Source organism: Colwellia sp. SU-HH01217 (genome assembly GCF_057543495.1).
In genome coordinates, this window is the sequence record NZ_BAAJLX010000020.1 from 1 (window position 1) to 48,351 (window position 48,351).

At 36.9% G+C, this 48,351-nt stretch carries 38 protein-coding genes and 1 riboswitch; of the genes, 17 read left to right on the forward strand and 21 right to left on the reverse strand.

The features are described 5' to 3' along the window. The first annotated feature begins 584 nt into the window (after positions 1-584). Positions 585-3,707 carry a S8 family serine peptidase gene (locus tag AC27G3_RS17130; RefSeq protein WP_487123687.1) on the forward strand — a complete coding sequence of 1,041 codons (3,123 nt, stop codon included), beginning with the start codon at positions 585-587 and terminating at the stop codon, positions 3,705-3,707. A gap of 528 nt (positions 3,708-4,235) precedes the next feature. On the opposite strand, the gene AC27G3_RS17135 is transcribed toward AC27G3_RS17130, so the two are convergent. Then, positions 4,236-4,742: a PEP-CTERM sorting domain-containing protein gene (locus AC27G3_RS17135; protein WP_487123689.1), complete on the reverse strand. Its 507-nt coding sequence runs from the start codon at positions 4,740-4,742 to the stop codon at positions 4,236-4,238. Between the two features lie 336 nt (positions 4,743-5,078). Here AC27G3_RS17135 and AC27G3_RS17140 point away from each other — a divergent pair, with 336 nt between their 5' ends. Beyond that, entirely contained in the window at positions 5,079-5,525 is a 447-nt protein-coding gene (locus tag AC27G3_RS17140; protein ID WP_487123691.1) for a DUF4124 domain-containing protein, read from the forward strand. Positions 5,526-5,595: 70 nt separating this feature from the next. On the opposite strand, the gene clpB is transcribed toward AC27G3_RS17140, so the two are convergent. From clpB to rluD, 3 genes are all read right to left on the reverse strand, one after another. Beyond that, a complete protein-coding gene (clpB, locus tag AC27G3_RS17145) occupies positions 5,596-8,166 on the reverse strand; it encodes an ATP-dependent chaperone ClpB (protein ID WP_487123692.1) in 2,571 nt (856 codons plus the stop codon). Between the two features lie 147 nt (positions 8,167-8,313). Further along, on the reverse strand, positions 8,314-9,126 hold the full coding sequence (gene pgeF / locus AC27G3_RS17150; RefSeq protein WP_487123694.1) for a peptidoglycan editing factor PgeF: 813 nt from the start codon (positions 9,124-9,126) through the stop codon (positions 8,314-8,316). Beyond that, positions 9,107-10,081 carry a 23S rRNA pseudouridine(1911/1915/1917) synthase RluD gene (rluD, locus tag AC27G3_RS17155; protein ID WP_487123696.1) on the reverse strand — a complete coding sequence of 325 codons (975 nt, stop codon included), beginning with the start codon at positions 10,079-10,081 and terminating at the stop codon, positions 9,107-9,109. Before rluD ends, pgeF begins: the two co-directional genes overlap by 20 nt. Before the next feature lie 162 nt (positions 10,082-10,243). On the opposite strand from rluD, the gene AC27G3_RS17160 reads away from it, so the two are divergent. Next, positions 10,244-11,002: an outer membrane protein assembly factor BamD gene (locus tag AC27G3_RS17160; protein WP_487123698.1), complete on the forward strand. Its 759-nt coding sequence runs from the start codon at positions 10,244-10,246 to the stop codon at positions 11,000-11,002. A gap of 118 nt (positions 11,003-11,120) precedes the next feature. On the opposite strand, the gene glnB is transcribed toward AC27G3_RS17160, so the two are convergent. Further along, complete coding sequence (gene glnB / locus AC27G3_RS17165) at positions 11,121-11,459, reverse strand: nitrogen regulatory protein P-II (protein WP_487123700.1); 339 nt, start codon at positions 11,457-11,459, stop codon at positions 11,121-11,123. A 178-nt stretch (positions 11,460-11,637) separates the two neighbouring features. Here glnB and nadE point away from each other — a divergent pair, with 178 nt between their 5' ends. From nadE to AC27G3_RS17180, 3 genes are all read left to right on the forward strand, one after another. Further along, a complete protein-coding gene (gene nadE, locus AC27G3_RS17170) occupies positions 11,638-12,471 on the forward strand; it encodes an ammonia-dependent NAD(+) synthetase (RefSeq protein ID WP_487123702.1) in 834 nt (277 codons plus the stop codon). A 99-nt stretch (positions 12,472-12,570) separates the two neighbouring features. Continuing rightward, positions 12,571-13,140, forward strand: a complete 570-nt coding sequence (locus AC27G3_RS17175; RefSeq protein ID WP_487123704.1) for a GspH/FimT family pseudopilin — start codon at positions 12,571-12,573, stop codon at positions 13,138-13,140. A gap of 107 nt (positions 13,141-13,247) precedes the next feature. Further along, entirely contained in the window at positions 13,248-13,847 is a 600-nt protein-coding gene (locus AC27G3_RS17180) for a GspH/FimT family pseudopilin (RefSeq protein WP_487123705.1), read from the forward strand. Positions 13,848-13,941: 94 nt separating this feature from the next. Here AC27G3_RS17180 and AC27G3_RS17185 read toward each other — a convergent pair whose 3' ends face one another. The 12 genes from AC27G3_RS17185 to murJ all read right to left on the reverse strand — a co-directional run bounded on the left by AC27G3_RS17185 (position 13,942) and on the right by murJ (position 28,444). Next, a complete protein-coding gene (locus AC27G3_RS17185) occupies positions 13,942-14,292 on the reverse strand; it encodes a TapY2 family type IVa secretion system protein (protein ID WP_487123707.1) in 351 nt (116 codons plus the stop codon). Between the two features lie 4 nt (positions 14,293-14,296). Further along, positions 14,297-14,758: a type IV pilin protein gene (locus AC27G3_RS17190; RefSeq protein WP_487123709.1), complete on the reverse strand. Its 462-nt coding sequence runs from the start codon at positions 14,756-14,758 to the stop codon at positions 14,297-14,299. Between the two features lies 1 nt (position 14,759). Continuing rightward, complete coding sequence (locus tag AC27G3_RS17195) at positions 14,760-18,353, reverse strand: pilus assembly protein (protein ID WP_487123711.1); 3,594 nt, start codon at positions 18,351-18,353, stop codon at positions 14,760-14,762. 9 nt (positions 18,354-18,362) lie between these two features. Then, positions 18,363-18,824 (reverse strand): pilus assembly PilX family protein, encoded by a 462-nt coding sequence (locus tag AC27G3_RS17200; RefSeq protein ID WP_487123713.1) that lies wholly within the window; start codon positions 18,822-18,824, stop codon positions 18,363-18,365. A 10-nt stretch (positions 18,825-18,834) separates the two neighbouring features. Continuing rightward, on the reverse strand, positions 18,835-19,842 hold the full coding sequence (locus AC27G3_RS17205) for a PilW family protein (protein WP_487123715.1): 1,008 nt from the start codon (positions 19,840-19,842) through the stop codon (positions 18,835-18,837). A 28-nt stretch (positions 19,843-19,870) separates the two neighbouring features. Then, positions 19,871-20,404 (reverse strand): type IV pilus modification protein PilV, encoded by a 534-nt coding sequence (gene pilV / locus AC27G3_RS17210; protein ID WP_487123717.1) that lies wholly within the window; start codon positions 20,402-20,404, stop codon positions 19,871-19,873. A 359-nt stretch (positions 20,405-20,763) separates the two neighbouring features. Beyond that, positions 20,764-21,690 carry a 4-hydroxy-3-methylbut-2-enyl diphosphate reductase gene (ispH, locus tag AC27G3_RS17215; RefSeq protein ID WP_487123719.1) on the reverse strand — a complete coding sequence of 309 codons (927 nt, stop codon included), beginning with the start codon at positions 21,688-21,690 and terminating at the stop codon, positions 20,764-20,766. A 76-nt stretch (positions 21,691-21,766) separates the two neighbouring features. After that, the gene (gene fkpB, locus AC27G3_RS17220; protein ID WP_487123720.1) at positions 21,767-22,207 is read right to left on the reverse strand and encodes an FKBP-type peptidyl-prolyl cis-trans isomerase; all 441 of its coding nucleotides are present in this window, start codon (positions 22,205-22,207) and stop codon (positions 21,767-21,769) included. 22 nt (positions 22,208-22,229) lie between these two features. Next, positions 22,230-22,748 (reverse strand): signal peptidase II, encoded by a 519-nt coding sequence (lspA, locus tag AC27G3_RS17225; protein WP_487123721.1) that lies wholly within the window; start codon positions 22,746-22,748, stop codon positions 22,230-22,232. 92 nt (positions 22,749-22,840) lie between these two features. Continuing rightward, positions 22,841-25,681: an isoleucine--tRNA ligase gene (gene ileS, locus AC27G3_RS17230; RefSeq protein WP_487123723.1), complete on the reverse strand. Its 2,841-nt coding sequence runs from the start codon at positions 25,679-25,681 to the stop codon at positions 22,841-22,843. Between the two features lie 73 nt (positions 25,682-25,754). After that, entirely contained in the window at positions 25,755-26,705 is a 951-nt protein-coding gene (ribF, locus tag AC27G3_RS17235) for a bifunctional riboflavin kinase/FAD synthetase (RefSeq protein ID WP_487123725.1), read from the reverse strand. Positions 26,706-26,866: 161 nt separating this feature from the next. Then, positions 26,867-28,444 carry a murein biosynthesis integral membrane protein MurJ gene (murJ, locus tag AC27G3_RS17240; protein ID WP_487123727.1) on the reverse strand — a complete coding sequence of 526 codons (1,578 nt, stop codon included), beginning with the start codon at positions 28,442-28,444 and terminating at the stop codon, positions 26,867-26,869. Between the two features lie 301 nt (positions 28,445-28,745). Here murJ and rpsT point away from each other — a divergent pair, with 301 nt between their 5' ends. The 3 genes from rpsT (at position 28,746) to AC27G3_RS17255 (ending at position 32,667) form a co-directional block, all read left to right on the forward strand. Then, entirely contained in the window at positions 28,746-29,006 is a 261-nt protein-coding gene (rpsT, locus tag AC27G3_RS17245; protein WP_487123728.1) for a 30S ribosomal protein S20, read from the forward strand. Between the two features lie 237 nt (positions 29,007-29,243). Beyond that, positions 29,244-30,935, forward strand: a complete 1,692-nt coding sequence (locus tag AC27G3_RS17250) for a dipeptidyl-peptidase 3 family protein (protein ID WP_487123730.1) — start codon at positions 29,244-29,246, stop codon at positions 30,933-30,935. A gap of 130 nt (positions 30,936-31,065) precedes the next feature. Then, positions 31,066-32,667: a GMC family oxidoreductase gene (locus tag AC27G3_RS17255; protein ID WP_487123732.1), complete on the forward strand. Its 1,602-nt coding sequence runs from the start codon at positions 31,066-31,068 to the stop codon at positions 32,665-32,667. Positions 32,668-32,737: 70 nt separating this feature from the next. On the opposite strand, the gene AC27G3_RS17260 is transcribed toward AC27G3_RS17255, so the two are convergent. Together AC27G3_RS17260 and AC27G3_RS17265 are read right to left on the reverse strand one after the other, a co-directional pair. Further along, positions 32,738-34,534, reverse strand: a complete 1,797-nt coding sequence (locus AC27G3_RS17260) for an acyl-CoA dehydrogenase C-terminal domain-containing protein (protein WP_487123733.1) — start codon at positions 34,532-34,534, stop codon at positions 32,738-32,740. Between the two features lie 492 nt (positions 34,535-35,026). Then, the gene (locus AC27G3_RS17265) at positions 35,027-35,452 is read right to left on the reverse strand and encodes a DUF3010 family protein (protein WP_487123735.1); all 426 of its coding nucleotides are present in this window, start codon (positions 35,450-35,452) and stop codon (positions 35,027-35,029) included. Between the two features lie 161 nt (positions 35,453-35,613). Beyond that, a riboswitch (cobalamin riboswitch) is annotated at positions 35,614-35,765 on the forward strand. A 98-nt stretch (positions 35,766-35,863) separates the two neighbouring features. Between AC27G3_RS17265 and AC27G3_RS17270 the strand changes: the two genes are divergently transcribed. From AC27G3_RS17270 to AC27G3_RS17295, 6 genes are read left to right on the forward strand one after another with little or no spacing between them, the layout of a single operon-like run. Beyond that, positions 35,864-36,724: an ABC transporter ATP-binding protein gene (locus tag AC27G3_RS17270; RefSeq protein ID WP_487123737.1), complete on the forward strand. Its 861-nt coding sequence runs from the start codon at positions 35,864-35,866 to the stop codon at positions 36,722-36,724. Beyond that, positions 36,724-37,710 carry a FecCD family ABC transporter permease gene (locus AC27G3_RS17275; protein ID WP_487123739.1) on the forward strand — a complete coding sequence of 329 codons (987 nt, stop codon included), beginning with the start codon at positions 36,724-36,726 and terminating at the stop codon, positions 37,708-37,710. Before AC27G3_RS17270 ends, AC27G3_RS17275 begins: the two co-directional genes overlap by 1 nt. Before the next feature lie 47 nt (positions 37,711-37,757). Next, entirely contained in the window at positions 37,758-38,357 is a 600-nt protein-coding gene (cobO, locus tag AC27G3_RS17280; RefSeq protein ID WP_487123741.1) for a cob(I)yrinic acid a,c-diamide adenosyltransferase, read from the forward strand. Next, positions 38,357-39,238 (forward strand): cobalamin-binding protein, encoded by an 882-nt coding sequence (locus tag AC27G3_RS17285; RefSeq protein ID WP_487123743.1) that lies wholly within the window; start codon positions 38,357-38,359, stop codon positions 39,236-39,238. Before cobO ends, AC27G3_RS17285 begins: the two co-directional genes overlap by 1 nt. Before the next feature lie 38 nt (positions 39,239-39,276). Continuing rightward, positions 39,277-41,292, forward strand: coding sequence for a TonB-dependent receptor plug domain-containing protein (locus AC27G3_RS17290; RefSeq protein WP_487123744.1), 2,016 nt, complete (start codon positions 39,277-39,279; stop codon positions 41,290-41,292). Continuing rightward, positions 41,293-42,777 (forward strand): cadherin repeat domain-containing protein, encoded by a 1,485-nt coding sequence (locus AC27G3_RS17295; protein WP_487123746.1) that lies wholly within the window; start codon positions 41,293-41,295, stop codon positions 42,775-42,777. A 60-nt stretch (positions 42,778-42,837) separates the two neighbouring features. Here the strand turns inward: AC27G3_RS17295 and AC27G3_RS17300 are convergent, their stop codons facing one another. Further along, on the reverse strand, positions 42,838-43,839 hold the full coding sequence (locus AC27G3_RS17300) for a YeiH family protein (protein ID WP_487123749.1): 1,002 nt from the start codon (positions 43,837-43,839) through the stop codon (positions 42,838-42,840). Between the two features lie 291 nt (positions 43,840-44,130). On the opposite strand from AC27G3_RS17300, the gene AC27G3_RS17305 reads away from it, so the two are divergent. Continuing rightward, complete coding sequence (locus tag AC27G3_RS17305; protein WP_487123751.1) at positions 44,131-46,128, forward strand: alpha-amylase; 1,998 nt, start codon at positions 44,131-44,133, stop codon at positions 46,126-46,128. Positions 46,129-46,452: 324 nt separating this feature from the next. After that, a complete protein-coding gene (locus AC27G3_RS17310) occupies positions 46,453-46,887 on the forward strand; it encodes a saccharopine dehydrogenase NADP-binding domain-containing protein (protein ID WP_487123753.1) in 435 nt (144 codons plus the stop codon). An 80-nt stretch (positions 46,888-46,967) separates the two neighbouring features. Here the strand turns inward: AC27G3_RS17310 and AC27G3_RS17315 are convergent, their stop codons facing one another. Next, positions 46,968-47,753, reverse strand: a complete 786-nt coding sequence (locus AC27G3_RS17315) for a hypothetical protein (protein WP_487123755.1) — start codon at positions 47,751-47,753, stop codon at positions 46,968-46,970. Between the last annotated feature and the right edge of the window lie 598 nt (positions 47,754-48,351).

The window sequence follows — 48,351 nt, forward strand, 5'->3', positions numbered from 1 at the left end:
ACCATTAATATATAAAGTGTAAATTGTCCTGATGGCTTGTGTATGTTAGTTAAAAACCTTTGAAAAAATAATAAAAGTTATCTATCTATAATTTGTCTTCTTTGTACAAGGTTTTAAATAAATTCACGCATTTATTACTACTCTCTTATAATTTCAATCATTTAACTAAACTATACAATTCTCTTTATATAGGTAGGTTTTATCCGAGTGTCAGAAAATTTAACAACACAAACCAAAATAAAAACAATAATTTTACAAAAAATTTACAAGCTAACTCGCATACACAGAACAAAAAGCAACAAAATACGTAAAAACAGAATTAAAAACAATATAATATAGAAACAACAATAAACTGATTGTTTATAAGACAATTCGACCTGTAAAATTAATTTACACTATATTTACATTCTTTAACTGTAAATTTAAGCTCTCTTCGATAGGCCTTATTTAACAGGCTAATTTTCATTTTATTTACTCAGGCATCATTTTTGCACTCTCTCAATCACAAATTTACTCCTTCAGATAATTAGTAGGATTGTAAATTATGTATCTAATAATATAAAAAATAATAACTGGAGAGAAAAATGCAATTTAAAAGATCCATGCTGGGAGCTTTTATTACTTTAGCAGTAACGGCTACATCTAATGTTACAGCCAATGAAATATCAGTTAATCAAAGTAAATTAAAGACAAGTGGTGCCCCTTTAAACGTTAAGCAAAAAGCAGGTAGCTATATTGTTCAACTAAAAGGTCAAACAGCCATTGCACATGCACAAGATATAGGTGAGTTATTACCCACTAATCAATTAATCAGTGTTGCGGGTAATAACTATAATGCATTAACACCTGCAATGGAGGCTTATACTCAAACGTTACAGGAACAACAAGAAAGAGTCGCTGGTAGTATTGGTTCAATTAATATTCTTCATTCTTTTAAGCATACTTATAATGGATTTACAGCAAAATTAACTCCAGCACAAATTTCCCAACTACAGTCACACCCTGATGTCGTTGGTGTATGGGAAGACAGACTTGAAATTATTAATACTGCAAATACACCTAGATTTCTTGGTTTAACGGGCCCTAATGGCCAACATGCTATGAATATTAAAGGTGAAAATATCGTTATTGGTGTTGTTGATACCGGTATTTGGCCTGAACACCCTAGCTTTGCTGACGACGGTTCATATTCTGATCCTTCTTCATTTGGTTGGCAAGGAACTTGTGATACCACCAATGACCCAGAATTTGTTTGTAATAACAAGCTTATTGGTGCTCGTTATTTTAAAGACAGCTTTGAAAGCACTTACCCTGTTCAGTATGAACTTGGGGAGTTTGACTCACCGCGTGATGCTGATGGTCATGGTAGCCATACAGCAGGTACCGCAGGAGGAAATGAAAACGTAGCAGCATCTGTTGGTGGTATAAATACAGGTAATGTTTCAGGTATTGCTCCAAGAGCACGAATAGCTGCATACAAAGCATGTTGGAACAGTGACTATGAAACTCCAGAAGGTGAAAAACAAGCAGGTTGTTTCTATGGCGATACGATGGCAGCGATCGATCAAGCTGTTTTTGATGGTGTTGATGTAATTAACTATTCAATAGGCGGTAGTCTTACTGATTTAACAATTCCTTCAACTGCAGCAATGCTTAGCGCAACACAAGCTGGTGTCTTTGTAGCTGTATCGGCAGGAAATAGTGGCCCAGACGCTGAGACTGTTGGCACTCCAGCTCCTTGGGTAACGAGTGTTGCAGCTTCAACTTATGATGGTTTAGTACCAGTAGGTGGAGATGCATTACAAGTGACTTCTGGTGCATTAAATGGAAGTGAGTTGTTTTCTGTTCCAGCAACATTTGCTCCGTTAGCGGATAACCTTGCTGGTGAACTTGCTTTGGCTGAACCTGTAGAGGCCTGTAATGATAATCCTTTAACAAATGCTGAAGCGTTAAATGGCAAAATTGCACTTATTGCGCGTGGCTCATGTGCTTTCACTGAAAAAGTGGTAAACGCACAAAACGCTGGCGCAACAGCAGTAGTTATTTACACATATGTTGACACTAACCCATTTGCGATGGGCGGTGAAGATCCTGCAGTTGCTATCCCAAGTGTGATGATTTCATTTGATGACGGTCAAGCATTAACTGACAGTGTGAATACATTAGCAACAACAGTAGTTATATCTCAAGAAACAGTTAGTGGAGAAGATGTAGAAGTAGGCAATATTATGGCTGACTTTTCTTCTCGTGGCCCTAACTTAAATACCTACGATATTATCAAACCAGATATTACTGCTCCGGGTGTTAAAATTCTTGCGGCAACTACAGCAGCACCTCTACAAGGTGTACACGGTAGTTCTTTCGCCTATTTACAAGGAACATCTATGTCTAGCCCTCATATTGCGGGCATGGCAGCTTTGTTTAAAGAATCCAATGCTTCATGGACTCCTGCTCAAATAAAGTCAGCACTTATGACAACAGCTCGTCAAAACTTAACCAAAGAAGATGGTACAACACAAGCTGACCCTTATGATTTTGGTTCAGGTCATGCTGATCCTGTATCAGCTTTAGATCCAGGATTATTATTTGATGCTAATATTGGTGATTATCTTGCTTTCCTTTGTGGACAAGATGAAAACGCTTTTGTTGAAGCTAGAGGTACTACTTGTGCTGAGCTAGATGACATGGGTCATAGCAGAGATGCTAGCCAATTAAACATACCTTCTATAGCTATTGCTGAGTTACTTGGTGACGAAACAGTATTTAGAACAGTTAGTAACGCAACAAATGTTGCATCTTCTTATACTGCTTCTATTGAAGCGCCTGAAGGCTTTAACGTAACGGTTGCGACCTTTGATAGTAACGGTGCTGAAACACCTTCTACAACATTAGATGTTGAGGCAAATGGAAATGCAAGCTTTGGTTTAACTTTTGCTAAAACAGAAACATCAGAAATCAATGTATGGAAATTTGGTTCTATTACTTGGACTGATGGAGCTGGACATAGCGTTCGTTTACCATTGGCAATTAAAGCAATTCCAACGGTAAAAATTGAAGTACCTAAATCAATTTCTGGTGAAATGAAACGTGGTCGCTATCGCTTCCCTGTTAAAATGCTTTACTCAGGCAATACTTCTTTTGATTTTACTGGTCTAGTAGCTCCTTTTGGTGCAGCTGGAAACGTAGAAAAAGATCCAGCGCAATCGTTTGAATTTTTAGGTGCAGGTACAACTTACCATGGTTTTACTATTCCTGAGGGGACCAAAGTAGCAAGATTTAGCTTACGTGATGCTTTAGTAAGTGTTGAAGGAGCTGATTTAGATTTGTATGTTTATCGTTGTGTTGAGTGGAGTTGTACTCAAGTTGATGCGTCGTTAAATGAAGGCTCTAATGAAGATGTAATACTTACAAATCCTGAAGCGGCTGATAATGGTGATGCTGGTGACTTATACATTACCTTTATTCATGGCTACTCAACAGGTGAAGAGCCTTCAACTGATTATACAATGCTAGGTTGGATTGCTGATCAAGCTGATTCATCAACTCGTGTTATTTCAAGTAAGCGTGCTATTAGTGGTCGTTATAACTACACCACGATTATGGCAAACGACTTAACCCCTGGTATGGTATACATGGGTGGGATCACTTACTATAACGCTGAAGGTGAAGCTGAAGGTACATCAGTACTAGAATTAGTAAATCCATAGTAGATTACTTTTAATATTTAAAGCCACCTTCCGAGGTGGCTTTTTTATTGGAGTAACCTCAAACTTCAATAAACTTCAATAAGCTATGCTTCGATTAATAAGCCTCCTTAATCAAAATATACAAATAATACTTTAACCCTACCTCTTTAAGTAAGCATAGTTATGTTGATCTCTCATATTGATCTCTTGTAACTATTTTTATCCCAGGAAGTGATAAAGAGTATCTAATAGTATTTTACAGTGCTCTTCTCATCACTCTATGTTAATTGGCTTATTGGTATTCCTTTTCCTTTTGAAGCTATTAAAGAATCAATGCACCATTAAAACTTAAAGTGACACAGAGAGATTATTACTTATCTGTTATAAGTCGTATACCATCCAGTAAACTAGTAGTAACGAGGCTTGGGGCTTGGGGCTTGGGGCTTGGGGCTTGGGGCTTGGGGCTTGAAAATAGGCTATAAAAAAAGCCTTACAAATGTAAAGCTTTAAATATTGGTAGGTCTAACTATTACTGTTCGCAATAATTTTTTAGCTCATTTTACGACGAGCCATTAAACCTAACAAACCAGTAAAGAATAAAATAAAAGCAGTAGGTTCAGGTACAACAGCTACTTGGCCGAAACTAACATCATCAGCAAAATAAGCGATACTTGTATCAAAAACATCAACAGCTCCACCAAAATCAACATCAATAAAGCCATTCCATGCAAATGCACCAAAAACATCATTTAGATCAAAATCTAAAGAAACTAAACCCAATGATAAATCAGCTAAATCAACCACAGCTTCAAACAAAGGGTTATCTAAACCTTGATCGAGCATATCAATGCCAAAAAACTCAAACTCAGTCCACGTTGAAACAATACCATAACCACCAAAGTCTTCAGCATTATCAATATTTACTGATACATGGCCAATTACACCATCAGCCTCAGAGACGATATTTTGAGTGATTAACGTAGCATTAGCCACACCAGAAAAACTAAAAACTAATGAAAACGCGAAAAACGTTTTTAACAAATACTTACTAAACATATTACTTCCTATTTCTATTGTTATTTATTGAAGGGCAAAATAATATTGCAACACAGTTGTAAAGCAATAAACAAACCATAATATATTTATACTTAAATAACAGTTAGATAGCCTTGGTTTTACTTTCAATTAACACTAAGTGTCGAGATACTTTTTATAGTGTAAAAAAATACGACAGTATTAAAGAGTTATGATTATAAGTCTTGTACTTAATGTATCTATTTATAAATAAGGACCTGATATTTATTTCAAGGAAACAAGAAATTATAAAAAAAAATGTGTACACTCTTTTAATTGTTATAAAACAGTTATCTCATGAAGATTAGGATTAAATTAATGCGCATTAAAGTTTTAGGATGTTTAGCTTTAGTACTAGCAAGTTCTGTAGTTGCCTCAGAGGTTTCTATTTATAAATGGGTTGATGATAAAGGTGTCGTGCATTTTAGTCATTCACACCCTGCTAATAAAGAAGCCACTGAAGTTGATATTCAAGTAGCTTATTCTTCCAATGCTACGGGTTCAGAAGAAACTGCAGAGGAACAAAAAACAGAAGATGACAAAAAAAATGAAGAGCTGCGTTTAGCTCAAGCAGAAAAAAATAAAAAAATGTTTGAAGAAAACTGCCAGTCTGCTCAAGCTAATCAAAAAATGCTGTCAAACTTTAAAAAGGTTTTAATGCAAGATGAAAATGGCAACGAAAAGTTATTAACCGGTGAGGAAATCACTGAACAGCTTGAGATAAATAAAAAACACCTAGATATTTATTGCGAACCTTCAAATTAATTTTTTAAATTAAATGTTCTTTAACTATTAATTGCGAGCTTATTAATAGTTAAAGAATCAACACGCTTATTTATAGAAAAACTAATTCTCCTTCTCGCTCATCGACATTAATCACTTTATTTGAAGAATAATCTCCCGCTAATATCTTTTGAGCTAATGGATTTTCAATGCCTTGTTGTATTGCTCTTTTTAACGGTCTTGCTCCAAAAATTGGGTCAAAGCCGGCATCAGAAATTAACTTTAATGCAGCCGGTGAAACCAGCAATTCAATATCTCTTTCCGCTAGCCTTTTTACTAATGCGTCAATTTGGATAGCAGCTATTTGTTGAATTTGTTCCGATAATAGTGGATGAAAGACCACTGATTCATCAATTCTATTAATAAATTCTGGTTTAAAGTGTTTACTCACCTCGACCATAACACTCATCTTCATGGCCTCGTATTGATTATCATCGCCGAAACTTTGAATAATATCGGAGCCAATATTTGAAGTCATAATAATAACAGTGTTTTTAAAGTCTACAGTTCTTCCTTGACCATCTGTTAAACGGCCATCATCTAGGACTTGCAATAATATGTTAAAAACATCGGGGTGTGCTTTTTCAACTTCATCTAATAAAATAACAGAGTAGGGTTTACGTCTTACAGCTTCTGTTAAATAACCGCCTTCTTCATAACCCACATAGCCAGGAGGCGCTCCTACTAAACGAGCAACTGAATGTTTCTCCATAAATTCAGACATATCTACACGTATTAGCGAATCTTCACTGTCAAACATAAAATTAGCGAGCGCTTTTGTTAATTCCGTTTTACCGACCCCTGTTGGTCCAAGAAATAAAAATGAGCCTATGGGTTGGTTTGGATCTGCTAACCCAGCACGTGAACGCCTTATAGCGTTTGATACTGACATCACCGCTTCAGATTGCCCAATAACTCGTTGATGTAATTGTTGCTCCATACCCAATAATTTATCACGTTCTTCTTCTAACATTTTTGATACAGGTATACCGGTAGCCCGACTCAATACATCTGCAATTTCAACCTCTGTGACTTTATTGGTTAATAAAGTCATTTCTAGCATTTCCGCTTGAGTAGCTAAGTCTAATTGAGTTTCCAATTCAGGCAGTTTGCCATATTGCAATTCAGCCATTAAATTTAAATCCCCCGCTCTTCTGGCTGCTTCTAACTCAATTCGAACCTGTTCTAAATCTTCTTTAATCGCTTGAGTGCCATGCAATGCAGCTTTTTCTGTATTCCAGATTTCATCAAGTTCATCATAGCTGTTTTGTGAACTGGTTATTTCTTGAGAAATGAGTGCGAGACGTTTCATTGAAGCATCATCTGGCTCTTTTTCAAGGGATTTTTTTTCTAACTTAAGTTGAACTAAACGGCGCTCTAATCGGTCAAGATCCTCTGGTTTAGAATCCATTTGTAAACGAATACTTGAAGCAGCTTCGTCAATTAAATCAATCGCTTTATCAGGTAATTGTCGATCACTAATATAACGATGAGACAAAGTAGCTGCCGCAACTATGGCAGGATCAGTTATATCAACATTATGATGCAGTTCATAACGCTCTTTTAAGCCACGCAAAATAGCAACGGTATCTTCAACACTTGGTTCATCTACCAATACTATTTGAAAACGACGCTCTAACGCAGCATCTTTCTCAATATATTGTCGATATTCATCTAAAGTTGTTGCACCAACACAGTGTAAATCGCCACGAGCAAGTGCGGGTTTTAACATGTTACCTGCATCCATAGCACCATCTGACTTTCCAGCGCCTACCATCGTATGCAATTCATCAATAAAAAGAATGACTTGCCCTTCTTCTTTAGCTAATTCGTTTAATACAGCTTTAAGGCGCTCTTCAAACTCTCCACGATATTTTGCTCCTGCGATCAATGCCGCCATATCTAATGATAAAACTTTTTTATTTTTCAAACCTTCAGGTACTTCTAAATTAACAATACGCTGTGCCAAACCTTCAACAATGGCAGTTTTTCCAACACCTGGGTGACCAATAAGTACGGGGTTATTTTTCGTTCTACGCTGTAATACTTGTAAGGTGCGACGGATTTCATCATCGCGACCAATAACGGGATCAAGCTTCCCTTGTTCAGCAAGTTCTGTTAAATCGATCGTATATTTAGATAAGGCCTGTCGATTGTCTTCTGCGTTAGGCTCATCAACACTTTCTCCACCGCGAATATGAGCAATGGCATCTTTCATTCTCTGTTCATTAGCGCCAAGAGATTTTAATGCTTGGCCGAGAGCCCCTTTATCTTCTAGAGCAGCAAGTACAAAAACTTCAGAAGAAATAAACTTATCTCCTAATTTTTGAGCGTATTTATCACATAAGTTAAGCAGATTACCTAGCGCAGAAGAAAGCTGCACATCACCACCTATCCCTTCAACTTTTGCTAAAGAATTAACGGCTGTTTCAATTTGAGTACGTAAACTTCTAATATCTATGCCAGCACTTTTAAAAAGTGGGACAACAGTATTTGCATTTTGATTAAGTAATGCCAACATTAAATGTGTCGGCTCAATAAACTGGTGATCTCGCCCTAATGCAATAGAGTTAGCATCAGAAATGGCTACTTGAAATGATTGAGTAAAACGATCTAACCGCATAATTATCTCCTAACGTACAAATATGTACTCTTAAATAATAAATAAGGGTAATAAAATAGTTTTTCAAGTTTTTAATAAACCATGTACTAATCTAGTCGACTAATTTGATATAACTATTTTTAAATGTCACTGACTTATTATTAGTGATTAGGTGCGACAAATAATCGTTGCCATTCGACCTGTTTGACCATCTCTTCTATATGAAAAATACTCTGTTTCTCGAGTAAAAGTGCAATGTGATAAATGGTCAATATTTTTAATAGCAAGTTGATTAAGCTGTAATTTTGCGATTAATGCTAAATCAGCTAAGTATTTACGTGGCTGCTTTGGTGTTTCACTTTTCTTTGAATTTTTCTTTTCATTAAAAGCATGTTCAAAAATTTTTGATTGTTTCACAAACTGATCTTTTACATCGTCACCTACTTCAAATTTATCCGCCCCGATACAGGGTCCTAACCATGCAAAAATATCTTCATTACTACATTGCATCTGATTAACAGTGTTAGCAATAATATTACCAACCAGTGGTCGCCAACCACCATGAATGGCAGCAATTTCATCACCGTATTTACTCGACAATACAATTGGCAAGCAATCTGCGGTCATCATTGCTAATGCTATATTCATGTCTGAAGTAATTGCGGCATCAGCAGTAACAGGCTTTTCTGAATAACAAGTAATTTGAGCGACATCTACTCCATGTACCTGTTCAAACCATTGAATACGTGTTGATAATGACAAAAAATCGGATAAAGAAGCTCGGTTTTTCATAACACATTGATGATCATCACCAACATGATCGCCAAGGTTGAACGCTGAATACTTACTGAACTTTTTATTGGAAATCTTATTAGGAGCTAATTCAGTTGAAGGATGATAACGAGTAGTCGTAAAAGCCAGCACATTATGTGCTGGCCAAATTACAGGGTGAAGATAGGGATTAATATTCTTCAGTAGCATTTAGCTTTGTATCTTCCCTTAAGATTTTGGTTAAATTTAATAAATCATCAGGAATATCCGCATACCAAGTCATTTCTTCACCGGTAATAGGGTGAAACAAAGATAGCATTGCTGCATGCAATGCTTGGCGTTTAAAACCTCTTAAAACTTCAAGTAACTCCGGTGTCGCATTTTTAGGTGGACGTGGACGCCCACCATAGTTTGGATCGCCCACTAACGGGTGTGTAATATGTGCCATATGTACACGTATTTGATGAGTTCGCCCAGTTTCTAAACGTAAACGTAAGCGAGTATGTAAACGATATTTTTCTAGCACGCGATAATGAGTTACCGATGGGCGTCCTGAAAAAGTCACCGCCATATTTGTTCGCTTTGTTGCATGTCTGCCTATCGGTTCATCAACAACACCACCAGCAGTCATCAACCCATTAGCGATAGCTTCATATTCACGCGTAATTTCACGTGCCTGTAATGCTTCCACTAAATTAGTTTGAGCTGCGATAGTTTTAGCAACCACCATTAATCCGGTAGTATCTTTATCTAGTCGATGCACAATACCTGCTCTTGGCACTACAGCAACTTGTGGACAATAATGCAACAATGCATTTAATACAGTACCATCAGGATTACCTGCTCCGGGATGGACAACAAGTCCTGCAGGTTTGTTAATTACTAAAATATCATCATCTTCATAAACGATATTGAGTGGAATATTTTGTGCGTCAAAGCGTTCTTCAGCTTCAACTTCAGCATTTATTGCTATTTGCTCACCACCGAACATTTTTTCTCTAGCACGAGTTAACACTTCACCATTAACTTGAACAAGCCCTGCTACAATCCATTCTTTTAAACGCGAACGTGAATAATCTGGGAACATTTCAGCCAAAGTTTGGTCTAAACGTTTGCCCAAACATGAATCAGGAACAGTATCTTTATGTTGTATTATTTCAGCCATTAAACTCTCTTTTAACTCTCTTTAGCTTGGTTTCGTTAATCAATTTGGCATTAGCGCTGTGCAAGGAAAGAATGCTAGGGTAGAATGCCAGAGATTATTTTACCCGTTTATGCGGGTGTTTGATATTTATTTTAACTAAAACAGTGTAGTGATCCGAAGTTTATGGAAAAAATGACAATAAAAATTATCTTTCTTACAATATTACTTAGCCTTGTCGGCTGTTCTTCTTCAGATAGTGATATAGATAAAGTACCAGATAAATCAGCACAAGCGCTTTTTGTTGATGCTCGCGCAGCATTAGACAACGGCTTATACCAAAAAGCGATTCAAACCTTATCGGCAATTGATTCGAGATTTCCTTTTGGTCCAATATCACACCAAGTTCAACTTGATTTAATATACGCTTACTATAAAAGTGGCGACGCAGATCAAGGTATTGCCTTAACCGACAGATTTTTGAAACTTAACCCTAATCACCCAAATATAGATTATGTTTATTACATGAGAGCACTCATTAACGAATCTACAGAAACCAACTTATTCCAAGATATGGCTGGGATTGATCGCTCAAACAGAGATCCTTCATCTGCGAAAGAAGCTTTTAACGATTTTAGAAAAATTGTTGATGAATACCCTAGTAGTAAATATGCTGCGGATTCACGTAAACGGATGATTAAAATTAAATCTAGACTGGCTCAATATGAACTTGCCGTTGCAAGATATTATATTAAACGTGAAGCGTTTGCCTCAGCGGCCAACAGAGGACGATATATTGTCGAGTACTTTGCACCAAGTGCTGAGGTTGAAGAAGCTTTAGAGATTATGATTGAAAGCTATGATGAACTTGGGCTTGAAGAGTTAAAAATAAATGCAATGCAAGTGTTAGCTGCTAACTACCCTGAGAATTCATTAATAGATTAACGTGTTGTACTGAGAACATATTTATAAAAAGCCGATAATAATTATTTAATTATTATCGGCTTTTTAATTTCTACTTAACTTGTATTTTGAAAAGGTTACTTAGCAATAATATCAACAATTAAATCGCTGACTCATTTTCTTCACCTGTACGAATACGAATAACACGCTCAACACTGGTAATGAAAATTTTACCATCACCAATTTTTCCGGTTTGTGCTGTTTCTAAAATAGCATTAACACAGCGCTCTACATCTTCCGTTGGTACGACGATTTCAAGTTTTACCTTAGGTAAAAAATCAACCATATACTCTGCACCACGATATAATTCAGTATGACCTTTTTGACGACCAAATCCTTTTACTTCAGAAACAGTCATACCAGTGATACCAATTTCACCTAATGCTTCCCTTACATCATCCATTTTAAAAGGTTTAATTATTGCTTCTATTTTTTTCATCAAGAGTTACCAGTAAATCTTTAATTTATGCTACTAAGGATATATAAAATTCTGCTTTTTTTGTACATATTTCTTACATATGAAGAAAAAAACTCATTCCGACTTGATTTGGTATCTGTAATCACAGCAGTATTTGGTACACTAGTTAACAACTGTTAAATCAACTTTTAGGCTGAATATGAACTCGCAATTTATTATTGAAGAAATGAAAGTGTTACCGCATATAGATGAACAATTCGAGATTTCACGTCGTATTGCATTCATTAAAAAGCAATTAATAAACTCGACACTTAAAACATTGGTACTTGGCATTAGTGGTGGCGTAGATTCATCAACTTGCGGGCGTTTAGCTCAACTAGCCATTAATGAATTGAACCAAGAAAATAATGCAAATGATTATCAGTTTATTGCGGTAAGACTACCTTTCGGCGTGCAAGCCGATGAGAATGACGCTCAATTAGCGGTCGACTTTATTCAACCAAGTAAATGCCTAACGACAAATGTACTTAATGGAGTAAATGGTATTCACAATGAAGTGATCTCAGCGTTAAAAGCCGCAGACACATTAACGCAAAGTGAAGAACAAATAGACTTTTCAAAAGGTAACGTTAAAGCCCGTGCGAGGATGGTTACTCAATACCATATTGCAGGTATCGTGGGCGGACTCGTATTAGGCACAGATCACTCTGCAGAAAATATCACTGGTTTTTTCACTAAATGGGGAGATGGCGCTTGTGACTTAGCTCCTTTGTTTGGCTTATCTAAGCGACAAGTTAGACAATTAGCATGTGCGTTAGGTGCACCAAGTGTACTTGTTGATAAAGCTCCCACTGCGGACTTAGAAGATCTAGCTCCAGGGAAAAAAGATGAAGATGCATTAGGTATTAGTTATGATCAACTCGACGATTTTTTAGAAGGTAAACAGGTTACTCAAGAAGTAAATGACCTGATTATCGCTATTTACAATAAAACCCAACATAAACGTCATGCTATACCAACTATTTACTCATAAACCATTTATTGACTCTCAATAAATAATTATGCAAGCCGCTTTTTGATGACTATAGTTAATATGTAAGAAATAATTATAGTCATCAAGGAATGGTGCTTTATGAAAAAATGTAATGGATTTACATTAATTGAACTTATGATATCGGTCAGTATTGTGGCCATTGTTGCCGCAATCGTTATTCCAAATTTTAATGAGTTCATTGTTAAAATGCGTGTTGATAATGAGATATCTCAGCTACATCGCTTGCTACTTACTGCACGCAATAGCGCAATTAACGCTAATCGAGATGTCACCCTCTGTCCCATCGATAATAACTCTCACTGCACGACTGATTGGCAAAATAATATTATTGTTTTCGTAGATATAAATGATGACAGTATTTACAGCCCTGAATTAAATGAGGTTATTATACGTATTAAATCTCCCGCTAAAATTAACGACAAACTGCAATATGGCTTATTTAGAAAGAAAATTAAATTTGCAGCCACTGGACGAACAACTGGCTGGGGCTCAAATGGTACACTAAAATATTGTCCTGAACATAATACTGAGCTTTCACGTGCTATTGTTATTGCCACATCTGGTCGTTTCTACCCTTCGACAGATATAGATCTTGACGGTAAGGACGAAATTAGAAATGGGAATGAAATTACTTGCCGAATAGATTAGTCGATTAATAGTTCATTTTAGTCGATATTTAACTACTAGCTGTAAATAACCAAAAATGGTATAACTGTTATCAATATGTTGCATCAGTTGTTGTAGGTTGTTTTCTAATGTTAAATTCAAGCAATACAAGAGTTTTAAAAAAAAATATCGTTCATAAAGTTGTAAAAGGTTTTACACTTATTGAGCTGATGGTAGGAGTTGCAATGCTGGGGATCATTGCCACAGTAGCTTTACCAAATTTAAGCGATTTTCTTATAAGAATGCGGGTGGATAACGAAGTATCTGAGATGCAACGTTTAATACTAACGGCTAGGAATACCGCAATTAATATGGGAGAAACTACAACACTATGTCCTTTAGCATCAAATGCATGCACAACTGACTGGACTGGTCAGTTAAGTGTCTTTATTGACTTAAATGACAATAATCAATTTGATGCCGGTGAAACCTTAGTTAAAGTTAAAGAAGCTATTCATCAAAGTGATAATTTAGAATACTCAAACAATGATCCTGTTACTTATGAAGCTACGGGATTAATTTCAACTACAAACGGAAACTTTAGTTACTGCCCAGATCATCAGGCTCAATTCAATAGAGGAGTTACTATAAGTGCTAGTGGAAGAGCAAGTGTTAGTAGCGACCTTGATGGAGATGAAGTAGACGAATTTATTGGTAACCCTCCTACAAGTATTATTTGTGCTATTTAGCACAAACTAATCGCATAAAAAAAGACTATTCAATAAATGAATAGTCTTTTTTTATGCGCTAATTTCAACCATATCAAGGTTCATTCAAACAAACTTAACGTACTGTTTCACTATCTACTTTTTTTGAAACATCACTGTTAAATTCATCATGAAGCTTTACACATTCAACCACTTTATAAACCTTGGTTTTGTTTTTCAGAAAAGCGGGATTAATCGTCTTTCCTACTATTGAGGCTGCTATCTCATTTAAATCGGTCAGAGGTGAATTAACAAAGTGTACCGTGTCAATTCCTCCTAAGAGATTAACATGGCATTTATAATCATAGGTTCGTATTGGTAGCTCATTCTTATGATATTTCGTACTAGCATGTACACTAATACTGCAAAGTGGAATTAAAAAAGAAACGCCTATAATTCCAACTTTATTCAATAGTAAATTTTTCATTTAATCACTCCCAACAACCAGTAGTAGGTGTTTTTAATCCAACTTCATTAATTGTCATCGTTAAACAGTCGGTATCTTTTAGCTGTATACCTTGTGCTGTAGCAGTTAATATAAAGGTTCTGCCTGCAACTGTTGATGAAATGCTATACCATTTATTTGCTTGATCTCTTGGTACCAAGTAAGGACTCGCTGGAGCGCCGAGCACCGTCATATCAGTTGTATATGCTCTTTGATCTACAAATAATTGCTCTTGTAAGTTGGCTAAGCTAACTAATTCTCTCTGGGCCTCGGTACGATTAGAGCGCCAAATATACTCACTGTAGCTAGGGTATGCAATTGTTGCTAAAATTCCAACAATTGCAACCACTATCATTAATTCCATTAAAGTAAAGCCTTTTACTTGATTAAACCTAGTTAACCTTTTTTTCGCTAATACTTTCTGCATTTTTATCAGGCTATACATCATTCTATTTCTCCGTTGTATAGAGGTATGTTCTTATCGTTTTAGGTCCGGTATCATCTTTAGTAAACACACCCTCTCCTTGAGGAATAAACGTCTTCATTGGAGGTGGTGCGTCAGGATTAAGAGGATCAGGAACAAAATCAGGATCTGGCACTCTCACAAATACTGGGTCACCTGGAGGGTTATAACCTGTAATTATTTTTCGCCAATCGTAAATATTAATTCCTAATTCAAGATCAACCGCATATAAAGCTGCTCCACCGCCAAATACACTACAGCTATCGCCATCTGCAGGTGGTGTAGGAGTAAAGCTATTAAAATAAACAACGCCTGATCTTACCGCTGCCGATGACATACTTTTCTCACCCGATGCATTTCCAAAGCTGATATACCAACCCGACTTCTCACTGGCTAGAATTTGTTCAGCAATTAGCTCATCCCCTTCAAGCCCTTCAAATGGGTTTAATGTGTAGTCTTTTAAATCATCTATTTCAATCAACTCAGGAACTGCAGCACCAGTTAACGACTCAGTAATAATATTTTCATCTTTCACCATAAAAAACTTATCTTCGGTGTCAGTCCCAACCGGATTAGTTACATCGCCACTACCTAAAAGAATCGCTTCATAAGGTTTCTTAAATTGATCAATTTGAGTCGTCGTTATTGTCGTACCAGTTTCTTCATCATATTTTTCAACTGTTGATTCAACGGTTTCAGTAATTAATGCTCTTACAATTGTAGGCCGACTGAAAAATCGTCTATCGTTAGCATTAGAGTCTGAACCTCCTAATGATGCTAGTTTCACCACAGTCCAATCAGCAATTGTTGTCCCTGGCATATCTACTCGCCAGACATTGCCTCCCGTATCACCAGTATATAAACGATCAACATAACCATCAGAATCACCATCTAACGTTGCTATTGTCGAAGGAATACTATCAGTGCCTGAAAATACGGTTGTAATTGAACTTGCCGTTGGGTGCAATCTCCATAATGGGTCCCCAGTTTCAGCATCCACCATATAAATGCCAAGCCCTGCAATATCATCACCACCGATACCTGCACTATCTTTAGCTGTTGAATATCCTGAACCAAAGACTAATACCGGTTTTGCTGAATCACCATCGACATTAATTTTTGAAAAAACCACTTTTGGCTGCGACCAAGATTGCCCCATACCATCATAGGTTCTTCGCCACATAAATTTGGGGTCATCTTTATATGAAATATCTATGGCGTAATAATGGTTGCCTCCTCGCCTTAAGCCGAAGAACAACCAAGCCTTATCAGTACCTTCATCTATAGCTCCGTCACCATCAACATCAGATATGTAAACGGTTGCTGAACCATCAATACCATATTTTTTTTCAGATGAAGGAAAGTTTTCTCGAAAGGCACTAATATTCTTAATAAATTCTTTTGGCATATATGCCCAAGCTTCATCTACAGAGTCACCACTATCACTAAACATATGCAATACTCCTGCATTTGTTCCTACAATAATACGAATATCTGCATTTTCTGCATCACTACCATAATTAATAACGAGCGGCTTTGAATGTAGTGGGTCTCCCATAACGTCATATCGCATTGTCGGTATACTGCCGTCTTCTAACTCAACTTGGTCGATATTTTCACCTTTTGCCCAAGCTAACATGTCATCAATATTTTGATGTGCAGGATCATCAATTACATTCAGCTCTGCAGCTAAATCTTCTGTTGTATTATAAGTCGTAAGGGCATTTGCTCTTGTTAATGGTAATAAATTATTATTGGCATCTAACTTAACATCGCTTAAAAATTTACGGGTAGTAACACCAGCAGAATGTTTAGTTCGTAGCATTTGAGCAACACCACCTTGGTTTACTTCATTGCCATCAGGAGATCCTGTTGTCCATACTGTAGTAGCACCATCTGATATATTGCCATTTTCATCAATAGCATTAACATCATTTTTATCTGTAATTCCAGTACCTGCAACGTTTAACTTTTTAATATTACCTGACCACCGTGGTCCTTTATTAGGTAAAAACATTGCATAATATATAGAGTTTAATGTTTCTGTACGGTCAAAGTTATTTGTTGCTACCGCAGGAGAAGTAAAAGAGCCATAGTTTTCAGAAATTTCAGAGCCTATAAATGCTAATGATTCTTTTAAACCACTAGGATCATTCGCGGCATAATACTTTCCTCCACCTTTACTGGCAGCATCTTTTAGTAATTTAACACCTGGAGGATCATTCTCTTCAATTTCTGCTGTTGCAAAACCAAAACCAATTGTTGATAAGGTGGAGTTTCTTATTTTTGAAAAATTTTCAGTGGCTATATCATTTGGCTCCGCCGCTTCACCTGTAACTAGATCATGGGTACGCATATAATATGCTAAAGGAGCGAGAAAACTTGTTACTGACCCTTCACCACTTGTGCTGTAAGTAATCGCAGTATCGGCAACACCGTCGAGCGCCATAACTTCATCATCCGCAGCACGATCAACTGTAGGATTGCCATCTGTAATTAAAATAGTGTAGATTTCTTTACTACAATCATATGGGCTTTTGTAATTACTACCATTTTCAATGCTTTCATCTCTAGGTGGAGTATTCGCCGTATAACCACTTCTATTTGAGTCGTTATCACCATAATCAACGGCTTTACCACCGAAGTATAAACTAGCTTCATACAAGGACTCACAAAGGGGCGTATTCGTTTCGCCATCTAATTGGTTATTAATAATATCCAAAACTTCGGTTTTAGCGTCAACAGTCATATCTTGTATGCCAAAAACTACCCGTCCACCATCACGAGTGTTTTCACCACTGTAGTTATAATTAAATATTTGTAAACCGAAATCAAAATTAGGATTTGCAACAATAAAATCTGAAATAGCTTGCTGTGCGACTTCTAGGCGAGTATATGAAGTTGTACCAATATCTGCGGCTTCTGCTTGTGCCCAACGTAAATAATTGGCGGTATATAAGGTGACTAACTCACCTGTGTTAAATGATGGACGAGAACCACTGGGATCATTTAATGCACTATAATAGATAGGACTGGCTTCCGTTCCTAATGTATCGACCGGAAGACCGTCATCCATACCAGATGCGTTACGTATATCCTCTGAAGACATATCTGCATGACAATCGATTACATCAATATTGGAACCATTTGTATCAGGTATACCTTCCCATGCACCTGACGCTCCGTGATATTTATAATCGCGAATATATCCAGTATAAAAACCCACTGTATTTAAAATTTCCCATGACGAAGCGCAGCCATTTTTAGCTAATGCAAATCGACGATTTTCATTCGTATCATCAGGTATTGGAAGTGAGTCTCCAGCACCAAAATCTTTAGCGTAATATATATCATTTCCACTTATTGAATAACCATCTAAAGCTGGGTAATCTGTGCCTGGATTATAAGCAGTTTTTGCCGTTAGACTGTTACTTTCCATACTTCCTGAGTTATCAAAAATAATGAGAACCTTAGGATTAGAACCTGTACGCTGTGATTTATCACCCACATATAGTTCAATGTCTTCAGCCATTGAATAACAAGAAACACCTAGAATACAACCTATTACTAACTTCTTCATTATACTCTCCTAATTTGCATTCAACTGCTGAGCAATAGCCGTATTTAAAGTAACGGTACTGGATTCATTATTACCATAGTTTTTAACTACGGTAATTCTTAATACATTACAATCTGTACCTTCTGTATCATCGGCGATTGAAGGGTCAAGATGAGGACATTCTACATAACCAGGGTAATCCTCACGTGTCATCGTCGCTGTAGTGTTTTCAGCAGCAACACCAATAGCTAAACCATTTTCAGGTAAAACTATACTTTGAAAAAGATTGCCATTTTGTCCTACTAAAATGCTTTGATCTACTGTGCCTACAGCTTCTTGCATCGCTAGTACTTTTTCTTGACTTGCTCCTGACATTTTCATATCAGATGTCGTATTCAACATCAATGCAGAAGCCACTCCCGTTAACGCAATTAAAAAAACTAAGGCAACAACTAAAACAAAACCTTGTTCATGTTTTATGTTTGTAATCATATTATTCTCTCTAATTTAACCATGCTTCAAAACCTGAATTATGTAACGTCACAGTCGACACCAGTAATAACCTGCGATAATTATCATCGGGTACTACTTCAAGGTCGCCCAGTAAATAAGTATTAGTATTATCATAATCGTTGTCCGGTAATTGGTCTCTTGCTAACACATACACTTTTACTGCTTTTACTGTGACTTCACTGGTGTTCCAATAATTATTATCTGACATTTCTCTTGCAGAAATATACGCGTTGACAACTCCATCATCATCGCTATCAACACCGTACATAAAATGAATAACTTCTATACCTTCAATTAACGGTTGAAATGTAATTAAACTTGCTCCGCCATTACTTAAAGTCCCTTGCATAAGTACAGGAACAGTATCTGCACCTTGCGCTTCATCTCTAACATAATAAACATGGTGTTGATATTCCCATAACCGGCTCATATTAATATCTGGCACGGCCAAAGTACCAGGAAAAAAGACACCTCTTTCTGAACTAGCATTCAACCAGTAACGATCATCGGCAGGATTTGAAGGAGTTCCATCAGCTTGAGGAGGTAATGGATCGGTAAACACTCTTTTTAGCAATATAATATCTGAATTAACACGGGCATCATTTATACAATTGACAGGATTAGGATTACCTGCAGATACAGTTATTCCCCATAGCGTTTTAAAGCTCGCATTTACATTTTGTGGAAAAGTCGCATTGTTAAGCCCCTCGCCTATACAGTCACCTGCAATGGGAAATGCTGGTAAGCCAACCCCTGTTGTTGTACTAGAGTCAAGTTGTCCAAACAAATCTCCTCGAAAGTTTTGTCTCATCAAATCTTCAGTAAGTACGCTTAATGCAAAACGACCATTTTCTTGTAAGGTACCTAAACTATTTGTTTCCTGGGTGGTGGTTCTCATACCAACAAACACACTCATAATGCCAGCAAAAAGCACTAAGCCTACGGAAAGTGACAAAATAATTTCTATCAGAGTAAAACCTTGTTGCCTGTTTTTCATATAATTCTCTTAATATAAAACTTTGTACTTAAATAACGAATGATTGTAAAACCACTTGACGTCTAGTATCGCTTGAAGTGCCACAGCCTTGGGCTGCAACACTATTATTATTTGCTCCATCTTGAGTGCTCGTTCTTCCTTGCCAACTAACTGTTATAGTTACTTGGTTATTATTAACGGCGATACAACCCACGCCATCAATCAAACTAAACAAACCTTGTCGCCATTGTACTAAATCTTCAACACGTAACTCTGCTGGAGTACATAAAGTACCTGCTGTAAAACACGTTGTTAATTCGACAGGTGCGGCTGCGGTGTAGGTATTTGCGTAATTGCCTAGCTCATTAATATCATTACTGCGCATTCTCTCTAGTATATCTTGCGTTAATGCCGAGGCTACTGAGCGTTGCAATGCATCCATACTGCCTTTTTTAGCGGTTGCTTGCATTGCAACAGCACCAAGAATACCAGTAACTAACACGACTAATGCAATCAGTATTTCAATGAACGTCATGCCATTTTGTTTTTGTTGTTTTATAGAAAACAATGCTTTAGGTCTCATACGAGCTCCTAAGATTTAAATAAAAGTGATTAGAAGATAATGACATAAAAACGAGGAAAATATTATATTTTTTGCACAACAAGGAGAGCAAGGCTATTTTTACTCGCGTAAAAGCCTCTAAAAATTGACTATATGTGTTAAAAAACGCGTACGAAAACCGCATTAACCCATATCCTATATCCATATAATGAGTAGTTAAATCACCTAAATTTATAAATTGAAGACTATCCTATCTTGTTGTATTTAAAAATATTGTTAAGTGTTTCGTTACTACTCACGGTCTTTATTAATTATTTGAAAATTTAAAAAAATGTTAACTAACCGTTAAGAATTTGTCTAATCTCCTACCATCTTTAAGATTAGCGTAATTCTACAGGTACCGCAAACACTATATCTTCTTTACGACCAGGATATTCTATAACTTGATGACCACCAAGGTTTTTTAGCTTTTCGATGACTTGCTCAACTAGAATTGCCGGTGCTGATGCACCTGCAGTAACCCCTATTTTATTGACAGGTAGCCAAGAGGTTTCAATATTATCTGCGGTATCGATTAAATAAGCCGTTGTACCGAGTTTTTCAGAAACTTCTCGTAATCGATTGGAATTAGAACTATTTTTGGCACCAACAACAAGTAATAAATCAACCTCTGAAGCGATTGCTCTTACTGCGTCTTGGCGATTTTGCGTAGCATAACAAATATCATCTTTACGCGGCCCTTCTATATTGGGAAACTTTACTCGTAATGCATCAATAACATCGCTTGTATCATCAACGGATAAAGTTGTTTGGCTACAATAATAAAGTTTATTGGCATCTTTAACCGTCAGCTTGGAGACATCTTCAACCGACTCGACTAAATATATACCGCCTTCAGCACTATCATACTGGCCCATAGTGCCTTCAACTTCAGGGTGTCCTGCATGACCAATAAGTATACATTCAACATTTTTACGACTAGTACGAGAAACTTCCATATGAACTTTAGTAACTAAAGGGCAAGTCGCATCAAAAATCTTTAAACCACGATTTTTTGCTTCATTGCGAACCGCTTTAGATACACCATGAGCACTAAAAATTACTGTACTGTCGTCTGGTATTTCAACCAGTTCATCGACAAAAATAGCCCCACGATCCTTCAAACCATCAACCACAAATTTGTTATGTACAACTTCATGGCGAACATAAATTGGCGCATCAAATAAATCTAAGGCTCGATTAACAATACTAATAGCGCGGTCAACACCGGCACAAAAACCTCTAGGGTTAGCTAAAATAATTTCCATTATTTACTCACTCATTTAACTCTATTTAGCTCTATTTAGCTCTATTTAGCTCTATTTAGCTCTATTTAGCTCTAGTTTAGTGTATTTCTACAACGTCAATTAAAAATGTTACTGCTTGTCCGGCTAACGGGTGATTAAAGTCAATAGTAACAGAAGTCCCTGACACCTCTCTAATCACACCCGGTAATTCAATATTACCAGGTTGTGTGAAAGTGATAATATTGCCCACTTCAGCAGGCACATCGCTATTAAACTTATCAATATCCATATAATGAATATTGTCAGGGTTAGATTCACCAAAAGCATCTGCTGCGCTTAAAGTAAACTCTTTACTCTCGCCTGCTTTTAAACCAATAAGTTGTGCTTCAAATGCTGGAGATATGCTCGCATCTCCCATGATTATTTTCGCAGGTTTATTATTAACTTTAGTGCTATCAGCTGCTGAGCCATCAGAAAGTTTCATAGTAATATGAACAATAATCTCTGAGTTGTTGGTAATGCTGTTATTCGTTGTCATTCAGTTTCACTTATTTGTTAATTTATTCTTTAAGTTTAGTCGGCTCTGCATCATTTTGATCATTAACAAATGAATCAATAATCATCAGGGCTGCACCAACAAAAATAGCGGAATCTGCAACATTAAATGCAGGCCAATGACTATCACCAATGTAAAAATCTAAAAAGTCGATTACATAACCAAAAAGCACTCGATCAATTAAATTGCCTAATGCGCCACTTAGCATTAAAGCAAACGCAACGTTCAACAAAGTATGACTCTTGGGTGTTTTCGCTAACCATACTGTAAAAACGATACTGGCAATAGCTGCAACAGCAGTAAAAAACCAACGTTGCCAACCTCCTTGGTCTGCCAAAAAACTAAAGGCAGCACCAGTATTGTGAACATAGGTAATGTTAAAAAATGATAAAACTTGCATTGACTCATATAAATCAAAACTCGCCACAACTAAATGTTTAGAGACTTGGTCCATAATTAAAAAAACAAATGTGAGTCCTAGCCAGCTTAACCCGCTAGATTTTAATGAAACAGATGTGCTCATGTGATCTTTAATACCTTACAACCAACACAGGAATCTATGTCAGCCTTGATTCAAATAACCTCGAAGTTATCGGGTAACTTCGAGGCTTTTATTTATGCAAAATGACGAACTTCACCATCACCATCAACATTTGTCACACAACGTCCACATAAATCTAAGTGTGTCTCGTTTTGACCAATATCATCAGTAAAGTGCCAACAACGCTCACACTTAGTACCGTTAGATTGGGCGACACTAAGCCATAACCCGTCAATATCAGTTGCTGTTGTATTAGCGGGTTGCTCGGTTACAACTTCCACAGAGGCACCAGAGGTAATTAAAACAAATCGTAATTCTTCACCTAATGAGAATAACTTATCAGCAAGAGCTTGGCTTGCATATAAAGTTACCGTCGCCTCTAAAGCTTTACCTATCACTTTTTCTTTACGAGCGAGTTCAATAGCGCGGTTAACTTCAGCGCGGATAAGTAATAAATCATTCCAATACTCACTATTGTACTCAGTATTTTCTGGTAGCTTTTCTAATCCGTCAAACCAAACACTCGTGAAAACAAACTCTTCTCGTGCTTCGCCATTTGCAGCTACAGGCAGCGCTTGCCAAATTTCTTGAGCTGTAAAAGATAGAATAGGCGCCATCCAGCGTGTCATAGCTTCAGCAATTAAGTAGATTGCTGTTTGACAAGAACGACGTGCAACACTGTCACTTTTTGCGGTGTATTGTCTATCTTTAATAATATCTAGGTAAAAACTTCCTAGCTCTGTCGTACAAAAATTCATGATTTTATGTACCACTACATGAAACTCATATTCGTTATACGCTGCTTCGATTTCTTCTTGTAATTGTGCCGCACGACCGACTACCCAACGATCTAAAGCAACCATATCATCAAAGGCAACTGTATGATTCGCTGGCTCGAAACCATTTAAGTTAGCTAGTAAGAAACGTGAAGTATTACGAATACGACGATAAGCATCTGACTGACGTTTAAAAATTTCATCAGAAACCGTAATTTCTTGAGTATAATTCACAGAAGCAACCCACAAACGCAAAACGTCTGCTCCCATTTTACTGGTAATTTGAGCTGGCGTGATCACATTGCCTAATGATTTAGACATTTTATGACCATTAACATCAACAGTAAATCCATGAGTTAATACTTGCTTGTATGGTGCTTTACCATTCATTGCAACGGAAGAAATCATCGATGACATAAACCAACCACGATGTTGATCTGAGCCTTCAAGATATAAATCGGCAATACCATCAAACTCTTCGCGAGCATTAACGACTGAATAATGAGTAGTGCCAGAATCAAACCAAACATCTAAAGTGTCTGGCACTTTAATGTATTCTTTCGCATCGTCACCAATAAGCTCTGCTGCATCCATATCAAACCAAGCTTGAATTCCCGATTTTTCAACACGCTGAGCAACTTCTTCAATAAGTTCAATACTACGAGGGTGAAGTGCTCCAGTGTCTTGATGAATAAACAATGCCATTGGAACGCCCCACGTACGTTGACGTGAAATACACCAGTCTGGTCGACCTTCTACCATAGATTCAATACGGCGTTGGCCCCAGTCTGGGATCCATTGTGTTTTTTCAATTTCATTTAATGAGTCTTGACGAAGCCCTTTATTGTCCATGCTAATAAACCATTGAGGTGTTGCACGAAAAATAAGTGGTGTTTTATGACGCCAGCAATGAGGATAAGAATGCTCCATTGCATGATGATGTAATAACGCTCCGTGCTCTTTTAATGTGTCAACAACATTAGCATTGGCTTTAAAAACATGCTGGCCAGCAAACAAAGGGGTATCTTCTAAATAAACACCATTTGCACCAACCGGGTTAGCCACTTCTAAATTATAAAGTTTACCTACTTCAAAATCTTCCACACCATGGCCCGGTGCGGTGTGAACACAACCCGTACCTGAATCAGTTGTAACATGCTCACCTAAAATCACCGGAACGGTAAAATCATAAATCGGGTGTTTAAGTGCAACTAAATCTAGTTCACTACCTTTACAAAAACCTAACGCGTGGTATTTATCAATGCCATACCGGTCCATACATGAAGTAACAAGATCAGAAGCCAAGATTAATCGTTCTTTTCCTTGCGCAGTTTCGCATTGCACTAAGGTGTATTCAACATCAGCATTGACTGACACAGCTCTGTTAGCTGGTAATGTCCACGGCGTTGTAGTCCAAATAACAACAGAAATATTGCCTTCACCTTCGTGTTGTTCAGGGTGATCAAACTTATCAGCAACTGATTGCTCCACAACACTGAACTTTACATCTATTGCTGGAGACTGCTTATTTTTATATTCAACTTCAGCTTCCGCTAAAGAAGAGCCGCAATCTGTACACCAATGCACAGGTTTAAACCCTTGATGTAAATGACCATTTTCAGCAATTTTACCCAACGAACGAATAATATTAGCTTCAGTGTCAAAATCCATTGTTAAATAAGGCTTTTCCCAATCAGCAAAAATACCTAATCGTTTAAAATCTTCACGTTGACCATTAACTTGTTTAGCTGCATATTCACGACATTTTTCACGAAAAACGCTCGCTGAAACTTTATGTCCAGGTTTACCAACTTTTTTCTCAACCATTAATTCAATTGGCAGACCATGACAATCCCAACCAGGCACATACGGTGCATTAAAGTCAGAAAGTGTTTTTGATTTAACAATAATATCTTTAAGAATTTTATTAACTGAGTGCCCTAAGTGAATATCACCATTCGCATATGGAGGGCCATCATGCAATATAAATGACTTTTTGCCTTTTTTTGCCGCACGAATTTGACCATACAAGTCTTTACTCGCCCAATCTTTAAGCATTTGTGGTTCACGATTCGCCATATTTCCTTTCATAGGGAAACTTGTATCAGGCAAATTTAAGGTATGTTTATAATCACTCATTTAAATCAATATCCGCTGTCGTTAACGTGTTAATTTACTGTTAGATGTCTTACTTTTCATTATGCTTTCACGCTTAATCTCTTTTATATTCACTTGCTATAAAAGTTTGCGCTTGTTTACTGTCTAAATCAATTTGATGCGTTAATGCATCAATTGACTCAAACTTCATTTCATTTCTTAGCTTTTTCAAAAGGGTAACTTCAATATGTTGCCCATATAAATCATTATTAAAATTAAAAATATGTACTTCTAATTGTGCTTTTTTTCCTGAAACTGTTGGTCTACTACCTATATTAGCAACACCAAAATAATTACCTTCTCGAGTAGTTACCTTAACAGCATAAACACCTGCAACTGGTGACACTCGTCTTTTTAAAGAGACATTAGCTGTTGGAAAGCCTATCTCACGGCCTCTTTTATCGCCATGAAAAACTCGACCAATAATCGAATAAGGTCGGCCAAGCATAACTTCAGCATCCGTTAGTCTGTCTTCTTCTAATGCTTGTCGAATTTCAGTACTACTAATTCGACAGTCAGCTAATTTAAAACTTGCCGTATCGGTAACAGAAAAATTAAATTGTTTGCCGGCTTGGCATAACATTTCAAAATTTCCTTGCCTATTCTTACCAAAATGAAAATCATCACCAATAATTAAGTGTTTTACTGCCAACCGCTTGACCAATAGGTTTTCAATAAACGTTTGGGCTGACTGATTGGCAAATTTTCGATTAAAGTTTACGCAGATTAATCGATCTACACCTAATTGCTCTAATAAATGATATTTATCTCTTAATCGGCATAACCTTGCTGGTGCTGTTTCTGGTGAAAATAATTCTTGAGGCTGTGGTTCAAACACCAAAACAACTGCTTCGCAATTTAATTCGTTCGCTTTCTTAACAAGCGCCGCGATAACACGTCGATGACCTAAATGTACACCATCAAAATTACCAATCGTTAATGCACAGCCTTTTTTTAAAGAGCTATCAGTTAACTGAATGTTATGTATACCGCGCACTAACTGCATTTAAACCAGATAACTTAAGAAAAACTTAAGCCCTCAAAAACACTATAAAAAAATATAAATACTTGTTTAATACCGATTAATGCAAGATTAAACAAAAATGATCATAATAAAGCCGAAGAATTATATATTACTCTGAGTGAAGAATCAGCATTGAAATCGTATTAGCTCGTGCTTTTTTGTACTTTAAAATCACTTAATCGAATACCTAAAATAAAAATTGCGATAAAATAGCTTAATCCTCCCAATAAAATGCAAATGACTAGCTGTGTTATCTGTTCGATAAAGCTCAGTGTTAGCCAACGTTCAAAACTTGGAGATAAATAATAAACCACTATACTCATTAATAACGCGCTAACGATTAATCGAACAATAAACCATAGTGTTTTAGTCGATAGTCGGTAAACATTTTCAGCTTTTAACCCTCTGTATAACAAAAAGGCATTTAATGTCGCCGACATCGATGTTGCCAAAGCCAAACCGACATAACCGAAAAATGGCGCTAGCATTAAATTAAATACCATATTGGCGATCATGGCTTTAATGCCTATTTTCACAGGAGTTTTCGTATCGTGTCGTGAGTAATAGCCGGGAGCTAATACCTTAATCATCATAAAACTCATTAAACCTGACAAATAAGCAAATAAAGCATACGATACTTGAGTGACATCATGATCGTTAAACTCTCCGCGCATAAACAACACCATTATTATCGGTTGGGCTAGCACCATCAGTCCAGCCAAGGCAGGAAGGCCAAGTAAGGAAATAACCTTAACAGCCCAATCTATTGTGGCATTAAACTCATCATTATTTTTGCGAACATGTAAACTAGATAAACTCGGTAAAATTACGGTTGCGATACCAATGCCAAACAAGCCTAAAGGAAACTCTAACAATCGGTCAGCATAATAAAGCCAACTGATTGACCCCGTCACTAAGATACTGGCAATAACCGTATCAAGTAATAAATTAATTTGGGTGACAGACACCCCAAACAAGGCAGGAATAATAAGTTTTCTTATTTTAACCACTCCCGTTGCTTGCCACGCCCATTTGGGTTTAACTAAAACACCTGCTTTAATTAAAAATGGAATTTGAAAAAGAAATTGCGTTAAGCCTCCAAGAAACACTCCCCATGCAAGTGCATAAGCGGGATCAGAAACTTGAGGAGAGATATAAATAGCTGCACCAATAATAGATACGTTCAGTAATACAGGAGAAAATGCCGCAACGGCAAAGCGCCCCATAGTATTTAAAATAGCTCCGGCAAGCGCAGTAAAGCTCACAAACCAAAGGTAGGGAAAAGTAATTTTAAGTAATGTGGCTGCTAAATCAAATTTCTGGGCACTTGCGCCATCATTAAGCCAATCATAAAACCAACCAGGTCCAAAAATCATAACAATAACAGGCGATGCAATAACGCCAAATAATGTCACTAAGGTAACAATAACACCTAATGTTCCCGAAACTTGAGCAATTAATTGCTTTGTTTCATAAGTTCCATCACGCTCATCATTAGCTTGATATTCACTTAACACGGGCACAAATGCTTGAGCAAACGCTCCTTCAGCAAACAGTCGACGTAAAAAATTAGGAATTTTATTAGCAAACAAAAACACATCAGCTGAAGCGCCTGTGCCCATGACATTCGCAATAACAACATCACGAACTAAACCTAATACCCGGGATATTAAGGTCATAAAACTAACAATCATGCCTGACTTAATTAATTTTTTACTCAAAAATTTTCCTTAACTTACCGTCAAAACAAGCACATATATGCAATAAAGATTAGGCCAGTATTATGTCTCGTTTTTATCGCGATAAACAAGTGATTAAACGACAGATTTAATTTATAATGTGCGCAGAATTAAAACATTAACTTTATTTTGGCTTATTTCTACTTTGAGAACGATCAAACTTCGTCAACTTATTCGGTTTTTAACAAATAAGCGATGAATTAACTTGACATACCCCTCAAAAACAGGCATATTTTCTCGCCTTAAATTTAGGCTATATTTATTCACATTTTAGGAGTTCACCTTGGCTAACTCAAAGCAAGCTAAGAAGCGCGCAGTACAATCTGAGAAGCGTCGTCAACACAATGCAAGCCGTCGTTCAATGATGCGTACTTTAACAAAAAAAGTAATCGTAGCAATTGAAGCCGGTGACAAAGAAGTTGCAACTAAAGAACTAGCAGCTGCTACACCGATCCTTGATCGTTACGCATCTAAAGGTCTTATTCATAAAAACAAAGCTGCTCGTAGCAAGAGTCGTTTAAACGCTGCAATTAAAGCGCTTTAGTTTTTAATACGAATTTTATTTAATAACGGCTTTTCGTCAGTTATTAAAAAGCAAAAAACCGACATTAGTCGGTTTTTTTATACCTGTTTTTTAACCAAGTTCTTTTTAAAGTATTAATTATACATTTAATACTTGTACTCACTGATAAGATTTTTTAGTCTCTATAACCATACGGCAGCTCTTCGAAGCATCATCAATTAAATTTAATAAATGCCGAATTATTAACGAGATTATAAAATGATTTTATCCAAGAAAATAACAACCGCCAAAAAAGCAAAATATTCTAAAATTACAGCAGTACTATTACTTGCAATAACAACACTCAGTGCATGCGATGAAAAAAACGACGCATTAACAACTCAATCTCCATTACTATTACCTGAATATGAAAACCGACTAGATATATATAAAACAGTTACCTTATCTGCTGATTTAAGTCACTTATCTAGTAATCAACATAAAATGCTAGCTTTACTTATTGATGCTTCAAAAATTATTGATGATCTATTCTGGTTACAAGCTTTTGGCCGTGATAAAGCAACCTTTTTGGCTAGCATTAAAAATGACAAAGTGCGTAATTTTGTTGATATTAACTATGGCCCTTGGGACAGGTTAAACGGTGATGCACCACTTCTTGAAGGTGTTCAGGATAAACCTCTAGGAGCTCAATTTTATCCGGAAGATATAACAAAAGAAGAATTCGAAAAAGCAGCATTTAATGATAAAAATGGCCTCTACTCATTAGTGCGTCGAGACAAAGAAAATAAATTAATGACGATTGCTTATTCTGAGGCCTATACTGATCAAATAAATCGTATTGCCGCTATTTTAGATAAAGCAGCAACCTTTGCTGACGATAAAGAGTTTGCCAATTACTTAACGCTCAGAGCTGAAGCATTACGTAGCGATCAATATCAAGTCTCAGACTTTGCCTGGATGGATATGAAAAACAATCCTATTGATGTTGTAATAGGTCCTATCGAAAATTATGAAGATCAACTCTATGGTTATCGAGCCGCATTTGAGTCTTATGTATTGATCAAAGATTTATCTTGGAGTGAGAAGCTTGCTAAGTATGCAGCTTACTTACCCGAGCTGCAAAAAAACTTACCTGTTGCTAAAAAATACAAACAAGAAGTACCTGGCTCTGATGCAGATTTAAATGCTTATGACGTTATTTATTATGCAGGTCACTCTAATGCCGGTAGCAAAACTATTGCTATTAATCTACCAAACGATGAACAAGTACAGTTAGAAAAAGGTACACGTCGCTTACAATTAAAAAATGCCATGCGAGCAAAATTCGATGCCATTATGATGCCAATTGCCGCCACGTTAATCGTACCTGAGCAACGAAAAAACGTAACCTTTACCGGCTTTTTTGCTAACACTATGTTTCATGAAGTCGCTCATGGCTTAGGCATTAAAAACACCATTAATGATAAAGGCACCGTAAGACAATCATTAAAAGAACATGCCTCAGCATTAGAAGAAGGTAAAGCAGATATTTTAGGGCTTTACATGATCAAACAACTTATCGATAAAGGTGCAATTACCGACGGGACGTTAGAAGACTATTATACAACCTTTTTAGCAGGTATTTTTCGCTCTGTTCGTTTTGGCGCAAGCTCAGCTCACGGCAAGGCTAATATGGTGCGCTTTAATTACTTCCAAGAACAAGGTGCATTTACTCGTAATGAACAAGGCCTTTATAGTGTAAATATAGAAAAAATGACTTTAGCAATTAATAGCCTTTCTAAACTAATACTAACCCTGCAAGGCAATGGCGATTATCAAGGCGTAAGCGATCTTGTTACTGCTAGCGGTATCATTAAAACTGATTTAGCTACCGACTTAGCCCGCTTAGAAGCTGCGAACATTCCTGTTGATATAGTTTTTGAACAAGGTAAACAGGTTTTAGGCTTGTAAGCTTGTCACTGACTCCCCTACTTTAAACCGAGTACCTAATGTATTCGGTTTTTTTATACTTGAAATTTATACTTGATAACATGGCTATATTCGTCGATAGTGGTAAAAATGTAGTTTAAAAGGTGTAAAAATGAAGACATATGACTTTATCATTGTTGGTGGTGGTTCAGCGGGTTGCGTGCTAGCTGAACGATTATCTGCTAATGGCAAACATCAAGTGTGCTTACTTGAAGCAGGACCAAAAGATAAACATTGGAGTATTCATTTACCGCTAGGTGTTATTGATTTAATGAAAAGCCGAACGCTTAATTGGCAATTTAATTCACATCCTGAAAAAACACAAAATGAACGTCGAATTTTTAATCCTCGTGGTAAAACACTCGGAGGAAGTAGTTCGGTAAATGCTATGCTCTATACGCGTGGCCAACGTGAAGATTACGATCATTGGGCTGAACTCGGTAATGAGGGGTGGAGTTACGAAGACGTTCTTCCCTACTTTAAAGCAACACAACATCAAGAACGTGGGGAGTGCAAATATCATGGTATAAATGGTGGATTAAATGTTGCTGAATCACGATCTAAACCTTCTATTAACGAAGCGTTCTTTAAAGCTGCAAACAAAGCAGGATTTCCGTTAAATAATGATTTTAATGGCGAAAAACAAGAGGGTATTGGTTACTATCAAGTCACTCAAAAAAATGGATTACGGTGTAGTTCAGCAAAAGCTTTTTTAACTCCAAACCTTAGCCGCCCTAATTTAACTGTACTAACAGATGTTTTAGTTGAAAAAATTGAAATAATCGATCAACGCGCCAGCGGTGTTCAGTTTAAGTCTAAAGGCCGTCACCAGCATATTTACGCGAATAAAGAAGTGCTATTAAGTGCTGGCGCCTTTAACTCCCCTCAATTGCTGATGCTTTCAGGAGTAGGCGATAAAGAAACTTTAGCGAAAAATGACATTGAACTTGTTCATGAACTTAAAGGGGTAGGTAAGAATTTACAAGATCATGTAGATACCTTAGTAGTTACCCATCATCATCGCACTGACTTACTGTCTTTCAGACCTAAGAGTATTTGGTGGGGCATTAAAGAAAGCCTTAAATTTTTCAAAAACAAATCAGGCATATTAACTTCTGCGGTAGCAGAGTCAGGTGGTTTTATAAAATCTAGTCCTTCGATTAAACGTCCTGACTTACAGCTTCATTTTATTCCAGGAGCGATGGACGATCATGGTAGAAACACAAAGATGTTATTTAATTATGGCATTGCCCTACATGTTTGTTTACTGCGCCCAAAAAGCAGAGGGCAGGTAAGCTTATACGGCAATAATGCAACATTGCACCCCAAAATTGAGCTTAATATGTTAGATCATACAGATGATGTAAGAACGCTAATAAAAGGGGTAAAAATCGCTAGAGAGATCTTGAGTCAATCACCATTAAATGAGAAAAACGGTCAAGAAATCTTCCCTGGTGCAAATTGCCAAAGTGATGAAGAGTTTCATGAGTTTTTAAAGAATAAAGCCAACACTATTTATCACCCTGTGGGGACTTGTAAAATGGGAAATGATGAAATGGCAGTAGTTGATAATGAATTAAAAGTTCATGGAATTAATGCGTTACGAGTAATTGATGCTTCAATAATGCCAACACTTATCAGCGGAAACACCAATGCTCCGACTATCATGATAGCTGCTAAAGTGGCTGACTCGATATTAGCTGAGCATAGTTAGCGTCTTAAAATTAAAAAGGGAAGCAGAGCTTCCCTTTTTATCAATCTATCTTTATTTAACCGTTTGTTACTTAAAAGATAAAGTGTTCTGCATCTAAATCCATCATTGAATCAGCACCATTTGCTAAGCAGCTCGAGTGTCCATGAGCTCTAGGTAAAATTCGTTGAAAGTAAAAACGCGCTGTTTGAATTTTAGCTTGATAAAAGTCTTTTTCTTCATCACTAGCAGCTAACTTATCTTGTGCAACTTTGGCCATTTTCGCCCAGAAATATGCTAATGTCACATAACCAGAATACATTAAGTAATCAACTGAAGCGGCACCAATCTCATCAGGGTTCTGCATAGCTTTCATACCAATATTCTGAGTCATTTTTTGCCATTCACCTGCAAACGTCATGATTGGTTTAATAAATTCAGCCATTGCTTCATCTGCCATATTTGCTTGACAGAATGCTGCAACTTCACCAGCGAATGGTTTTAATATTTCACCTTGAGTACCTAAAATTTTACGTGCTAATAAATCAAGAGCTTGAATACCTGTCGTTCCTTCGTATAAGCAGCTAATTTTGGTATCACGCATTAACTGTTCCATGCCCCACTCTTTAATGAAACCATGACCACCGAAGATTTGCACACCATGACTCGTACACTCTAAACCAATTTCAGTTAAAAATGCTTTTGCAATAGGTGTTAACAAAGCTAACTTAGCTTCTGACTCAGCTTTTTTAGCGGCATCTTTTTCCACATGCCCAATATCAACTAATTGTGCTAAATAACCAATTAATGCACGACCACCTTCAGCAATCGATTTTTGCGTTAATAACATACGGCGAACATCAGGATGAACTATAATCGGATCCGCTGGTCCTTTAGGGTTTTTAACACCTGATAAAGAACGCATTTGTAAACGATCTTGTGCGTAAGCTATAGCTCCTTGAAAAGACGCTTCTGCCGCGGCAACACCTTCATTAGCTACACCTAAACGCGCTGCATTCATAAAGGTAAACATACAATGTAAACCTTTATTTTCAGTGCCAATTAAAAAGCCTTTAGCACCATCAAAATTAATCACACAAGTTGCATTCGCGTTAATACCCATTTTATGCTCAATGGAGCCACAACTTACGGCATTTCTGTCTGCAATGTTTCCTTCATCTGTTACATTAAATTTAGGTACTGCAAATAAAGAGATACCTTTACTACCCTCTGGCGCGCCAGGAGTTCTAGCAATCACAATATGGATAATATTATCTGATAAGTCGTGTTCACCGGCTGAAATAAATATTTTAGTACCGCTAATTGCATAGCTACCATCATCATTAGGTTCAGCTTTTGTGCGTAACATGCCTAAATCAGTACCACAATGAGGCTCTGTTAAACACATAGTACCTGTCCAAGTACCTTCAACAAGTTTTGGCATAAACATGTTTTTTTGTTCGTCGCTGCCATGTTCTTCAAGTGTTGCTAACGCGCCATGACTTAAGCCTGGGTACATAGCAAAACTATGATTTGCAGCAGACATAAACTCACCAATAGCCGTATTAAGTGAATGAGGCAGTCCTTGACCACCAAAGCTTTCACCTTGAGAAAGTGTTGGCCAACCGCCTTCAACGTATTGATTATACGCATCCTTAAAACCATCAGGGGTAGTAACAACACCATCGGTCCAAGTACAACCTTGTTGATCACCAATTTGATTCAACGGCGCTATAACTTGCTCAGTAAATTTACTCGCTTCTGTAAGAATAGCGTCAACCATATCAAGGCTAGCATCTTCATAGCCTAGTTTTTCATAATGCGACTCGCAATCGAGTAACTCTTGCATTACAAATTTCATATCTCGTAAAGGCGCTTTATATTCAGGCATAAACTTCTCTCTTTAAAATATCTGCAACCAACTGGTAAGTGGTCTGACTTGTTAGTATCATTTGATTTAAGCACATTAATTCAAATTTTTACAGTATAAATTTTAGTTCCCGAACCAAAAAAAGCGACAAATTAGTCGCAAATATAGAGTAAATCTTAGTGTTTAATTAACCTGAACTCGGTTTAAGATATGGTTAACAGTTTGAAAAATAAGTAAATAATTATTTTACTCCACTCTAGCTTGATAGTTTTTCTTAATTCAAGGCAAATTTCGCGTCAATAGCTGGCCTATTGCAAGAAATTTAACGAAGAAGTAAGGAAAAGTAGCTGCTAGAGAAATATTTGTTAAGCCGAGCTCAGGTTAATTAGATTAAAGTGATGAAAAAAGAGGAAATACTATGGAGTAAACGGAGAGATATTTTAGCCAATAAAAACATTACTGGCTAAAAATTAATTGAACTTTACTGGGCTTTAAAGAAAAAGTAAGCCGAAGTTACTGGCTTTCAAGGTAAGCAAACACCGTTTCAAATGCTTGTTCTTGGTATTGCTTTAATCCTGTATCTCTAAAATCAATGTCAATTTGACTACGTGTTAATTCTTTTTTAATAAAGCTACCAGCAAGTATTTCAACTTTTATATTAGGAATTAACTGAATTGCTGCTTCTAATTTAAAGCCCACTGGACCACCAGAAAACTTACCTTTTAAAGCACGACCTTTAATCACAACAGTTTCAACTTGATAATCTTCTAATAACTTTGAAAAAGTAAATTGAAAATGTCTCACTTCTTCTGCATCGCCTGCATTAACCAAAGATATTTTTTGCACACGTGTTTGAGGAATATCATATAAATTATTTGCTTTGTTCATAATACAAATAATCGCATCATTACCTTTTAATTCAACACCACATACTTTCATGAATAAACCTCAAAATTTTTTAAGGCATCATTATAGTTTATATTTTCTATGACGTCAGTCGTTAAAACTGAGATATCACGGATTTTATATTCTGTTAAAATTTTATTTAGCCATCTATACAGCTAAAAACTTGTAAAAGTCATTCAGTCACCGTACACTTGACTTGTTTAAATAGTTAAGATTTTTTATCCGCTCACATAGACGAGATAAAAAAACAAGATAATGCGGTGAAAGCCCGCAACTGTACCCGCAACTGTAAATAAACTTTCAATAGGTTTATGAGTCAGATACTTGTCTTAATTTGTTACTTAATACCGTGCGGGATCACACGTGAGTAATCGCAATTTATCTATGCGCTAAAACTGCGATCACCCTCCTGTTATATATCCTGCCTCATTATGAGGTTTATAAATGTCTTCAGTAATCGCTCAATCACCTCTTATTAGTGTGGATGATTTAACATGGCAAGTAGGCGATAAAAAGATATTAAACAAAATCTCCTTTGCGATTAACAAAGGAGAAATCATCGGTATTATTGGCCCAAACGGTGCTGGAAAAACCAGTTTGTTACGTTGCCTATTAAATCATCAGGAAGGTTATACCGGTGATATACGGTTTAAACAAAAACAACTTCGCCATTATACAACGAAACAACTCGCTAAATCGTTTGCTTTAGTTGCTCAAAAAACATCTCCCATTTTTGCTCTTTCAGTATTTGACGTTGTTCGGATGGGTTTATTGCCGCATAAAGGGTTGTTTAGTACTGATAGTGACTTTGATCGCCACCAAATTGAACTGGCTATAGAAAAAGTAGGTTTAACAGCACTCAAAAATCATTCTTTTAATGTACTCTCAGGTGGCGAACAACAACGGGTGCTTATAGCCAGAGCTTTAGTGCAAAAAGCCGATATTTTACTTCTTGACGAGCCGACCAATCACTTAGATATTTTTTATCAACATCAGATATTGCAACTCATTCAATCATTAAACATTACTGTTGTTATGACAATACACGACATTAACCTTGCCGCTTATTACTGCCAAAGATTATTGTTAATAAACCAAGGGCAACTTGTTTGTGATGATACACCCGACAAGGTATTACAACCTCAACGGCTTCGCGATGTATTTAAACTTGAATGTCAACGTGATCAAAACCCGGTGACTAACAGCCCTCGAATATCATTTATACCTCATAAGGTAAATCCGATAGATACGACAGATACGACAATGGAATATGATAATAAAGCAGTAAAGACAGGTACTGTATAATGAAAAAATATTCCATCATTTTTCCATTACTCATTGCATTAACCATCGCAAGTGGTGCACTAGCATTAACATTTGGCCCTGCGAGCATTTCAACGCAAGAAATTGTTAACTGCTTAGTGACAAATTGTGCAACCCCTGTAAATGAAATGATTATTTGGCAAGTGCGCATACCCAGAATATTAGTAGGTATTGTTGCTGGGATGGGCTTAGCGATTGCAGGGGCTATTTTACAAAATACCACCAGAAACCCGCTAGCAGATCCTTATATATTTGGCATAGTATCTGGTGCGGCATTAGGAGCAACCATTGCCACCCTTACCTTAGCAAACCAATTAACTGTCGCCCTACCTTTGGCTGCATTTTTAGGCGCACTTTTTTCTGTCTTTATAGTAGTCGCTATTTCAAGCGTATTAAAAAGCCCAGAGCAATTATTACTTGCTGGGGTAGCTGTTTCATTTATGTTGACTTCAGTAAGCCAGTTTTTACTTTATATGGGAGAGCCCTTTGCAACTAATCGCGTATTGTTTTGGTTAATGGGCAGTTTATCTCGTGTAGAAATGAGTAACTTTTATGTAATTGGTTCTATTTTACTGCTGAGCCTATTGGCTATTTTAGCGCTTCATCGGCAAATTGATGCCCTATTATTGGGTGATGAAAGTGCACAAAGCTTGGGCGTTAATGTTAATAAACTCAGAATATTAATGTTAGCGATTTGCGCAGCAATTACTGCCACAGTGGTTGCGTATTGTGGGGGGATTGGCTTTGTCGGTTTAATGATCCCTCATATTGTAAGGCAGTTTATTGGCGTAACCACATTACCGCTTATTTTTGGTTCAGCACTGGTTGGTGGCAGCTTTTTAGTATGGGTTGACGTCGCAGCTCGCTCGGCCGTAGACAGCGCTGAAGTACCGCTAGGCATTATTACCTCAGCCATTGGCAGCCTGTTTTTTGTCGTAATTATGTTGCGAGCAAAATCTAAAAAATAAACATCATTCATTAAAACATATATTTATATCAATAATTTGGAAAACAAATGACAGATAAAAAACAAAAAAATCATAAAGAGCGCATGCAAAAAACTAAAGAAAGAGTGGATGCAAAAATTGAGTCTGCTCAAGAAGAACGCGGTTTACTTATTGTGATTACAGGTAACGGTAAAGGAAAATCTACTTCAGGTTTTGGCACTATCGCTCGTGCTGTTGGACATGGGTTAAATACAGCCGTTGTTCAATACATAAAAGGGACTTGGGCTTGCGGCGAACGTCAATTATTGACAAACGCTGGCGTTGAATTTCATGTAATGAATACGGGATTTACTTGGAATACTCAAGATAAAGAAAAAGACATTGCCGCCGCACAACTTGTATGGAAAGAAACTAAGCGCTTACTAACTGATAAAAACATTGATGTATTGTTGCTCGATGAACTGACCTACATGATCACTTATAAGTACATAGATTTAGAAGAAGTTATTACCGCACTTAAAAACCGTCCAACAATGCAGCATGTCATTATAACCGGTCGCGCTTGTCACCGTTCATTAATAGAGCTTGCCGATACGGTGAGTGAAGTTAAGTCGGTTAAACATGCTTTTGAGTCGGGTGTGAAAGCGCAAAAAGGGATCGATTGGTAATGAAAAATTCCTTACATGCACTATTATTTTCAGCTCTCTTATTAAGTTGCCTCGCGCAAAGTGAAACGCTTAAACCAGAAGTAACTGTTAAAGCTAAAAAGCCAACCATTATTGCTCTAGCACCACATATTGTTGAAATGCTATACGACATTGGTGCTGGTGATCAAATTATTGGTACAACAGACTTTGCCGATTACCCTGAACAAGCTAAAGCTATTCCTAGAATAGGTAATTATGCAAAATTGCAAATTGAAAAAGTTATTGCCCTTCAACCTGACATTATCTTAGCTTGGCAAAGCGGTAATCCAAGTGATGACCTTGCCCGTTTAAAACAACTTGGTTTTAATATCACTTATTCTGAGCCAAAGACATTTGAAGATATTGCTGATGAAATTCGTTTATTTGGTAAATTAAGCGGCAACGCTCAGCAAGCACAAACATTAGCAAATGACTTTTTAACACGTTTAGCGAAAATTAAAAAAGACAATGAAAACAAAAAGCCTATTACTGTTTTTTATGAACTTTGGTCAAGGCCTTTAACCACAATTGCAAATAATAGTTGGCCACAACAACATCTCACTATTTGTCGAGCTCATAACCCTTTTGAACAAGTAGCAACGCCCTACCCTCAAGTGAATATTGAGCAAGTGTTGCAATTTCCTATTGAGCTCATTATTCAACCTATATCAGCACATCAAAAAGCAAAAGAAGGCTTTAATTGGCAGGACTGGAGCGTAATACCTGCGGTTAAAAACCAACGAATTATTTACCCAAATGCTGATGCATTGCATCGAATGACGCCAAGAAGCCTTCATGGGTTAGACAATCTTTGTCAGTCTATTGACCAAGCACGTTTATCGCTTAGTCAACCTAATACGTAATAAGTTGCTGTGAATTATTTACCTAATTTGAGAATGATATGTTATTAGCTCGCCTGTCTTTACTTGCATTGCTGCCAGTAAGTTATGCTTACAGTCAAACTGATGCTCAAAATCAAGCTAATAACGACGTTATTAGTCAAGCGGATGAAGTGATAGAAGTCGTTAATCATCACGAATTTTTATCAGCTAATTATCAAGTACTACATCGTGAAGATTTTATCGATGCCTCACAAACGCTTTCAGACGTATTAAGCACGGTTAATGGCATTCAAATTAGGCAAATTAGCGGTATTGGTAATCCTGTTGCGATCTCCATTAGAGGCTCAAGTAGTAAACAGGTTCAGTTTTATATTGACGGTGAGCTAGTTAACGACGGTCAATTTGGTAGCTTCGATTTAAACCAAATACCCACAGAGCAAATTGAAAGTATTGAAATTAGTAAAAGCCAAGCGATTGGCACTGGCGCAACACCTATTGGCGGCGTGATCCGAATTAATACCTACAACCCAACTGAAAATAAAGCTAAAGCAAGTGTTTCTTTAGGAGCTTTTGGTTATAAAGAAGCAAGTCTACTTGTTAACAAAGCTTTTAAAGATCATAGCTTTGCTATCGGCGGTAGTTATTTGGCGAGTGATAATAATTACGATTTTCTGGTACCGCAAAGTTATCAAAATAGTTCTGAATCAATTACTGAGCCTCTTCGTAATAATGAGTTTGAGAAAAAGAGTATTTTTGTAAATGACACCGCGGTGTTAGGCCAACATCAATTACGATTTAATATTCAGTACAATAACCAAGACAAAGCCTTGGCTAATTATCAAAATAACTCGCCAGAAAATAACTCATCTATTGAAAATGAAAATTTACGTTTTGGTTATCAGCATCAATGGTCGAGCGATTTATCTTGGTTAAGTATTGTAGAATTTGAGTTTTATCACGATAAAAAAGATGAGTTCTACCTCGACAGCCCCGACGGTAAGCGAAATAATACAAGTGAATACAATACTATAAAGAATTATGCAGGCCTCAATGGCACTATTGAATGGCAGGCATTAAATTTTACCCCTTATATTACCGTTAATGAACAAGAGTTCAGTTCAGCAAGCCAGCGAAATGGTGTACCAAGCCAATGTAATGGCATTAGTGCTTGCGATATTTATGCGGAACAACAACAATTTAACATCGGTTCACGATTAGTGTGGCACGATAAATCATTGCCTTTTTCTGGGTACTTTTTGGTTAATCAACTTAATGAAAAAAATTCTAGTGTAGCCGTCAACTTAACTAATGCTACGCCAGAAACTACAAACAATCATTATAACACTCAAGAAGTGGGGTTAAATTATCAAGTCGCTCATACCGCTTTTTTAATTAATTGGAGCAATGGTATTAGAACTCCTACCTTGTTTGAGTTATTTGGCGATAGAGGCTCATTTAAAGGTAATGACAACCTGCTACCCGAAGAAGCGCAAACAGCAACTTTTAGTGTGGAATACACTCATAACAACCTAGCGTTAAGCTCTTCGATTTACCAACAAAGTTTAACCAACTCTATTGTAGCTATTTTCAACGCCAGTGGTGTTGGTAGTTATAACAATGTGAGCAGCGCAGAAGTTAAAGGTATTGAATTACAAGGCAGCATCAAATTGACCGCTTCGCTTTTTTTACTTGCTCAAGCACAGGTAATCGACAGTAATACGACTTCTGAATACGTAGCATTTAACAATAAGAAATTGCCCGGAATTTATCACCAACAATACAGTGCCTCCATCAACTATCAGTTGAATAAACAATGGCAAACATCTTTACGATCAAATATAGATAAAGATTTGTATTTCAATCGAACTAATCAATTTCAAAATAATAACAACCATGTTGGCAGTGGAAATCCTGCTGATCGAATTGTCACCGACTTATCCTTAAGCTGGAGTAACGATAAACAAAGTCTCAGTATGAGCATCAATAATATTTTTGATGACCATTACCAAGACCTTGCTAATCGTCCTGCTCAAGGACGTAGCTTTCAAATTAAACTATCTATTAAGGACATATAAATGCTAAACCTCTTGAATAAATCTCTTTTATCGTTAGCCATCATAACCAGTGCTTCTGTTATAACAGGCTGTAATTCTGATGACAAAAACAGCGCTCCGTCAATTACTGGCGACATTAACCCGACTATCGCAGAAAACACTGTTGAAGTGGGCAACTATCAGGCAACAGATCCTGATGGCGATACTATAACACTGAGTTTATCTGGCGATTCGTCAGCGCTTTTTAGTCTTGACCAGTCAGGAAACCTTGAATTTATCGTTGCTCCTGATTATGACAATGGCGATGTTGGTCCTTTTAATGTAACGATTACCGCAACAGATGATGGCAAAGGACAATTATCCGACTTTATTGATATTGCAGTTACCGTGGGAGATGTTTTAGACACACCATCTAATGCCGTCGTACAAACTATCGCTCCAGACTACTCAAGTTCAGAAGTTGCCTATATTTCACCTAAATCAGCACAAGTTACTGCGGGTTTTTATATTAAAAATGCTTCGGATTACACCATTAGCAGCTACAACAATAGTCTTTATCATATTGGACGTTTCGGTATTGACACCATAGATAAATATGAAGCTAGCACACCAGATACTCAAATATGGTCTTATTCAACGCAAGATAACCAAGACTCTTTCAGTCGTAACCCTTATGATTTAATTTCTGTAGATGACAATAAAGCTTACTTATTACGTTATGGCTCAGACAAAGTTTGGATAGTTAACCCGTCAGCTACCATCGCTGAAGATTTTAAAATAGGTGAACTAGATTTAACCGCTTATGTTGCTGCTGACAATACAAGTGGCACTCCTAACCCTGTATCTGGCGTGATAAACGATGGCAAACTATTTATTGCTATGCAACGCTTGTCTGACAGTTGGGAACCAAATACAACTTACATCGCTGTTTTTGATGTTGCTACAGATACAGAAATAGAAACTAATGCCAACGCTGCCGATAGCGTTATGGGGATTCCACTTGAAGGTGTTAACCCACTAGAGCACAGCTTAGTGAGCGCAAACGATATAGTTTACGCTACTACACGTAACGCATACAGCAGTATTGATTTATCGTATTCACGAATTGAAGCCATTAATGTCGGCGACTACTCTGTGCAATCGGTATTAACCGCTAGCGATATTACCGACAATACCGCAAGTTTTATTAAATCGACTGTAGTGGTTTCAGAAGAGTTGGGATACTTTTATGCAAGCGAAACATTGTTTGTACCGAGCTATCACGAAGTATCAACAATTTATCAATTTAACCCGTCAACTGGCGAAGTAACTGACAGTAATGTGGCCGAAACAGGCACGGAAAACATCAGTTTTATCGGTTTAGATGCAGCAAACTTTTTATGGGTAAGTGTTGTTGACCCTGCAAACCCTGGTATAGACATTATTGATACGCAAAACAATGAAAAAGTGAATGAGCGTTTATCGACAATATTAAATCCTTTTGCTATTCGTTTTATTGAAGAATAACGATAACACTGCCACTTAGGTACTAGCGCCTAAACTAATGCCTAAGTGGCTTTTCAAAATTTACATTAACAGTTCAATACCAGATAAAATTAAAGTAGCAAAAAAGACAGTTTCAATACTTAATAAAAATACCGGTTTCCACCCTACCGACACCACTTGTTTTAATGATGTTTTTAAGCCAATTGCCGCAATAGCAACGACCAACAACTCATTTGATAATACCTGTATTAATTGAACAACCGTACTAGGAATTAATGCTAAGTTATTGAGTAGCGCTAAAATAAAAAAGCCAATTAAAAAACCTGGCACAAAGCTAGTTAACTTGGTCAATACTGGCTTACTTTCCTGACAACTCTCGCGATTTTTAAAACTGAAAAATATAATCATTACTATCGGCAGTAATAGTGCAACTCGAAGTAACTTTATATAAGTGGCAATATCGCCAGCTTCTGGAGAAATAGAGTAGCCCGCCCCCACCACTTGCGCCACGTCGTGAATTGAACCGCCAATAAAAACACCAGCCAGATCATCAGGTAATGCAAATAAGGTCGCTATCATCGGATAAGTGATCATAGCTAAGGTACTTAAAGTTGTTATGCCAATAACCGTTAACGCAAAGAGTTGTTCATGATCTTTATTTTTAGGTAGAACAGTACTAATAGCCGCCGCTGCTGAAACACCACAAACAGCAACCGATCCCCCGGTTAATACACCAAAAGATTTAGATAAACCTAAAACTCTCGCCATAAATACACCGAAAAATATCGTCAGCGCCATGCTAAATAAAATAATCAGTGGGGCAATAAAGCCTAAAGAGATAATATCGGATACCGCAATACGAACACCTAGCAAACCGACAGCAACACGTAATAAATTTTTAGAACAAAACTCAATGCCTTCTTGATGTTGAGGCGCTTCATATAAAAAATGCATCGCTAAACCTAGTAATAATGCAAAAAGCATCACAGGCGCGTCATAGTGACTCGCAAGGCTCATGGCGGTGATGGCTAAAACAATGCAAATAACTATGCCGCTAAGTTTGGACTTAATATGACTAAACATAAATTCTGATAACCGATAATGATGCTGGCAATATTGTAACGCTCATTAGTGTATACAAGCTAGAGCTTAACCATGGCTTTATCACTTATCTTTTTCGTTGCTAGATTTGATATCAAAACTCTCCCTTTTAACACAATAGCATCGAACATTTATCGAGCACATGCTGAATACGTATTCATCTTCATTTTTATATCACTTTGTACAATTTTCAAGCACTCTAAAATGGCTATTAAAACAGCAAAAAATAAACATGAAATTAACACTAACCTTACATTAGGAATAAAAATAACAATGAAAACTAACGTATTAAAATCTGTATTAGCAACTAGCTTAATGCTTGGTATAACTTGCCAAGCTCAATCAGTAGCCCAACCTACGACTTTCGTTCATTTATTTGAATGGAGTTGGCAAGATGTTGCGCAAGAATGTGAAGACTTTTTAGGTCCTAAAGGCTATGCCGCAGTACAAGTATCACCTCCCAACGAACACATTCAAGGGAGTCAATGGTGGACACGGTATCAACCTGTTAGCTATCAATTAGAAAGCCGTGGAGGTAATCGGGCTCAATTTACTGACATGGTTAATCGATGCAAGGCGGTTGGTGTCGACATATATGTTGATGCCGTTTTAAACCATATGGCAGCAGGAAGTGGTACAGGAACAGCAGGTAGCACTTTTGGTAATAAAAATTATCCAAACTATAGTCCGCAAGATTTCCACAACACATGTGCTATAGACGATTATAATAATCGCTGGCAAGTGCAAAATTGTGAATTAGTCGGTCTAGCCGATCTCAACACCAGTGCTAGCTATGTACAAGAAACGCTAGCTGATTATCTTAATAACTTACAAAATATTGGCGTTGCAGGTTTTCGATTAGATGCTTCGAAGCATATGTCCCTTGGAGATATTCAGGGTGTATTGGCAAAAACTCATGGCACACCGCTAATTTTTCAAGAAGTCATTGACCAAGGTGGTGAAGCAATATCTTCTAGTGAATATCAAAGCACAGGCTTAGTTACCGAATTTAAATACACCACACAACTAGGCAATACTTTCAAAAATGGCAGCCTTGCTTGGTTAAGTACTTTTGGCGAAGCTTGGGGTTTTTTACCTAGTAGCTCTGCTGTTGTATTTGTTGATAATCACGATAATCAACGTGGTCATGGCGGTGGTGGTAATGTAATTACCTATGAAGATGGTCGATTATACGACTTAGCCAATGTGTTTATGTTGGCATACCCGTACGGCTATCCAAAAGTAATGTCGAGTTATGACTATCATGGCGATACTGACGCTGGCGCACCAAATGTTTCTGTGCATAACAATGGTAATTTAGAATGTTATGGTAATAATTGGCAATGTGAACACAGGTGGTCCTATATTGCTGGCGGTGTAGATTTTAGAAACAACACCGCAGATAACTGGAATACAACAAACTGGTGGGATAATGGTCATAATCAAATAGCCTTTGGCCGTGGTAGTTCAGGCTTTGTAGCGATTAACAAAGAAAATACCCACTTAAATACAACGTTAGCAACAGATATGGATGCAGGTACTTATTGTAATGTATTAAAAGGAGAGCTTTCAGCCGATAAAACATCATGTAGTGGCGAAACAATCAGTGTAAATAACAACGGCAGTATTAATGCTGATGTTGGTCCTTGGGATGCTTTTGCTATTCATCAAGGTTCAAAAATTTCTGAAGAGCCAAACAATAACAATTGGCAACGTACTATCATATTTATTAAAGCTGACACTCAAAGTGGACAAGACATGTTTATTCGTGGAGGTATAGATCATACCTTTGCCAACAATAACTTAGCAAGAAATTGTCAAAACACCAATGTCGAGTGTGCAATGCCAATTCGCCATAATAATTTACTAAATAACACGACAACACCGTGGAAGCTCAATGAAAATTACCTAGACTGGTATGGCAGTGAAGCCAATCAAAGTAGCCAAGCAGAAGGTACTGCTCTTGATTGGACAACTAATGTTTGGCCTTCAAGTTGGGGAGCAATTCGCACCGTTGCTAACGACGGTTATGGTGAGGATCCATTAAATATTTGGGGGCAGCATTACTGGATGCTAGATGTAAATATGGATTGCAGCAAAGCAGTTAATAACAGGTTCGAAGTTAAAGCCTATGTTAAAAATGGCCAAGGCTGGGAAGGAGACATAAATCAAAACGATGCGCCCTATACGTCAAATAACCATTTTGCAGAATGTGGAAAAATAAACATGTTCCAATTTAACTCGAACAGTGTTGATGTGAGAGATTTTTAGTTAAATCAATATTATCAGTGGATTGATTAAAAGGCTAAAAAGTTAATATTAGCCTTTTCTTCCAATTAAAACTAAACAACCTATTAAAATTTACTCGTTTTTATATGTACGTAGCACCCAACTACCATATTACTTGCTCAACTTTTTATAAATCTTATCTAGGCTTATTACCAGTGCCAACTTTATTGCTTTTAAATAACCACTTGTTAACCATTTTTAACAACACTTATAGCTTTTAACATAGAACCATTGGTATCATATGCGCAGGAGTAATTTAAGCTGCTAATTATTATGAAATTAATTAGCAATTAAAGGGAAAGCTAAGTGAAAAAAGTTGTAGTCCTTGGTGGATATGGAAATTTTGGGAAAAGGATTGTTGAAAACCTTAGCAGTATTGAAAATATAACCGTACTGATTGCTGGACGAAATTTAAGTAAATCATCAGCATTAGTAGCCAACCTAGTAAAAACTTCAGCCGCTAATTTAGCTCCATTAGTTATTGATATTTTCGCTGATGATTTTAAAGAGCGATTAGCGACCCTATCACCCTATCTTGTTATTCATACCAGTGGTCCTTTTCAAGGGCAAGACTATCGAGTGCCAACAGCATGCATTGAATGTGGCGCTCACTACATTGATTTAGCTGATGACAGAAGGTTTGTTTGTGATATTGATGAGTTAGACAATGAAGCAAAAGATAAAGGTGTATTAATTGTAAGTGGATCATCTAGGGTCGGATTTTTTATAACAGACATGTAATTGAGAAGATGCTAAAGCCTAACCTGCTTTTGGTGAAAAATGATATGCTTCTTCAACATCACCTTCCTCATTAAACAATACTATCCATTCTTCATCTTATCGTCTTCCCAAAAGAAGTCCCAGTCATCACCCCAGCCATCCGCTTGATCTTCAGCCCAATCTCTGTATTCATCATCCTCTTCTTCCCATCTTTCTTGCTCATCTATAATGTCATCATCTTGAGGATCGCCATACCATAGTGTGGAATAATCACCTACCAGCTTTATTGGCTTTTTTGAAGTACCCCCCAAGACAAAATCAACTTTGTCTGAAATTGTTTTTGAATGCGAGTAGGGTTTATTTGTTTCTATGTGTTGTGAAAAATCACCAGGTCTTTCTTCACTTATTATGTCACTTTGAAATAGGGTTACTGCATGACCAGAAATCTGAGATTTATTTGAATTTAAACTGTTGATAATTATTTGTATAGTGTCTTTTCTAGTATTATTCTCATTTAATGAAATATGATATTTTTTAGTTAACTTAACCAAAAATAAATCCACAAATTCAACCTTCTCACGATGTGTTTGTAATTCGTTATAAGTTTTCTTGTATCTTTTGACTATATGCCTAACCGTTTTCCTATCTGGAAAACCTCGTTTATCAACAACATTTCGAGCTTCCAATTTATTGATACAATACTTTGTTGAAAATATGAATGCATTTTTCTCTATGTATTCGAGAGAAAAATTCTTTTTATCAACCTTATTATTTGAATTACATACTGCTTGAGATTCGGGGAGGTTTTCGTTTGAAATTGCATTAGACGAAATTAACAACCCACATAATATAACTAATTTTTTTAACGGTATAGAAGTACACTTCATAAATCTCATCCTTTAGACTTTTTGAAAAGAAACTATTTTTTAGCATGATATACCCTAAAATAAAACCTATTAAACATATATTAAAAGTTTGTTGCGGTAGATATGAGGATTTTCAGTTTAGTAATACATATACTAGGTCGTTAAAATAAGGATTACCCTTCAGTTATCAAAAAATATTGATATTATCCACAATCCCTTTTTTAAAATAATTTTTTCACAAAACAATAGTATTTTGGGGCGGGATCGGGCCACTTCCTCGAAAAGTTCAGCCTAATAGTATAATTAACGCAAAAACAAATGGTTATCAATTATTTTGTTAGCCTGAGTTATTATATATCTCCCTCATTATTGATTAGTGGATCAACATGTTCTAGCATCATTTCTAGGTTGAATGATTCTGTTTGATTGTGGTTAATTTAAGGAAAATTAACCACAACTTGAATCAATCATAAGTAACTAACAAAACGCCGAGTTGGCTATACAATAGGCTTAAGGTTAATTCCGGGGGAGATAGCCCCCCCCTTAAAGGCAACACCGATCAATTAAGAGAACGATCAGTTAACAGCTAAAACGAACGAATAAAGCAAGTATCAGACGG

Excerpts from the sequence above, each read along its gene's own strand:
- AC27G3_RS17270 (WP_487123737.1), top strand. The coding sequence starts at position 35,864 with ATGTCTTCAGTAATCGCTCAATCACCTCTTATTAGTGTGGATGATTTA.
- AC27G3_RS17195 (WP_487123711.1), bottom strand. The coding sequence starts at position 18,353 with ATGAAGAAGTTAGTAATAGGTTGTATTCTAGGTGTTTCTTGTTATTCA.
- AC27G3_RS17140 (WP_487123691.1), top strand. The coding sequence starts at position 5,079 with ATGCGCATTAAAGTTTTAGGATGTTTAGCTTTAGTACTAGCAAGTTCT.
- AC27G3_RS17180 (WP_487123705.1), top strand. The coding sequence starts at position 13,248 with ATGTTAAATTCAAGCAATACAAGAGTTTTAAAAAAAAATATCGTTCAT.
- AC27G3_RS17185 (WP_487123707.1), bottom strand. The coding sequence starts at position 14,292 with ATGAAAAATTTACTATTGAATAAAGTTGGAATTATAGGCGTTTCTTTT.
- AC27G3_RS17275 (WP_487123739.1), top strand. The coding sequence starts at position 36,724 with ATGAAAAAATATTCCATCATTTTTCCATTACTCATTGCATTAACCATC.
- AC27G3_RS17295 (WP_487123746.1), top strand. The coding sequence starts at position 41,293 with ATGCTAAACCTCTTGAATAAATCTCTTTTATCGTTAGCCATCATAACC.
- AC27G3_RS17265 (WP_487123735.1), bottom strand. The coding sequence starts at position 35,452 with ATGAAAGTATGTGGTGTTGAATTAAAAGGTAATGATGCGATTATTTGT.
- lspA (WP_487123721.1), bottom strand. The coding sequence starts at position 22,748 with ATGAGCACATCTGTTTCATTAAAATCTAGCGGGTTAAGCTGGCTAGGA.
- AC27G3_RS17205 (WP_487123715.1), bottom strand. The coding sequence starts at position 19,842 with ATGAAAAACAGGCAACAAGGTTTTACTCTGATAGAAATTATTTTGTCA.
- ispH (WP_487123719.1), bottom strand. The coding sequence starts at position 21,690 with ATGGAAATTATTTTAGCTAACCCTAGAGGTTTTTGTGCCGGTGTTGAC.
- AC27G3_RS17135 (WP_487123689.1), bottom strand. The coding sequence starts at position 4,742 with ATGTTTAGTAAGTATTTGTTAAAAACGTTTTTCGCGTTTTCATTAGTT.
- AC27G3_RS17300 (WP_487123749.1), bottom strand. The coding sequence starts at position 43,839 with ATGTTTAGTCATATTAAGTCCAAACTTAGCGGCATAGTTATTTGCATT.
- AC27G3_RS17175 (WP_487123704.1), top strand. The coding sequence starts at position 12,571 with ATGAAAAAATGTAATGGATTTACATTAATTGAACTTATGATATCGGTC.
- cobO (WP_487123741.1), top strand. The coding sequence starts at position 37,758 with ATGACAGATAAAAAACAAAAAAATCATAAAGAGCGCATGCAAAAAACT.
- AC27G3_RS17200 (WP_487123713.1), bottom strand. The coding sequence starts at position 18,824 with ATGATTACAAACATAAAACATGAACAAGGTTTTGTTTTAGTTGTTGCC.
- AC27G3_RS17290 (WP_487123744.1), top strand. The coding sequence starts at position 39,277 with ATGTTATTAGCTCGCCTGTCTTTACTTGCATTGCTGCCAGTAAGTTAT.
- clpB (WP_487123692.1), bottom strand. The coding sequence starts at position 8,166 with ATGCGGTTAGATCGTTTTACTCAATCATTTCAAGTAGCCATTTCTGAT.
- AC27G3_RS17190 (WP_487123709.1), bottom strand. The coding sequence starts at position 14,758 with ATGATGTATAGCCTGATAAAAATGCAGAAAGTATTAGCGAAAAAAAGG.
- AC27G3_RS17130 (WP_487123687.1), top strand. The coding sequence starts at position 585 with ATGCAATTTAAAAGATCCATGCTGGGAGCTTTTATTACTTTAGCAGTA.
- AC27G3_RS17315 (WP_487123755.1), bottom strand. The coding sequence starts at position 47,753 with ATGAAGTGTACTTCTATACCGTTAAAAAAATTAGTTATATTATGTGGG.
- nadE (WP_487123702.1), top strand. The coding sequence starts at position 11,638 with ATGAACTCGCAATTTATTATTGAAGAAATGAAAGTGTTACCGCATATA.
- AC27G3_RS17250 (WP_487123730.1), top strand. The coding sequence starts at position 29,244 with ATGATTTTATCCAAGAAAATAACAACCGCCAAAAAAGCAAAATATTCT.
- AC27G3_RS17305 (WP_487123751.1), top strand. The coding sequence starts at position 44,131 with ATGAAAACTAACGTATTAAAATCTGTATTAGCAACTAGCTTAATGCTT.
- AC27G3_RS17160 (WP_487123698.1), top strand. The coding sequence starts at position 10,244 with ATGGAAAAAATGACAATAAAAATTATCTTTCTTACAATATTACTTAGC.
- ribF (WP_487123725.1), bottom strand. The coding sequence starts at position 26,705 with ATGCAGTTAGTGCGCGGTATACATAACATTCAGTTAACTGATAGCTCT.
- glnB (WP_487123700.1), bottom strand. The coding sequence starts at position 11,459 with ATGAAAAAAATAGAAGCAATAATTAAACCTTTTAAAATGGATGATGTA.
- AC27G3_RS17285 (WP_487123743.1), top strand. The coding sequence starts at position 38,357 with ATGAAAAATTCCTTACATGCACTATTATTTTCAGCTCTCTTATTAAGT.
- AC27G3_RS17260 (WP_487123733.1), bottom strand. The coding sequence starts at position 34,534 with ATGCCTGAATATAAAGCGCCTTTACGAGATATGAAATTTGTAATGCAA.
- ileS (WP_487123723.1), bottom strand. The coding sequence starts at position 25,681 with ATGAGTGATTATAAACATACCTTAAATTTGCCTGATACAAGTTTCCCT.
- pgeF (WP_487123694.1), bottom strand. The coding sequence starts at position 9,126 with ATGCTACTGAAGAATATTAATCCCTATCTTCACCCTGTAATTTGGCCA.
- AC27G3_RS17255 (WP_487123732.1), top strand. The coding sequence starts at position 31,066 with ATGAAGACATATGACTTTATCATTGTTGGTGGTGGTTCAGCGGGTTGC.
- fkpB (WP_487123720.1), bottom strand. The coding sequence starts at position 22,207 with ATGACAACGAATAACAGCATTACCAACAACTCAGAGATTATTGTTCAT.
- pilV (WP_487123717.1), bottom strand. The coding sequence starts at position 20,404 with ATGAGACCTAAAGCATTGTTTTCTATAAAACAACAAAAACAAAATGGC.
- rluD (WP_487123696.1), bottom strand. The coding sequence starts at position 10,081 with ATGGCTGAAATAATACAACATAAAGATACTGTTCCTGATTCATGTTTG.